Raw genomic sequence first — 56,043 nt, 5'->3', positions numbered from 1 at the left:
GAGAAGCTTTTCAAGGAAGGTCTGTTCGACGAAACAAGAAAGAAACCCCTGCCCCTCTTACCCCGACGGTTGGGCATTGTCACATCCCCCGTGGGAGCAGCGATTCGGGACATGTTGAGGATTATTTACTCAAAGTTCCCAAATATGTCTGTAGTCATATACCCTGTGAAGGTCCAGGGAGAAGAAGCATCCGCCGAGATCGCGCAGGGCATCCATTACCTGGACACGGCGGAGAATGTCGATGTAATCATTGTGGGCAGAGGCGGCGGTTCCCTTGAAGACCTCGCCTGCTTTAACGCAGAGAACGTGGCCCGGGCAATTTGCGCCTGCGTAACGCCTGTGGTTTCGGCGGTCGGCCACGAGATCGATTTCACTATCGCCGACTTCGCCGCCGATGTGAGGGCGCCAACACCCACTGCAGCCGCGGATATGACGGTTCCGGACAAGAACGACATACGGGGTGCTATCGAAGCATTCAAAAATGGCCTCGCACAGAATATGAAGAACAGGATTGAGCGCGCCAAATTTCTCTTTTATCATAATGCGGCGGAATTAAGAGAGAGGAAGGACTTCTTTGCAAGCCACAGCATGTACCTCGATGACCTCGCCGCGAGCCTCATGCATGGCGTTTCCAACTACATGAGGGACACGCGAAAGAAGGTGGAGGGCCTTTCACAGAGAATCGAAGACTTGAACCCCGATAACATTCTGAAGCGCGGTTACAGCGTCACACAAAAAAAACAAACCGGTGAAATCGTCCTCGACAGCAGCTGGGTGGAAAAAGACGAGAACCTTGTGGTGAGCCTTTTCAAGGGCAGATTAGAGGTCGTCGTCCGGGAAAGGACAAAGAGGTAAGAGCCATGTTTCACGAGATCTGGCTTAAGCACTTTCTTGATTGCATGCTCGCCCTGGTGGCGCTCATCAACCCGATCAGCAAGATCTTTATTATCTCCACCCTGTCTGAAAAGGCCGACTTCAAACAAATACGACAGGTAGCGCTCAGGGCATCACTTGTGGCCATACTGATCCTGATCTTTTTTTCCGTGGCGGGCAACATCATACTGAGAAACATCTTCCATGTTCAGATTTATGCCTTCAAGATAGCCGGTGGATTGGTACTGCTCTATCGTGGATTCGAGGCATTGAACAAGGGCGTGTTCTTCGAGTTCGACGAGAACATGAAACTTGCAGACATGTCCATTGTGCCTCTTGCATCACCCATGATTGCGGGACCGGCCACTATATCGGCCTCGCTTTCGTTTCCGGTCAAGTACGGCATTTTTATGACGTCAATCGCAATCATAGCTGCCGTTCTCATCAACCTCATCATCATGCTTTATTCGGGTGCGATCAGCCGCGTCCTGACGCGGCACGGGTTCATGGGCGCCCTGATCAGGATTACGGGTCTTGTTGTGGCGACCATCGGCATTCAAATGGTCCTTGACGGCATATCCGATTACCGCTTATTGTAACTCACCCAATGGCGCAATTATCTGACGCGGCACGGCATCTCCGACCCCGGCGGTGCTACTCGTCCCACCCAAATCGGGCGTTCTTACTTGCTTCATGGATAGCACCGTCTTAACCGCCCTCTCAATCGTAAGACCCGTGTCGATCGCCTTGTTGTCGTTATGCTTCTCTCATCTTTGGCAGAGCTTTTCAGTTGGTCATGGAAGACCGGTGAGCCATCTTCCTCATCCTCTCAAGCGCCTTCACGGTTTAGTACTATGTGAGCCCCTTTATCCGGCTTTTACGAAGTATTAGTATTTCCCATGCTCGGTTGTCAATGAATGCGGCCTTGGATAATGTCGCCCCAAAACCTTATGCGCCTTGGGTCTATCCGCCAGACAGAATGTAGCTCTTACCAACAATGCGCATGGGACCGTACGTGTTGCAGTGATAAAGAAAGTGCACTGCGTCGAGGTCGATATAGTCGAATCCGCCTTTGCCTGCGGCGAAATCTATACCCGCCGAAAGCCCCACCATGGTCTCGGTCATGCAGCCGATCATACGTTTGAGTCCGTGCTTCTTCGCGGCCTTATAGAGCTTGAGCGACTCGTCGATCCCGCTTTTCGCTATCTTGATGTTAATACCGTGACAGAGATTATCTTCTACGGCGCGCTCAAGGTCGGTGACAGTAAAGACCGTCTCGTCGAGGATGATAGGCACGGGGGAGCGCTTCTTTATCTGTCTCAATCCTCTGTAATCGTCCTTACGCAGCGGCTGTTCGAAGAGCTCAACCGGATAGGCGTTTCTCACGAGGAAATCGAAGAAATCAAGACAGGTTTTTTCTGTGAAGCCCTGGTTGCCGTCCAACCGCACAGTGAATGCGCGCATCTTATCTCTCAATCGCCGGTACACCTCGGAGATAAGGTTCGCGTCATCACGAAGACGTCCGCTCACCTTGAATTTATATGTGGTAAACCCTTTTCTTACTGCATATTCGATCCACGTTTCGATTGTGTTGATATCCGTGGTGTAGGGTATGGTAATGTCCGTTTCGAGTACATCAAGCTTTCCTCCGAAATAGGCGTGTTCTGTCCTGCCCGCGCTCGCGAGATACGCCCTGAACAGGGCTACTTCCAGTCCGGATATGGTCATGGGATACTGCGGAAAGCGTCTTCGGAACTCACCTATCTTCTCACCGTAGGCCTCAATGGGGAGTCCCTTTAGCTGCGGGCTAACGTCACGGATAATACATTTGATGGCCGCTACGGTTTCGTCTTTCACGGCAAAGCTCGTCGGGCATTCGCCCGTGCCTGTTAAGCCGTCTTTAAGACGAATCTGAACGATTACGCTTTTCATCACGTCTTTTTGGCCAAGCGAAGTTGAAAAGGTCGTACGCAAAGGCCGCACGATTTCTTTCAGGAGTATACGATCGACCACTCTCATTTCTGTTCCAGGGTAGGTATCACGGTCCCGAGATATATTCTTTTTTTCTTCACCACAAATCCCTCACCGGCGATGCGATGAAGCGTTAGTCCGAATTTTGTCTCAAAGGTGTTCGTCCGTACTGTGCTTCCTGTTTCCGACGCCTCGATGAAGCCCTCCCCTCCCGTATATAGCATGACGTGCGTGATCCTCTCATGCGCGCCCTCTGCCGATACAAAAATGAGGTCCGCGGGTTTTAATTTCTTAAGCGGGACTGGTCTCGCTTCTATCCATTGGTCGTGAGCGTCCCTCGGTATATCTATGTTGTTCACCCGGTACGCGAGATTTGTAAGGCCCGAGCAGTCAACGCCACAGACGGCGCCCGAAACGATCCGAGGTTCCGACTTTGCTCTTCTGGATCTATTTAGACCTTTTCGCTTATCCCCGGAGCGTACACGCTGCAACGTCTCCGACACGTAAACGCCCCGTCCTCCCCAGAGATAGGGCGCGTCAAGAAAACGCCCGGCAGTTTCGATGACGGCGTGTCGTAATCGAGAGGAGGAAATCGCTCGTCTCAGGAGAATGACCTCGTCTTTTTTTATCCAGCCTCGCTCATCGTCGGGCAAAACAATCTTGCGATAATACTTTTCCCTGGGGCTAGACTCCACGGCGAGCCTCGTCCCGATGGATAGGGGCAATAGCGGCTCCGCCTTTGGCTCAGGGGTTTTCCATATAATTACCCCTATGTCATTCACGACAGCATTGAACACCGGGGCACGGTCAGCTACCACGACCGCATCCTTCCTCACCCAGCCGGGATAGCCCTGCCAGGCCTTGCGTGGAAGAGCTTTTTTCTGCTCCGTGGCCTCCACAAAATACCAGTCTTCGGTCTCGCCATGATAGAGGAGGATTTCATTGAAAAGAAGCTGTGTCAACTGAAGATCGTCGTGGGTATAGCTTAAGGATGCATCCTCAGGCTTTTTTCGCAGATTCGCAACGGGTGCTGTAACGAGAAGAACTGTCTTCTTCACGGGGCCTTTTCCAGTCTGATCATTGACGTGCCTTTTGCTTTTCTTAAGAGCGTGGCATCGCCCCGGACCTTGCCCACAATATTCACCTCGCTTGCGGGCACGGGTTCACCGTTCGTGCTCAAAGGTGTGGGTCCGAAAAAAATAGCAAGGGCGCGTCCGGGTGGCCAGTATCCTATGTCCCCGACTTTCACGGTCCTTGTGGCAGACCCGTCGAGGGTCATAGCGACAGGGACCTCAAAATAGAACTCATCGCCCCATTCGCTTAGTCGCGCCTCCAAAGGAAGCTTCCCCGCGATCGCCTGTGCGCAGGCGGTATCGAAGAGCTCGCCTTCAATGATCACGTCTTTCGCCGTTATCTTTATCACCGTGGGCATCATAATCCCTTAACGAAGTCGGCCTTTTGTTCTCACGTAGCTTTATAATAAACCGTTCTCACACATTTTCATAGGAGGAATTTCACGATCAAACGAGGTGTTCTTACGTGCTATAAATCGAGCAGTATCTCACTCAGGGGCCGTTTGGGCACATGGTGGGTTTTATTGGCGTCCCGCCAGTACTTTATGTCACCTTCTTTCGCTTCGACGATCACAACACGCTCTTTGGGCTCGCCGAGTGCGATGACGAGCAGGATCTCATAGTAGGCGGGGATATTGAGAAGGCCTTTCAATTTATCGCGCTGGATGGAAGCAATCATACAGCCGCCAAGGCCCCTCTCTACGGCCCCGAGCAGTATGCTTTGCGCGGCGATGCCGTGGTTGCAGCCAAATTCCTTGGTAATGTTCGTATCGCCAAGTATGATGACGTAGCCCGAGGGCCTCTCGCCTTGTTCGGGGCCGGGCCAGTCTTTTAAATAGCCTGCCCATGCAAGACAGGAAAATATCTTTTCATTCTTGGCCGGTTTATGGGACACGATAAATTTGAGGGGCTGCAGGTTTGCCGCCGAAGGGGAGAGACGGGCGAGCTCGACCAGGCTCTCAAGCTCTCTTCGAGTGATCGGCTTATCCTCATAGAACCGCCTGTAGCTTCTGTTTCTTGTGATCAGCTCGTCAATCATAGTGCAAATATATCACACTTTTGCAGGATGTCAATTGATCGCGGACACATTAAAAGAACTTTCGTGCCTCCCTGCAGAGCACCTCGGGCAGCGTCACGCAGATCGGCTCGGCGAGAATGGCTTGAAAAAAGTTCATGTCTGAAGCCCAATCGCGGGTGTTAAGGAATGTTCTCGGTGCTATCCTCATGTGGCATGGAAAGGATCGTTGGCCGTGAGGTCCGAAGAAGAGCGACATGTTGAAGCTGCAAACACCGTTTGACTCATAGTAACGGAACACGTTGGTGAGCCCTGAGACAAGATCATGAATATGGCCATCTGAGATCTCGTCGATCGAAAAGACATCGGGAAAGACACAGAGAATATCACCGAGCACGCTGAAAGAGACGAATGAAGCCATCCAGTAAGCATTTCCGGTTTGTCCTACGAAACGATCGCTTTGCCGCATCTCTTCCTCTATAAGCATGAGCCAGTATGTCCTGCCCTCAGTTTCGTAGAATTTTTCAGATGCCCTCAATTCATCCATAAATTGATTCCCGGGGTATTCCGTGGCGAAATACTGTTGATGGGGATGGACTAAACCTCCACCAGAGGGGGGCATATAATTCCAGGTCATGAGGTGGTACGGGAGAGAGGGATTGACCGTTCGCGTTCTTTTCAGGAATTCGCTGCCTATCATTAGGGCGTCGCTCAATCTCTTTTCCGTGAAGGCGCTTAGGGACACCATATGGTCGTCAGTCATGATAACGATCCCGCTGTAAACTTCGTAGGGGAAAAGATTTGGGACGAGCATAGCTTCTCCCCGCGAGACCCGTCCTTGAGGCAGGATCTCTTTCGGAAACTTTGGGGTAACCGTTTCGCGGTTTTCGAGACAAAAGGGACAAAAACCTTTTATCTCCGGTCTCAAATATGATTCGAGATTCAGTTTTTGCGGCGTTATCCGTCCAAAATGAGAGAAGTGGCCCGTCCTTCCCGTCAGTGGATCCATACGCACCTGGAATCTTATGGTGGTCGGTTCGTAACCCTTTCTCGGATCAAGAAAGGTGCTCTCTGATTCGATGGTCCGGAAAGTAATTTTGGATGGCATTTGGTAACGTTCCCTGTGTTGTCTACTCTATGTTGAGCCTATTCTTCAGTTTTGACGAGAGTCTTTTTACTTTTGAGACCCTGGGGTGGTAAGGTTTTACCACCTCCACGCCCGTCTTGAGATGAAACGGCGGTGTTATTGGCCGTTTCTCGATGACGAGTATGCTGTCGTAGAAGTGTAGCGCATAGGCAGATCTTGTGAAGGGCGTTACATCGAGTTTACTCTTCTGTTCTGAGTGCCACGCATTCAACCGGTCCACAAGATCCTTGCTGAATTCCACGAAGGTGCCTTTCCGTTTGTATCCTCCGCCGAAATCCCTCCAGTAGGACGTATGGATATCTTCGCAGAGATATACTCCGTTCGGGGCCACGTGATCATAGAGTTCCTCGAAGGTGTATATTTGCTGCTTCATGGTATGACCACCGTCATCTATCAGGATATCGACAGGCGGGATCCTGTTTCGTAATCCTCTGAGAAATTTTCTATCTTCCTGCGAGCCGATAAAGATCTCAATGCCGTCTTCTTCGAGCTCTTTGCAGTGAGGGTTGACATCAACGCCGAAGATTTTGGCCTTCTCGCCGAAATAGTCTCTCCACATCTGAAGCGAGCCGCCATGGGAAACTCCTATCTCAAGGACGGATATTTCTTTGTTTCTGAAGGAATTGAAATGTCTATCGTAAATCTCGAAATAATGCTGCCACTTATGAATTAATCTCTTCTCGTTGTTGCGAAAGTAATTCTCAAGATCGTTCATGGCCGTCCGGATCGGAATGGGGAGGGATTTATCTGGCGCAGGGTAATTGCTGCATATATCGGCCCTTTTAAGGTCATGCGTTGTCAATTATCCCAGAATATACGGCAAATTGCAAGTGATCCTCGTCCCTCTCGCGCCGCAGGGCAAAGCATAAGAAAGGATTGACAGAAACACCTCGTTTGTATTATAAAGAGTATCCGGTGCGGGAATAACTCAGCGGTAGAGTGCAACCTTGCCAAGGTTGAAGTCGCGGGTTCAAATCCCGTTTCCCGCTCCATTAAAACGTGGCGGTGTTTTTCCGCCTCGAGAGATTTAGGCGGGTAACGCTGCCCGCTTACGAATCCTGGTCGCTCATGAATAGTCTTTGGTAATCTGTTCGCGTCTTATTCGCTCCTTCGAATTTTCACCAATTACTATTCACCATACGCTGCATCAGACGGCGGCATCGCCAAGTGGTAAGGCAACGGTCTGCAAAACCGTTATTCTCCGGTTCAAATCCGGATGCCGCCTCCAATATTTCCTTCAATATTTTCAATTAGTTGTATTCGGGGGGTCAAGTCGTTGACTTGGCTTTTGGGGGTGTTTTCTAACGGATTTCTAACGGATTCGAAAGAACTCTCCAATAATTCAACTTGTTGCTTCGTAAAATTCACATCATTAAACAGGTGTCCATAAATGTCCAACGTGATCCTTATGGTCGAGTGGCCTAACTGTTCAGAGATGTATTTTATGTTCTGTCCTCCCTGTATTCTCATACTTGCGTTACTGTGTCTTAAACTGTGAAATGACACCTGTCTGAGCCCTGCCCTTCGTAAGGCCGGATAGAATTGACGGTTCATCACGTTCACATGATTGGCAGTGCCACCTTTGATACCAGGGAAAACCAAATCAAGTTCACCCACGGGAGAAGCCAGCTTCCATCTCTTGAGGGCCTGGATCAGTTGTTGCGGCATATCCACTTTACGGACAGACTTTCTGGTCTTGGGTGTTTGAAACCCTCCTTTCCAGACTGAACGTCTCACAAATAGTTTCCCAGAACTCCAGTCAATATCGCTCCATTTCAAGGCCCACAGCTCTCCTGCGCGTAATCCGGTTAGAAAAGCCGTTAGAAAGGCAGTTTGGTAGCGCTGGTCCGTTTTTTCCAAGAGTTGCTTCAGCTCATGGGGCTCCAAAATCTCAACTTCAGTACCTTTCAGTTTCGGCCTGTCAACGTCTTCCGCGGGATTAAGCTTAAGATAGCCCCACTTTCTGGCATGTCTGAAGAGTAGCTTCATAACCATGGTGTCATTGCATACTGTCTTTGCAGATACGAGTCTCAGCCGCCTCGTGACATATGCTTGCAGCTGGCCCGTTGTAATTTCTGAAAGCACTCGCCCGTCGAAATGGGAAAGGTTTTTCTTGACTATGTCCCTGTACCCTTTAGCCGTAGAAGGCTTTAGATTTCCTTCCACGTAACTGTTTAACCAAAACTCTGCAAACTCCTTAAAGGTTGTCTTAGGTATTTCCTTGTAAGTGCCGGCATCGATCTCAAATAGTTTTTCAGTCAAGATTCGCTGTGCGTCTTTTTTGGTGTCTCCACCTTTGTACCACTTCCGTTTTCCCCCGATCGGGATAACGGCGTAGTAGATGCTACCTTTTTTCTGTATGCTACCTTTCATGAATCCTCCTTTTTCGTTTTCGTTCTTTTTGTCTTTTTCTTTTTATTGTTACCAGTGTCATCACCTCCTTTGCCTCCGCTCAGAAATAAGCCGATATTTTCCTCTGTCACATACCAATGCGTTCCTATCTTGCGTCCTTTGATCAACCCAGCTCTTAGCCATTTCCTGATCGATCTTTCATTTACGTCAAGAGCCTTACTTATATCCTGCACCGAGTAAATTCTTATATTGCCTAATTCCTTTGGCATTCTATTTCCTCCTCTTTGCTAAGTACCATTATATGTATATAGGTAGCATATAAGTGGTATATTGTCAAGTAATTCAATTTGAACAAACTTGAACTCGATATTATTGATTCCACCCACAAAGCAAGCCTTGGGCATATCACGAAGAACTGCGGATTACGTGAAGAAACATAGCATTCATTCTATCGATGCGTCTTATCGTGGTCTATGCTCAGAAGCGAACTTCTTCACTTTCTCAAGAGCGCCGGGATAGTAATACAGGATACTAACCCTAAGTGAGCACGATCGCTCCACAGCCTCAAAAAACCCTGTTGACGATGGTTTAGTGCCGACATCATAATCATAGGTGTATTGAACTACATTCCCGGATTTGTCCCTCCAATACGAGAGCCAGGGATAAGGCCGCCAATACCGATCATTGTCAGGATAATCCAGCGGCAGTTCCATGCCCGGGGTGAATGGGTCATTTTTCAGACGTTCCCAACCTTTGGATCGCATGGAGGCGGCCATTGTCTTAATCAAATCTCTTGCCGGATAGCATATATTTGCCCGATAACCGACTGTGAATAATCCATCGGAAGACCTATATTGGATATCCTTTGCTGATGGAGGGATATACAGAGCATCTGACACATAAGAAGGGAATCTTGGTTCTTCGCCCACGTATGTGCAGCAACACGAAGTGACAATGAGTCCAGATACGATGAATAGAATGACCTTATTTCTGCTCATGGGATACTCCCGTGCTACGATCGGAATCGTTATATCGCCTTATGTATTTCTGCCTCGAGTGTAAGAAAATCACAAATAATAATACCAATATGTCAAAGGCAAAAATCGAAAGCCCACCAGGTACTCCTCTCGGGAATAACCCGCGAGGAAGTGGGAAGACCGGGGTAGTCATCCGTAGGTGTAAGGAGCTACACTTTTCCCGAGTGTCAGGCATACGAAGCGCGCTCCATCGGCATCCTGTTCGGCAGTGAACGGAAGATGCCTCTCTGGCTTGTCGGCGGCTTCGACAGAAAAGGTCATTATTAGGATGAAGAACGGGCCCACCGCTATGAATATGGTACGTATAGGATTCATGGGTTTCTGCTCCTTTTCATCGCCACACAGGGAACTAAGCGGGAGATGTTTTTTGGGTAGCGCTTTGTTATAGTTCACTTGAACTCCCCAACACGGAACCGCTTGCGTAGATACTCCGCAACCTTTGCTGACTGCGGATATTGCCACCCGATGTAGCCATCCTCAATGGGTGCGGTTATGTGCATACCTTCCAAAAGGGAATCCGTACATTGTACAAAGAGTATCTTGTCCTGAAACTTCCTGGTTATTTCTGCAAAGGTTTTGGTGTCTTTCTCGTTCAGTCGGATAAGCACGCCCTTACCGTCTTGAGCAAGAATCAGGTCTGTTATGGTGGATACCACAAGCAACGGTTTTTTGTCATCTATGGCAAAGCTGAGTCTTTCTGATTCTTTCGGTATGCCCTCGAATATTCGAAAGATTGGTTCATCAGAATCAGCTGGTTTCAACTCCATCGGAGGGGCATCTCGACGAACAAGACCGGCGGGTAGTTTTCCTTGAGATTCGTAGAGCGCAATCTTTTCGTCAACATCTTTTCTGTACGTCTCGTATCTGGAACCTTCAAACACACTATGACGTACGTGCTCAAAGGCAGACTGAATTATGGATTCCACCTTCTCGTGCCACTTTCTTCCAGCTTGAGTTTCAAGAAACTCCTTATCGGATTTGTGGTTTTGGTAATAGTCCCGGACTGCGCGCAGTTCTGTCTCAGAAAATTCTGACGTTAGCTTTGTTGCCGCTTCGTCCCATGTTTTTGCCAACGCATTCTCCCGCATAAGAAAGTCTCTCGTGACTTGCTGATAAATCTCCGTTATGGTCTTTTCGTATCCACGAAACCGTAGGTTGTCTTCGATTTGTCTTTTTACGCTGTCCTCCATAAGGGAATCATAGAAAGCAAAGAAATTTTCACTCGGCAGAGCCTGCTCAACGCATTGCCGGGCCACAGAATGGGGCCTATCATTGGCCCAGAGTAATGACGTAGAGACAGCCAGTAGAATTTCACAAACTAAGGCTGCCACAATACGTGTTCGATACGTTTTTTTATGTACATAGTCATCCTTCCGTTTTATAGGGTTGATACATAGTTCGGAAGTACATTCTCGGTCGCCGTCTATAGTTGGCCAGTTTTTCATTTCCGAATTTCCTTCACCACCACATGTGTCGCAGAATCGATACATACCAATCGCATAACTCCCGGTTCATCTGGGGTAAAAGGGCACACTGTAAGATCGGCAAAGATTTCGTTATCAGCCGTTAGCAGACGGGAGAGGTCAGGGGGCATGTTGGAGTATTCAGGGTTGTAGAACCGCCCTTCGCTTACACCGAGTACCCGATTGGTACCGACAGGCCAAATCCGAACGCTTGGAGTCCCCACGTATAGCCGGATTCGACCCTGCACCTTAAAACAGTCACCACTAACTTGAGGATGTTTGCGACACGGGTTTGGGCCACCGAGCCGATCCTGGCCCCAGGATATAGCAGCCGTTAAACCGAGAACGATGAGTAGGAGAAGTGTAGTGACATTTCTCATGAGTAGCACCTGGCTAACACCTTCTTAACAGGGGGTAGTACATAGTTTCGCCGATTCATCGTTCCTGCAATTGAATCTGTACACACTGCCCGGAAACTAAGGAAAGAGGACGTACTTTATCCGGGTTCTTATCCGCCACGCTCCAGCTGTAATCCGTAACATGAAGGTTCTCCGGAATAAGCACTTGATAATTACCTGGCGGGACAGTGATGTTAAAGAGCCCCTTCTTGTCGACAGTTATGTCTCTTAGCATGTTGTTGCCCACGATTGTCAGCTTCGCGCCGGAGATAAGGTTCCAGTTCTTATCGACAACTTCCCCTTCTATAACACACGACTGTCGGCTTTTTAGCTCTCGAATTTGTTCTTCCAGGCGAGCTGAATAGGGTTCGCCTTCAAAATGCTGAACCTCTCCGCAGTAATTATTCACCTCATAATCGCCATTTTGGTTCCTAAACGCGAAAACGATGTACTCGTTCCCGGGTTTTAGCGATAGTCTTCCTGTTGAATTTTCGGTGTATACGGTGACTGATTTGCCGATCTTCCCTCGATATACCTTCAACACCTCCAGGTGGTAAACGTAATAGTCAATATCGGGTTTATCTCTCGTGTATCCGGTTTTCAGGACCTTAGCATGTACCACGAGATCGTTGGAGAAGAATACATTACACAGTTTTGCCGGAGGTTGCTCGCAGAAGGCCGATGCAGAACCGCGTAGAAGCGTGATCAGGAGGACACACGTGAGCACAAGAATGGTGCTGACGTTACTGACTCGGAGCATCGCTATCTTCTGAGACTTGCGCAAGTTAATCTCCCTGATCTTCTCCCCGTTCAGTTCAGGCATTGCTAAGGCCCTTCTCTATATTGGCCTATGTACTGCTCGTAAATACTCAGCGTCTTTTCGTATCCTGCGCGGCTTCTGGAACTGATCGTGAATATGAGATAGAAGTCGCTCTCTTCTCCGTAGGAGACTTGTTCCCAGTTACCTTCGCTCTTAGGAAAGAATGTGTATGATTTAAGAAGCCGTCCGTCGCCAGTCTTTAGAGCCCTTACCTCAGTTACGGTAATAGCAGGGTCTCGGCCCATAAACTCTTCTTGGTCATCCTTAATCAGGAAGTCGAGTGATTTGATTTCAGGAACTGCGGGCTTGTAGAGTGCTCGCGCATAAATAACTGTCTCTGCATCTGAAAATGTAGAACCGTCAGGGACTTGGATATTAATCGCATTGCGGAAGCTTGGCCCTCGTTCGTGGTGCCACCCCTTCACGGGGGTAAGTTTGGGCCACCAGGCGAGACAGATGCCGTTCTCACATGGCTCTCCAACCTTCTCAATTTCGGATAAGACCGAAAGTGGAATCAATAGCAAAATAAGGAGGACTAAAATGCTTCGTACCATATTCTCCTTCGTGGTCCTACCGCCCGAATCAGCCGCTGCTGTTAGAGGTCTGCAGCACCAAACGCCTGTACAACTACTTATCCGGAAAGACAAAATCAGCGGCTACTTTCTTTGCGGAGTACCTTTGCCAGGAATCGAGATCTTCATACTCAAATTCATTATCGGTGAGCTTCAGAATCCTGTAAGCGTCTCTGTTGATCGGATCTGTTGCATCTGCAGGAATGGTTCTATTGTCTATGAGATCAGCCTTGTAGATCTCGAAGAGAATGTCCCCGGAAACGCCCCACTCGCCAACTTCCACCTTATCTTCTCTTTTGTCCGACGGAGGTATGTTTCGGAAGCGAACCTTGTACGAGCCATCGGGCCTCTTCTCGGCTATCCACATATAATTCTCACCATTGGGCTTATGATCTGCAGTAGGTCTTCCGTGATTGCTTTCTGAGACGCTTCATCTGCATAGGCGGCAGGAAGCAAGATAGACAGAACAAGGACCGTTGCAATTATCAAAGTCTTCATTCACCCCTCCTGTTTCATGAGCTTGACAATTCAGTATACTAAAGTTCGCAGTTTCTGATTTTGTTTAAATCATATCCTTGCCTTATAGAAAAAGCAATATAGAAAATACTGGCGATTGCCACGTGGAAGCTACAATATTCAAACAAGAACCAATTTCGTTTAGTTCAGGAAGAAGTTCTTAGATGACCGGATACCGTCCGAATGGTCAAGTCCTATCTTTAACAATCTTTCCTGTGAATAACGGTTATATTAAAGGGCCAGAGGGTCGTGCCTCGCCGGCTGATCGGTAGCGGGTTTACTTTTAAATATCCCCATATAGAAGAGGCTCTGGCGAGTATAGTGGCATAAAGGTGTCCGTAACCTTCCTTTCCGAGTTCGCGCGCTTCCTTTGAGATGACTAAGGCGGGATCGAATAGAGTTCTACCTGGAATAGATGGGAGCACAGCTTTTGAGCCAAAGATGTTATGAGTACCGACGGTAGAGGCCGGTGGAGGGTCATCATTCATAATACATGGACGCTGCTTCTGAAGTGTATCGTATTCAAATCAGGGAGTTGAAAAGGAGAAAGCCATGGAACGTTTAGCGCTGATTCAGACGGTGAAGAACATTCTTGACGATCAGAACCTGGCCGTCCTTTCAACCCGCGATGGAAACCAGCCGTATTCAAACCTGGTCTGCTTCACAGCGACCGATGACCTCCGGTGTCTTGTCTTCGCAACGCCTCGGGCTACCCGAAAATATGCAAACCTGTCGGCGGAACTGAAAGTGGCTATGCTCGTTGATGACAGAACCAACAAAGCGGGTGACACACAGGAGGCAACCGCGGTCACTGCGATCGGTCTGGCGCGCGAGTTGGGCGGAGAGGAGAGGCTAAATTCGCTTGGCTCTTATATCGGCAAGCACCCCCAGTTGGAGTCGTTTGCTTCCTCGTCCGATACCGCCCTTTTCAAAATAGAGGTGGAGAGGTATATCGTAAGCAAGTTTGAAAATACTGAGGTGATATGCATGGGTGACCAGGAATGAGGCTAAATGCCCTGGTCGCGGCCTGGGCAACCTTTCTCATGCCTTTGGCCCTTCCAATCATGAGGCTGTGGCCTAACGTTTCGCCCCTTACGGTGGTGCCGGAGGTCGACCTTGCCAGATACATGGGCACATGGTATGAGATCGCACGCCTCCCCACCCGTTTCGAGGAGGGCTGTGTTGCGGCGAGGGCTAAGTACAATTTGCGGCAGGACGGCAGGGTGGAGATAATCAACGCGTGCCGGCTCAATAGCTTTGATGGACGTGTGAAGACGGTGAGGGGCATAGCCAGGGTGGTGGATAAAAAGACCAACGCCAGGCTGAAGGTCAGCTTCTTCTGGCCCTTTTATGGCAAGTACTGGATTATCGACCTGGGCAAAGATTATGAATACGCCGTTGTGGGCAATCCCCGCAGGAATTACCTTTGGATATTGTCCCGCAGACCTGAGATGGATGATGGACTTTACCAACTCCTTCTGAAGAGCCTGGCTGCAAAGGGGTACGACACCTCCCGGATGATCAAAACACCCCAGATCACCGAAGATTCCTCCCCTGATCAGAAAGAACACATAGGCGGATAAGGCGGCGGCAGGATCGATTCAGTCGAGAATAAAATCCCAGGCTGTTTCGTTGATCCAGAGGCTGAAGTAGCCCCTGCCCAGAAGGCCCTTGGGCTTAATGGTATAGAGGTCCGGCCCTATCTGTTTGATATCGAAATCAACATTCTTCCCGAACGCGAGTCTTGGTTTACCCAGCGGCGAAGGTCCGAGAAATCGCATGGGGTTCAGGGTAAGCACCTTGAAGTCGTATTTGCCGGAAAAGACGAAATATTGCACATCTTTCAAAAGAAAATGGACGGGGTTATTGGCTTCGACGTAGATGAGCCCTTCTTCATCAAAGACGATATTGGGTAGCAGCCTTTTGAGACCCTGGCTCGTCTTGATGTAAGCGCCCGGCTCTTTGGGGTTTATCTTGTCATCCTTTGCGTATAATGGAATGGCGACCAACATAATGAGAAGGATGCATATCAGGATCCTGCATCGCGACATGGCCATGTTCATGGATACCTCCGTCTCTTTCATACAATTTACATAAGCGTAACGATTATTCGCCGATCTCTCGGCCCGTCAAATTCCATAAAAAATATCCCCTGCCAGGTTCCAAGCCGTGGTGCGCCCTGGGAAAAAGGGATTGAGACCGATGCGCCTGTGAGTACCGATTTAATGTGGGCATCGGAATTTCCTTCGCTATGCCGGTATGGGTGATTCGCCGGCGCCACTCTCTCAGGGGCGGCGAGAATGTCCTTGATCACGTCCGGATCGGCCTGCTCATTGATGAGAAGACCACAGGTCGTGTGAGGCGTGTAAACATGGAGTAGAGACCCTTGTCTGCCTCCCACTGCGTGAGCGACCTGACCCGTGATGTTGATTGCCTCAATTCTTTTAGAGGTCCTGACGTTCAGTTCGATCACGGTGCGTCTATCCTTTTCGCGGTGCTATCGGCCAGGAACATCCCTTACGCATAACAGGTGCAACTTTGCCGTATCGGTGAAATATAACACAAAAACCGGGGCTTTTTCTAATGATCATTTTACTTGACGTTTTTCGTGGTAATTTGGTAGAAAGTAACATCAAAATCGCCCTCGAATTCAACTTCAAGGATTTGGGTTACAAGTTCGAGAGGCAAGGGCGTAGCCGGAGCAGTTGGTAGCTTGAAAGATATATAAACTTTTTTCGGGGGTACAAGAGTGAAAGGACAAGAGATAAAAGTACTCATAGCGGATCAGATGTCCGAAAGTGCGATAGGGATACTAAAGTCGAATAGCCTTGTCGTGGACGTGAAAACCGGGCTCAAATCTGAGGAACTGCAGGCTATCATCGGTGACTACGACGCGCTCATCGTCAGGAGCGCCACCAAAGCCACAAAAGAGATCATCGAGAAGGGAAACAGATTGCGCATAATAGGCAGGGCCGGCATAGGGGTCGATAATGTCGACGTGGCCGCAGCCACAGAAAAAGGCATTATCGTCATGAACACGCCCCAGGGAAATGCCCTGGCCGCAGCCGAACACAGCATCGCCCTTATGTTCGCGGCAGCCCGTAAGATTGCTTACGCCGACAAGACCATGAAAGAGGGCAAATGGGAAAAGAAGGCCCTCATGGGGATCGAGCTGTACGACAAAACCTTAGGCGTCATAGGAATCGGCAACATTGGCGCCCTGGTGGCCGAAAAAGCGCTTGCGCTCGGCATGCATGTCATTGCTTATGACCTCTTTGTGTCGAAAGAATTCGCGGCGAGCAAAGGGATCGGACTTGTCGATTTCGATACGCTCCTCAAAGAGAGCGACTTTATCGCAATCCACGTGCCTCTCGTAAAAGACACGAGGGACTTAATCAACAAAGATGCCATCGCCAAGATGAAAAAGGGCGCCATCATCATCAATGTGGCCCGGGGCCCTATCGTAAACGCAAAAGACCTTCTGGCAGGCCTTGAGAGCGGACAGGTGGGTTTTGCAGCCCTCGATGTTTTTGATGAAGAACCCCCTGCCAAGGATGATCCGCTCGTGCTTTCGCCGAAAACCGTGTGTACCCCCCATCTCGGCGCCTCTACCGTGGAGGCCCAGGACAAGGTCGCCATAGACATAGCAAACCAGTTCGTCGAATTCTTCTTTTACGGGGTTATCAAAAATAGCGTCAACGTGCCCTCCGTCTCGCTGGAAGTGGCCAAACAGATCGGCCCTTATCTCAAGCTTTCTGAAAACCTTGGAACCGTTGTGTCGGCCATAACGGAATTCCCCATTCAGCAGATACAGATCCAGTATATGGGTGAAATTTCCGAGATGGACACAAAAGTACTCACCCAGGGTATCTTAAAGAACGTCCTCACTCCCCAGATGAGTGGGGTGAATTACGTGAACGCTCCGCTCGCGGCGAAGAAGCGGGGTATCACGGTTAAAGAAGTGAAGATAGCAGAACAGTATGATTTCACCTCGCTCGTCACCATAACCGTAAAAGGCGAAAAGGATGAGAACACCGTCCAGGGAACGCTCTTCGGCAAGAAAGAACCGCGGCTCATTAAAATCAACAATATCTACCTTGAGGCCGATCTTGCCGGTGGCAATATGCTGTTCGTGTACAACCATGACAAACCCGGTGTCATAGCGAGCATTGCCAACGTATTTTACATGCGGGGCATCAACATCGGCGGCATGCATTTCGGAAGAGAGGCCACAGGAGGGCTTGCCATCTCCCTGCTCGACGTGGACAAGGAAGTGGAAGACAGCGTGATAAAGGAGATTCAGGCGTTGCCCAACGTAATTTCGGCAAAAAGGATCGATCTGCCGTAAAGGACCGGCCCATAAAAAGGGACCATAAATGGGGTCAATGGGGTCTTTCCCGTTCACCCCATTTTTTGTGGAGCCGTGAGACAAAATATCTTCCATGAAAGCAGTTATCTTTGATTTTGACGGAACCTTAACCGAGTTGACGCTCGATTTCGGCCACCTGAACAGAGAGATCCTCAACTTCGCCCTGCAACATGTTTCCCCGGAACTCATAGAGGCCTCGCGAAAACAGTATATCGTGGAAACCATATACAAGCTGGCGGAAAATATGGGCGAGCGAGGTCCCAATTTCCAGAAGGGGGCCTTTGAACGGCTGGCATCACTTGAGCTTTACGCCTCCCAGGGAAAGGATGTCTTTCCCTATACCAGGGGCCTCCTCAGAGAGCTCAAACGAAGAACATTGAGAACCGGCATCATTACGAGAACCTGCCGTGCCGTATTGAGACAGGTCTTTCCTGATATGGACGCCTACATAGATGTGGCGGTTACCCGCGAGGATATCCGCGAGGTAAAACCGGACCCGGCTCACGTAACGCGCGCGCTCGACCTTCTCCATGTTGCCCCTGAATATGCGCTCGTCGTCGGAGACCACCCGACCGATATCGCGGCGGGTCGCGCTCTCAACGTGAAAACCGCGGGCGTACTCACGGGCAGAACCGAAAGGGCGGCTTTTGAGGAGGCGGGCGCCACTTACATCATCGACGACATACGGGGCGTGCTTGAGGTCATTTAAAGGGGCTCGTCATCAGCCCCCTCCAACGGCGAAGCCGTATGGAGCCTCCCCGTCTCGCTCAAGAATGAGCTAAGAGAGTATTCAAAACAGGCTCGTCATCAGCCCCCTCGCGCGAGCTTAAGGTGCGATCCATGCACACAGTTCAAGACGGATCGAGGTCTAACCCGATAAATCTATTGCGAAAGCCTGTCACGTCCAGCTTTTGTCAGTCAACACACCCATATTTTGAAAAAAGAGTGGAGGCCAGTGTTGATTGTATCGATTGAGTAGGGTATACTGTCTCATACTGCTGATACACACTCAGTATATAGCATGGACCAAAACGGCTGCTGGAGCGATGAATGATAACATTTAAGGGGGTCCACAAGTGGTTCAAGGACCTCCACGTTCTCAAAAATATCAACCTCCACGTGAACCAGGGAGAGGTAGTGGTTGTGTGCGGGCCCTCAGGCTCGGGGAAATCAACGCTCATCCGCACCATTAACAAATTGGAGCCTATCGACAGGGGCACCCTCGTTGTAGACAGCGTAGACCTTTCAGACAAAAAGGCCGATATCAACAAACTCAGGGCCGAGATCGGCATGGTCTTTCAGCAGTTCAACCTTTACCCCCACATCTCCGTATTGAAGAATGTTACCCTCGCACCCACAAAGATTCGCAAAATGAACCGCAGGGACGCGGAAGATCAGGCAATGGCTCTGTTGGAACGCGTGGGCCTGGGAGAAAAAAAGAACTCGTACCCCACGCAGCTTTCCGGTGGACAACAGCAGAGGGTCGCGATCGCCCGTGCGCTTGCCATGAAACCACGGATTATGCTTTTTGACGAACCAACATCGGCACTCGATCCGGAGATGATCGGCGAGGTGCTCCTCGTTATGAAGGACCTTGCCCAGTCGGGTATGACCATGATGGTGGTGACGCATGAAATGGGCTTTGCCCGCGAGGTCTCGGACAGGGTGATATTTATGGACGAAGGCGAGGTGCTCGAAGAGGCCCACCCTGAAGAGTTTTTCAAGAACCCCAAGCATGAAAGGGCTAAGCAGTTCTTAAAAGAAGTGCTTTCACCCATGCACTAATATTAAGAAGGAGGAAGACCATGAAAAGATTTGCCGTAATGATGTGTGCACTGTTACTCCTGGCCGGTCTGTACGGGACTGTATTCGCAGCAGATACGCTCGATACCGCCAAGAAGAAAGGCGTGCTCGTGGCCGGAGTCAAGGACTCAACGCCCGGATTCGGCTTCGTTGATGAGAAAACCCGTGAGATCGTTGGCTACGATGTGGATTTCGTGAGAGCTATCGCCAATAAACTCGGCGTCAAGCTTGAATTGAAACCGGTCACATCGTCAACCCGCATGCCGCAGTTGACCGAAGGTAATATCGATATCATCGCCGCGACCATGACAAAGAACGAGGAACGGGCCAAACAGATTGACTTCAGCTATACCTATTTCCTCACCGGCCAGAAGTTCATCGTGAAAAAGGGATCGGTGAAATCTCTTGCCGACCTTGACGGAAAAAGGATAGGCACCGCCAAAGGGTCCACCTCCGAGCAGAATGCAGCCAAGGCGTTACCCAAAGCCACAGTCCTCTCCTTTGACGATTACCCTCAGGCGCTACTCGCCCTGCAGCAGGGCAAAGTATTCGCCGTAACGACGGACGAGTCGATTCTCGCCGAACTGCTTGCCCACGCACCTAATAAAGATCAGTACGAAATCCCCAATATCCAGATCTCCGATGAACCGTACGGTCTGGGCATGCGCAAGGGAGACAAGAATTTCGTCGCCTTCGTGAACCAGACCCTGCTAGACATGGAGAAGAGCGGCGAGGCCAAGAGGATATTCGACAAATGGTTCGGACCGAATTCGGCCACACCAATGCAGAGGGGTAATTTTAAGATTACGGCCGACAGATAAACAAACAGGCATGGAGTATCGGGCGGCGCTACAAAAGCCCGATACTCCATAAATACATCCGCGCGAGGTCTACTCTCGTTGTTCAATTATCACTTCGACTGGTCGATCGTAACATCCGGGAAGTACGCCGATTGGCTCCTCACAGGCATCAAAACCACCTTTGAGCTTTCGGCGGTTTCCATTGTGCTCGCCTTCGTCTTAGGCTTGCTCATCGCGGTCATGCGCATGAGCAACGTGCGACCGATCCGCTGGTTCGCGCACGGGTATCTCGAGTTTTTCCGCAATACCCCGCTCCTCGTGCAGATATTCTTCTGGTACTTCGGGTCATACAAGTTACTCCCCACGGCCGTAAACGACTGGCTCAACAACATGAACTTCGAATTCTCCGCCGCCGTCATCGCGCTCACGATTTATACATCAGCCTTTATCGCGGAAGACATCAGATCGGGCGTGCGTTCGATCCCGAAGGAGCAGATGGAGGCGGCCAGGAGCTCGGGATTCTCCTATTTACGTTCCATGCAATACATCATCCTGCCCCAGGCGGTGAGACTCACCATACCGCCGCTCATCAATCAGTTCCTCAATCTCACAAAGAACTCTTCCCTCGCAATGACGATTGGTGTCGTGGAACTGACCTATCAGGCGCGGCAGATAGAAAGCTATACCTTTAAAGGCTTTGAGGCTTTTACAGCGGCAACACTCGTATATGTGGTGATCTCCTTTATCATTACGGGGCTCGTAACGCTTTACAGCAGGCAGATGCTAACCCCCATGAAGGCTAAATAAGATGAGCGGCGCCGGGCTTGATTTTACCGTTATCTGGAAGAACCTGACCTATTTCTTTATAGGTCGCTTTCCACACGGGGCTTTAGGTGGCATTGCGCTCACTTTGTATCTCGCCGTGGTTGCGTGCGTTCTTTCTTTCCTCGGCGGCCTGGTTCTCGGGATGCTCAACATATCGCACAACCGGGTAGTGAAATGGGTCTCCCTGTCTATAGTCAATATTATCAGGGGTATGCCGCTACTCATGGTTATCTTCTGGATGTATTTTCTCCTGCCGGCCATGATGGGCCATACGGTCTCCGAAAGCTGGACGGTCATCGTGGCTCTCACGCTTTTTACGTCCGCCTATATGTCACAGATTGTAAAGGCCGGCATCGACAGCATACCCAAAGGGCAGACCGAAGCGGGTCTTTCCACGGGGCTTCATCCCTGGCAGGTAATGGTTTTGATCGTTCTTCCCCAGGGGTTGCGCAACATGATCCCTTCTTTTGTGAATCAGTTTGTTTCCATGATAAAGGATACCTCCCTCGCCTTTATCGTCGGGGTTTCGGAGCTGACCCATGTGGCCACGCAGATCAACAATCGCACTATTATATATCCCACCGAGATCTTCCTCTTTATCGCGGTCATTTATTTTATCATCTGCTACGCCTTTACGAGCCTCTCACGATGGCTGGAGAAGCGCCTAGCCTGGCGAAAATGAGCTTCGCCGCCAAATAAGCGCGGACGATGACGCGTATCCCCGCATTCCCCAAGAACATTTTCAAACGATAGTTGTCTCACCGGGCTCACGCCCCTGATACTTCTAAAGCTCTAATGGCTTCGCTGCATGTGGGACGGGCGTAGGCACCGATATGTGCTGATTTTGTCTTTCAAGGCGTATATGGTATATTGCAGTATCCTAATGTGTGAGGAGGAATGATGAAAAACAGGAATATTGCACGGCTCATCTGGCTCGTTGTCTTTTTTGGCGGTTTTTTTCTCGTCACGGGTGTTGCGGTCGAGGCGGCGAGCAAGACGGCCAGCAAGGGCGTCAAGAAGGCTGACGCTCGCGCCCCCAAACAAGGGGTCGCCAATCAGAACATAGAAGAAACATTCAAAAAGGCCTTTCCCAAGGTCCCCTTTGATTCCATCAAGCCCACCGACATGAAAGGCGTATATGAAGTAACCAAGGGCGCGGAGGTTATTTACTTCATTGCTGATCCAGGCTACATCTTCGTGGGCGACATTATCAGCAAGGAAGGCAAGAGCTTAACCGAACAGAGGAAAGGGGAGCTTATGGCTGACAAAGCCAAGAACGTCCCGCTGGACAAGGCCATTAAGATAGGGAGCGGGAAAAATACTGTCCTCGAATTTACCGATCCCGATTGCCCGTACTGCAGAAAGGCCGCGGAATTCCTGGAACAGAGAACGGATGTTACGCGTTACGTATTCTTCTTCCCTCTCCCCATGCATCCAGATGCCGAGAACAAGGTGAAGTTCATTTTTTGTGCGGAAGACAGGGCAAAGACGTATGAGGAAGCCATGAAAGGCAAGTACGACGATCAGAAGTACGAGAAGTGCGACAAGCCGGAGGCCGCGGAACTCTTAAGGCTCCATAAGGAGCTTGGCGGCAAGATGGGTATAAACGGCACACCTTTCTTCATTATAAACGGCAAGAAGTCGGTGATAGGCGCCAATATACCGGAAATGGAATCGGCCTTGAATCAGTGATCTCGCGCGGGGTTAACCGTTGCTGTACGGATTTGACGGAAGGAATCCTCTCATCGGACAGGAAAGCTACGTGAGCGAGACGGCCCTCGTCCTGGGCGATGTGAAGATCGGAAACAATTGCTATATAGGTCACGGAGCCATAGTCCGCGGGGATTATGGCTCTATCGTTATCGGTTCGGGTACGGCTGTAGAAGAGGGTGTCATCATGCATGCCCCTCCGAAAGAGGCCTTACTCGTAGGCGAGCGAGTGACGATCGGTCATGGCGCAATTATCCACGCTGCCAAAGTCGGTGATCTTTCAGTCATAGGTATGGGTGCGATCTTAAGCATCCGTTCCGAGGTGGGTAAGCGAGCGATTGTAGCCGAGGGTGCGGTCGTTAAGATGGGTCAGGTAATCCCCGATGAGGTGGTGGCGGGCGGAAATCCTGCCAGGGTGCTCCGTAAGGTCACTAAGAAGGATATAGATCACTGGGATTGGGGCAAGGCATTGTACATCGACCTCGCCAGGAAATATCTCTCGGGAGCCATGGAGAAACTATAAGAAATGGAAAAGGTGCTCGTAGAAAAACTACCGGAGACAAAACAGATAGACGGCGCAAAACGCTGGGTGGATGAGAAAGGCGAATTCGTCCAGATATCGTACCATGAAGACATAGGACACGTGGCTTTCTTTGAGTTGAAGAAAGGCCAATTTCGGGGAAACCATTATCATGAAAAAAAGGAAGAAACCTTCTACGTGATCAGCGGGAGCATTCGCGCCATTTTTGCCGATGTGGATACGCTCGCGAAACAGGAACGGATACTCACAAAAGGGGACAAGGTGCACGTCCCTACCCGCATAGGGCACGCGTTTTTCGGACTTGAAGATGCGCTCGTTGTCGAATACAGCCCTCAATATTACGATAAAAAGGACGCGTTGAAAATGGACCTCGGAGATTGAAATGGGTGAGATAAAGAGCGCAATTGAGCTTGCCATGGAACGTACGAGAAATATCGTTATCGATGAGGAAGAGCGTCAGGACCTCATGAAGAAGGATATGGACAATAAAGTCCGCGCCGCTCTCCGACGATACATGGAGGGCATGACAGATCCCCAGAGTGCGCAAAGGGAACTCGGTGGCATAAAGGGAGACGAGAAGGCACGAGATGCCATATTAGCAGGCCTTCTCATCGAACGGTTCGGCTTGAGCAGAGAAACAAATCAAAGGCTTTTTCTTCTTTTGCATCTGGTGACCGACCCGTCACGATACAAGGAATTGGAAGGCGAATTGAAGGCACTTGAAGACGATTTTGCAGACGAAGCCAACAGAAGACGGGTCGTCGTCGCCCGGGATATCGGTGACAGGCTCAAACAAATGGGTGTGACGGGTAGCGCCGTTGAGCCCAATGTCGAGACATGGGACGAATGGAAACAAGGCCTCCATCAGGTTGAAATGAGCTTTAGCGCACGGCTCTTAACATGGAAGCAAAGGGCCGATCACATACTTAATCCTTAACAAGGAGAACTATGCAGCTCAAACATGTGCCTCGGTTTGGAACCAAGTATTGGACCGCTTTGATTCTCGCGAGCATCTTCGGCGCGAATACGGGCGATTTTCTCTCCGATGTTATGAAACTCGGCCATATCGCGGGTCTCCCGTTTCTGGCCGTGCTTTTCGCCCTCGTCATCATTGTGGAGCGATTCGATTCTTCCGAGCACACCGCCTACTTCTGGTCGGCCATAGTCATCATCAGGACCTCTGCCACTAACATCGGTGATATCGGCCACGACCTGCACCTCAGGGCACCGCTCACACTCAGTGCTTTCGCCATCGCCCTTTTTATCACAGTCCTCTCGTGGCAGGCGTCTGCCAGGGCAAACAAACCAAAAACCGGACAGGGTTCAACGGCAATATCGACAGTACCGGTGTACTGGTTCGCAATGTTGCTCGCCGGCGCCCTGGGCACGGTCCTCGGGGATTATTTTTCCTTCGGGCTAAAACTCGGGACCCTAAGATCGACGCTCACTTTGAGCATACCGCTCGCCCTCGCCTTATCTTTCGGCGGCACCTTGTTGCGCACGCAGTTACTCTACTACTTCCTGACCGTCGTGCTCATACGCGCTGCCGGAACCGCGGCGGGCGACTTTGCGGCGCACACCATCGGTCTCAAATTGAGCACGCTCGTATCGGGCATCGTATTCGTTGCAACGCTCGCCCTGTGGAGGCAAGAAGCGCGGAGCGAATCGGAGACGGAGCTCTCGGGCACGTAAAGCCACGACCCATCTAAAATCGCACAATCCGGTAGCTCCAGATGGCAGTAGCACGATTCCCCTTATCCGAACCGGCTATGGTCGCGACTGAGGAACAAAATGCGCGTGCGATCGCGTCAAGGGGTCAGAAAGAAACATTTGAGGTAGTCGCCTTCGATGAAGGGAACGGACCGTGGATGATCGACACCGTGCGTATACGTTTCGATGATGTGAAAGTGCTTTCTCACCCGAGCCCCCGCCTCTGACAAAAGAAAGCGAAATTCTGTAAGCGACAGGTGGTTCGAACAGGAACAGGATACAAGGACCCCGTGGTCGGATAGCGCCCTCATGGCCATCTCGTTGATGCCTTTATACCCCGCAATGCCCTCCTTCTTCTTCCTGCGATCTTTGATAAAGGCCGGCGGATCGAGTACGATCACGTCAAATCGTTCGTCGCCTGCTTTGAGAAAGCGCTTCACATCCTCTATCACGAACCGGCATACGTTCAAACTAAATCCGTTAAGTCTCACATTCTCTCTGGCAAGCGCGATCGCGCTCTCGGAGGTGTCCACACTGGTGACCGACCTCGCCCCTCCCGCGAGCGCGTATACGGAAAAGCCTCCCGTGTAGGAAAAGCAGTTGAGCACCGAAGCGTTTCCCGTATACTTGAGGAAGGCCCTTCGTTTATCCCGCTGGTCAAGAAAAAAGCCTGTCTTCTGGCCGTGTTTTACGTCGACGAGAAACTGCAGGCCATTTTCTTTGATAGTAACGAGTTGAGGTACGGTTCCGGAAAGACTACCCTCTGCGTCCTCAAGACCGTCAAATTTTCTCACGGCCACGTCGGAGCGCTCATAGATGCCCTGAGGGCGTATTATGTTTTCCAGAGCGGCGACTATTTTTTCCTTCCAGCGCTCGATACCTGCCGTATGAAACTGCACCACGAGGCAGTCGGCGTACTTATCCACAATCAAACCCGGCAGGAGATCGTTTTCTCCGTTCACCACGCGAAAGGCGTTTGTCTCGTCGCTTTCCACGTACTTTTTTCGTATGTCATAGGCCCTTTTTATCCGCCTCGCGAAGAATTCTTCGTCTAAGTCTTCATTCTTGTCGTAGCCCCAGATTCGGACTGCGATCTGGGAATAGGAACTGAAATATCCGAACGCGAGGAATTCCCCTCTCTCGCTCATGAGTTTAACCGGAGTACCCGGTTTGATACCGTCAGGGATTCCGACCAATGCCTGGGAGAAAACCCAGGGATGAAAGCCCGCCACGGGACCTGTTCGGTTTTGCTTCACAGTAAGATCGATCATAGGGCCGATCAATATCATACCCGTTCTTGTGCGAAATGGCATCAACAAATTGACGGCAAAGGGGTTGTGGGAGACGTGGCAAGTTCTTATAGTTACCGTATGAAAACAAATCGGGGACCACGATGAGCAGACTCAAAGAATTGCGAACACCTGTTTTCTGGGTTGAAGGACATCCGGGAAGCCTTGACCGCACAAGCTGGCAGATCGAGGTCAAGGGCCTGTGCGAAAGTCCGAAAAAGTTTTCCTGGCAGGAACTTGTGGCCTTGCCCAAGACCGTGGTCGATGCGCGCCTCACAAGCGTAACCCGGTTTTCTGTGCGCGGACGATGGGGCGGGATTCCGCTTGGCGAGATACTTGATCTCACGAAGTCCAGGCCTGCGGTAAAGTATGTACGTTTCCGGTCGATCAAGAATGTCTACGACACATCCATACCGCTTGAAGTCGCCTTACGGGAAAAGACCTTGCTCGCCTATGAGTTCGACGATGAGCTTCTTGAAGAAGACTACGGGGGACCGGTAAGGGCGTTCTGTCCCTATCTGTGGGGTTACAAGTCGGCAAAAAGCGTGATAGAGGTTGAGCTCATGGACCACTATGTCTCGGGGTTCTGGGAAACAAGGGGATACACGGATGATGCACTGATAACATCGGGGGTCGTGAGGGACATGAATTCACAGGGAAGAATGCGGCCCATCCCTGATGGAGAAGTCATCCACTTTCTCGATGAGTGATATTAAGCTCGCCCTGAACGCGCAATATCAGACGAGAAGCACCGGGAAAGACGGGATAATATAATACCATTGACAAAGGGCAAACAAGGGGCTTATGTATAGGGAAGGCTTTTTTTAAACATCTTTGAAAAGGAGAATATCATGAGCCAGGCGCAGGCGGTAACGGACGGAGATTTTGCTAAAGAGGTGCTCGAATCGGGCATACCGGTTCTCGTTGATTTCTGGGCAACATGGTGCGGACCCTGCCAGGCAATGGGACCTGTTGTCGATACGGTGGCCGGAGAATATGCGGACAAGGTGAAGGTACTCAAATTGAACGTGGACGAAAACCCCGTAACGCCCTCCAAATACGGTGTCAGGGGTATTCCGACGCTTATCCTTTTCAACAAGGGTGAGGTGGTCGATAGAATTATCGGCGCTCAGCCCAAGGGCTCGGTGGACACGCTTATAAAAAAAGTTATGGCCTGAGATGGACCCTGACAGGCGCAAAGGATACTTTGGGGCAGTCCTCGAAGAGCCGTTCGCTCGCCTGCTCGATATCCGGCTCAAGGACGTGTCCGAAGGATACGCCCTGTGCGAGATGGACTATCGGGAAGATATGGATAATCTTTACGGCATGGCGCACGGAGGTGCTATCTTCGGCCTCATCGACGAGGCATTCGAGGTTTCCTCAAACAGTCACCAAAACATGGCAGTGGCATTGAATATGAATGTTACGTACATGAGGCCGCCGCCAAAGCACGCCACCCTTGTCGCTGAATCAAAAGAAACGCACAGAACCAAGAAAACGGCATCCTACTATATCACCGTCACGAACGGCAGCGACCTCGTGGCTGTGTGTCAGGCGCTGGTCTACATCAAGAACGAGCCTGTGTCATTTCTTAACGACGAAAGCAGATAAACCCCGAAGAACCTATTGTGATTTGAGATGTATGCGTGAACAAAGCCCCCTAATTGGCCACGTAAGGGATGCGTACGCCATGTGGCAAAGGCTTAAACGGACGCCGTCATATTGAGATTATCGGCTATTATTTTGTGGCTTGTTTTGGTTGCACGGTAACGTGGGCTTTCTTGTCTTTCTCAGCCACAACTACAACCCTGTCGTCATTCACGTAGTAGATGATAACGTCTCCGACAAGCTTATCCTGGCCCTGATACACAACAACATCGCCCTTGAGCGTGATCTCACCCTTGCCATTGTCGAAGGTAGCTTCCTGGCACGTGGCCGTGCGGTCCTGTTTCACGATCTTCACGTTTCCCTTTGCGTAAGCCTTCTCTATCTCATTGGTGGTTTCGCTCGTGTGTGCTTCCATGGTATCAGCGAAGATAAATAGATCTTCCTGCTTGGCGATGACGCTCCCCTTGAAGACCACGTATTTTTCCTTGTCGAAACCTTCCATAGTGTCGGACACGATATCAACGGGTTTTTTCTTATCGAAGAACGATAGCGCTTTGTCCTGCTCTTTGGTGGGCCCCTTGTCTTGCCCCCTGACGGGCGCTTTGTCGCCTGCCATGTCTTGCTGCGGCGTATCATTTGACGCACTCGCCGCCATTTGAGGGCTCAACACGATGTTTCTTTTCTTCGGCTCTTCGTACAGGGAAAGTGGGCCTTGCGCTGCCACAGGTTGCAATTTTGCCTGTAAGGGGGCCTGCGCCGCCGGCTGCAGCGTCTTCCTCCCCCTTATGGAGGAGCTATTCGTCCGCGTCAAAGGACTGTTGGGATACTGAACACGCAGCGTTGCCATATACTGATCGCTTTTCGCTTTGTCACCTAACGCACGGTAAGAGGCGGCCAGATAAAACAGGGCCCTATCCACGCCCTTTGCCCCAGGATACTTCTGAATCAAGTATTCAAGCCGTATAATCGCCGAGTTGTAGTGGAAGGTCCTGTAATAGAATTCACCCACATACAATTCACGGTCGGCGAGCTTCTGGTACATCCTTTTAAGTCGCTCCCGCGATTCCACCTCATAAGGATTTCCCGGGAAACGGTTCATCAGGTAGGTGAGCCTTTCAATAACTTTCAGCGTATATGCAGGGTCTCTGTCGATACTGAGTGATTCTTTTTCATAGCACTCCCCCAGTTTGGAAAGTGCATAAGGGATATTTTCGTCTTCCGGATAGGCCTTCAAGAAATCTTCATACACCCCGGCTGCAAGGGTATATTCTCTCCTGGCGAAATAGACATCTCCGAGCTTGACCCCCGCCACCACCGCCAGAGGATCAAACGGGTGATTTTCCCGTATCGCAGAAAATTTTTGAATGGCCTGATCGTACTTCTTCGCCTGCATGAGGTTCACGCCGTCAACGTAGAGATTTCCTGCGCTATCCACCTTCTTGGGCCCTTTAGAAGCGCAGGCAAAAAGCGCAAAACCTATTAAGACAGTGATGATGACTTTACGCATTGCGCATTAGTATAACAGAAGGAAAAAAATTATGCTATTCTTAAAATTGTGCAGGCACGAGAGCTGATCAAGCGAGGCATGGCTTATTTCCGCATCGGTTGTGATGAAGAGAAACTTAGGGCGCTCGTCTTCTACGTAGAAGAGCTCATGCGATGGAACAAGAAGATAAACTTAACCGGGATAAGGGACACGCGACTTATCATTTGCGAGCTTCTCTATGACGCCTTTTTTCTCCATGGATATATGCAAAACGTCGATTCGCTTATGGACCTCGGTACGGGTTCCGGTGTGCTTGCCATACCTCTTTCCATACTAAATGAAAATGTTCGCATCTTTGCGGTTGATAAGAGCCTGAGAAAAATACAGTTTCTCAGGCATATCAAGAGGACCTTGAACTTGAGGGGGCTTCAACCGCTGCACGGACGCTCGGAAGAGATCGCGTGTCTCGGGGTGGAGAGCCTTGTGGTAAAGGCCTTTGGCACCGTGGACGCCATATTGGAAACAGGCGGGGTCCATGTGAAATACGGCGGCAGGGCGCTCATCGTCAAGGGAAAGAGCGGGGTGCCGGTTGATTACAGGGGATTTATCCTTGAAGATACCATAGGTTATGAGCTTCCAGAGGTTTCAAAACCATATACGCTCCTCGTGTACAAAAAAGTTTCATAGAGAAATGAATTATGGTATGGTAATAAACCCATCATGGTAATATCCATAGCAAATCAAAAGGGAGGCGTGGGGAAGACCACCACGGCGGTCAATCTTTCCGCGTCTATCGCGGTTGCGGAGCAGAGGACGCTCGTGATCGACATGGATTCCCAGTGTAACACGACCTCAGGGTTCGGAATATCCTACAATCGGTCTTACGATCATATTTACCATGTACTTATAGGGGAGAAGAGTATTCAAGAAGTTATCAGAAAAACGGAAATCCCTTACCTCGATATCATCCCTTCCCATCCTGACCTCATCGGCGCCGAGGTTGAGCTGCTCGACACTGATCAAAGGGAATACCGGCTGAAGAGGGCCCTCGACGGGCTAAAGGATACGTATACGTACATCTTCATCGACTGTCCGCCTTCGCTCGGCCTTCTCACGATCAACGCTCTCGCCGCGTCCGATTATGTGATCATCCCTTTGCAGTGCGAATATTTTGCCCTTGAGGGACTCGCGCTCCTTTTGAGGACCATATCGATCTTCCAGAAGAAGTTGAATCCCAGGCTTGAAGTCATGGGTATACTCCTCACCATGTTCGACCGGAGAAATAACCTCTCCTTCAGGGTCTGGGAAGAGGTGAATCAGTGTTTCAGCGACACCGTCTTCAAAACCGTGATCCCGAGGAACATAAAACTGAGCGAATCGCCAAGTCATGGAAAACCCGCCCTGCTTTATGATATAAGTTCACGTGGCGCGGAGAGCTATCTCCAGCTTGCCTCGGAAATCATCGAAAAAAGGAGCGTCCATTGAAAAAGGATCCCCTGGGCCGAGGGCTCTCGGCAATCTTGAACGATATCGAAGAGAAGGGATCGAGCAAGCTCATCCCGATCGATCAGATCGTTCCCAACAGGACCCAGCCGAGATTGAAAATGGACGAAAAGACCATATCGGAGCTTGCCGCGTCGATCAGGGAAAAAGGGCTGCTCCAACCCATCATACTGAAACGAAAGAATAAGGGTTACGAGATCATCGCCGGTGAGAGACGCTTTAGAGCTGCAGTGCTCGCGGGGCTCAAAGAGGTACCTGCGATCGTAAAGAATGTGGACGACAGGGAGGCCCTGGAGATCGCCCTTGTGGAAAACCTTCAGAGGGAGGACTTGAATCCGGTCGAAATAGCTATAGTCTACGAAAGATTTGTGGAAGAGTTCAGTTTCACGCACGAAGAAGTTGCCCAGAAGATGGGGGTGGACCGAAGCTCTGTATCCAACGTACTGCGCCTTCTCAAACTGCCTCCCTGGATAAAAGAACTCATTACAGACGGAAAATTGACTCAGGGACATGCCCGCGCCCTTCTGTCTCTTAAGAACGAAAAGGAACAAAAACGATTTGTCGATAGGGTGCTGAAAGACGGGGTATCGGTCAGGGAACTGGAGAGACAGACACGCAAGAAGGCCTCCCTCAAAAACCCCGCGTTCGCCTTAGTCGAGGAGGACCTGCAGAAGGCCCTCCAGACCAAGGTTGATATCACCTTTAAAAGGAATAAAGGCAAGATAATCATTGAGTTTTACTCCAAGGAAGACCTGGAAAGAATCGCGGAGCGGATAGCCGAATCCTGATTGCACAAAAATCCTGTAAAAATTACGTTGAAAATCAAAATTGTTTATGGTACAAAGCTACGGTACGGATTATGTGAAATAAATCGCTAACTCGCCAAGGATGTCCGATGATAAATTTTGATGTCACGATCCTTTATCAGTTTGCAAATTTTCTGATCCTCTTAATCCTTTTAAATTTCTTCCTATTTAAACCGGTGCTCAAAGCCCTCGCCAGGAGAGAAGAAACCATGAGCGGGCTTGCCGAGCGCGTGGAGAAAGCAAAGAAAGATTCGGAAGACCTGGAAAAACGTTACGACGAGATGGCCCGCATGCAGAGAAAGCCGATACTGGAGAACAAGGACACGGCCGTTTCCGAGGCCAATGCCGGCGCCATGAAGATCGTCGGGAAGGCCCGACTGGAACTCTTCGACGAACTGACAAAGATCAAAAGCGAGATCGAGACCCAGGGAAAGAAGATTTACGATACGCTCAGAGCGGACGTAGACAAGCTCTCTCGAGGGGTTGCAGAAAAAATACTGAATCGGAGCTTGTAATGACTCAGGGGGACATGTCCGTTTGGGCCACGATCGTGGCGTTCTTTAAGCACGTGCCGCTTATTCTCTATCTGATCGCCAACTTTCTCATTGTCGTAGTCATCGCGGTGAAATACGGGAGAAAACCGGTGAACGATTTTCTTTCGAACCGCCGCCGTACCATTGAGGAAAAACTGAAAGAAACTAAGAATCTGCTCGATCAGGCTCAAGTGCTCAAGGCGACATACGAAAAGAAGCTCGCCGGGCTCGACCAGGAAATAGAAGCCTTCAGGAAGAAGATCGTGGACGAAACGGAAAAAGAGAAGGCCAAGATCATCGCCGAAGCAACGCAATTCGCGTCCAAAATGAAAGACCAGGCGCGCTTAACCTATGAGCAGGAACTCAAAGAGACGAAGAATAAGATTAAAGAGAACATAACGGGGCTTACCGTCGAGGCCGCAGGCAAGCTCATAGCGGAAAAGATGAGTAAAGCTGACCACGAAAAAATGGTAGAGGATTTCATCACAAAGCTGAGGAGTCTCAATTGATTAGCCAGTCCATCGCACGAAAGTATGCAAAAGGATTATTCAGCGTCGGTGAAAAAGACGGGAAGTACATGGAGTATTTTCGAGAATTCGATCAGGTCATGGAGATATTTGATAAAGAGAATCGTCTGAAAAAGGCCCTCATGCTTCCTTTGATTGAGGTGGGGAAGAGAAAGGAACTCTTAGGCGATGTGGTAAGAAGGCTTCAGATATCGGCTCCTCTTGCCGGTATGTTCACCATGCTCCTGGAAAACAACAGAATGGCATATCTCCCCTTCATAAAAGAGGCGTACAGTCGGCTTGTCGACGAAAAGGAAGGCAGGATCAAGGGAACCGTCTGGTCGGCCTACCCGCTCGAAGAAGCCACGAAAAAGCGCATAGAAAATGAACTGAGCGCCAGGCTGCGCCAGGAGGTCATCCTCACCTGTCTCGAGGATAAAAGCCTCATCGGCGGCGTCAAGGTAATGATCCGGGGGACTATCATCGACGGCAGCGTGAAACAGCAACTCGCCACGTTGAAGGAAAATATACTGAAGGAGTAGAGTCTATGGAGATTAAGGCCGACGAAATAAGCAGGATCATAGAGCAGAAGATATCGGGCTTTGAAAAGGAGGTAAACCTCCAGGAAACCGGCGTGGTCATTTCTATCGGTGACGGCATTGCCCGTATATACGGACTTGAGAATGCCATGTCCGGCGAACTTCTCGATTTTCCTCAGGGCATCACCGGCATGGCGCTTAACCTCGAAGAGGATAACATCGGCGCTGTTGTTTTCGGGGATGATTACAAGATCAAGGAAGGCGACCTGGTAAAAAGAACAGGCAGGATTGCCCAGGTGCCCGTCGGCGAAGCCCTTGTCGGCAGGGTTGTTGACGGTCTCGGCACTCCCATAGACGGCAAGGGGCCTTTGAACGCCAAGGAATTCAGAAACGTTGAACAGATGGCCCCGGGCGTGGTTGTACGTCAGCCCGTGAAAGAACCGCTGCAGACAGGCATTAAGGCGATTGATTCCATGATCCCCATCGGGAGGGGCCAGAGAGAGCTCATCATCGGTGACAGGGGCACAGGAAAAACGGTCATCGCCATCGATACGATCATCAATCAGAAAGGAAACGACGTATTCTGTATCTATGTAGCTATCGGACAGAAGAGGTCTTCCGTTGCCAGGACCGTTGATCTGCTTACATCTTACGGCGCCATGGAATATACGACTGTGGTTGCCGCCACGGCAAGCGATACGGCGCCTTTGCAATATCTGGCCCCGTTCTCGGGCTGCTCCATGGGTGAGTATTTCCGCGACACGGGCCGGCATGCCCTCATCGTCTATGATGATCTTTCAAAGCACGCTGTCGCGTACCGGCAGCTTTCACTCCTTTTAAGGCGGCCGCCCGCGCGCGAGGCTTACCCCGGCGATATTTTCTATCTCCACTCCAGGCTCCTCGAAAGGGCAGCAAAATGGGACGACGCCCACGGGGCAGGCTCGCTCACCGCACTTCCCATCATCGAAACCCAGGCGGGCGACGTCTCCGCTTACATCCCGACAAACGTTATCTCCATCACCGATGGTCAGATATATCTGGAGCCGGAGCTCTTCTATTCGGGCATCAGACCGGCAATCAACGTGGGTCTTTCCGTATCGAGGGTCGGCGGCAACGCACAAATCAAGGCAATGAAACAGGTGGCAGGCAGACTGAGACTGGAACTTGCCCAGTACCGGGAAATGGCTGCATTCGCCAAATTCGGAAGCGACCTTGATAAGGCAACGCAGGCGCTGCTCGCTCGCGGCTCCCGTCTGACCGAGCTTTTGAAACAAGGCCAGTATGTACCGATCCCTGTTGAGAAGCAGGTTGTTCTGATGTATGCCGGCGCCAATGGATACATCGACACGTATCCGGAGACCGCGCTCAAGAAATACGAGCTGGAAATGATCAAGTTCATGGAAGAGAAATACCCAACCGTACTTGCTGACATCAAGACGAAGAAGGCCATTGACCCATCCACCGATGAAAGCCTCCACAAGGCTTTGGATGAGTTCAAGGAAATATTCACCTATTAAGAGCGAACTATGGCTACGCTAAGAGATATTAAAAGAAAGATCGGCAGTATCAACAGCACGCAGACCATAACGCGAACCATGAAGATGGTCTCCGCGGCAAAGTTGAGAAGGGCCCAGGAAGACCTGGAGAAAATAAAGGATTACGCGGTCAAGATAGAGGAGCTCACCGGCCGGGTTATCAAGAACATGCCCGAAGACGCGCATCCGCTGCTTGCAGCGAGAGATGAAATCAAAAAGGTGCTCATCGTGGCCATCGGCTCGGACCGCGGCCTGTGCGGAGGCTTCAATCTCAATATCGGCCTTCACGCACAGAATTTTATCCGGCAGAACAGCCATAAATTTGATCGCATCGGCGTATATGTATTTGGCCGAAAGGTGAGAGATTACCTGACGAGGAGAAAGGTCGATATCGTCAAGAGCCGGACTGACATTAAGGCAGTCGAGCAGGCTTTTGCGGATGAGGTTGCCAACGAATTGATCGGGCTTTATCTCTCCGGCGAGTTCGACAAGATTTACATCACCTACACGTATTTCAAATCGGCCGTAAAACAGGAGATCGTCTTCGATGAATTCCTCCCGATAAAGACGCCGGAGCAAGCCGAGTATATCGATTATCTCTGCGAGCCGGATCGGGTAAAGATCGTCGAATCTCTCATCCCGAAATATATCAGCACGAAGATCTACTACGCCATCGTGGAATCACAGACCTCAGAGCACGCGGCGAGGATGAGCGCCATGGAGAATGCCACGAGCAACTGCGGAGAGATGGTGCGGTATCTCACCCTTGTCTACAACAAGAGAAGACAGGAAAGCATAACCAGCGAGATGATGGACATCGTTGGCGGCGCTGAAGCTTTACGAGGAACCTAAAAGGAGGAAGATAGATGGGCGTTGAAGTCAGAGGCAAGGTAGTGCAGGTAATAGGTACGGTAGTAGATTTCAGATTTCCATCGGATCAGCTTCCGCCAATATACGGTGCAGTTTATGTAACAAACCCTACGATCAACGACAAACAGGAGAACCTTATCCTCGAAGTTGCCCAGCACGTGGGGGACAGCACGGTCCGTTGTATCGCTATGAACACGACTGACGGACTCTTAAGGGGCCAGGACGCGGTCTACAAAGGGGGCCAGATCACAATCCCCGTCGGTAAAGAGATATTGGGAAGGGTGCTCAATGTGGTCGGCGAGCCTGTTGACGGCAGCGGAGCTGTGACCACCAAAATGACCTACCCGATTCACAAACCGGCGCCAACGCTCGTCATGCAGAATACGAATATTGAAATCCTGGAAACAGGCGTCAAGGTCATCGACCTGCTCGAACCGTACTCCAAGGGCGGTAAGGTTGGGCTTTTCGGCGGCGCAGGCGTGGGCAAAACCGTCGTGATCATGGAGATGATCCACAACATCGCCATGCATCACGGAGGTATATCCGTTTTCGGCGGCGTGGGTGAGCGAACAAGAGAAGGAAACGATCTCTGGCTCGAAATGAAAGGCTCAGGCGTTCTCGACAAGACGGCCCTCATATACGGCCAGATGACCGAAGTCCCGGGCGCCCGCGCCAGGATCGGCCTCACGGCCCTCACCGCAGCGGAGTACTTCAGGGATGAGGAAGGCCAGGACGTGCTCCTTTTCATCGACAATATATTCCGATTCACCCAGGCGAACTCGGAGGTCTCGGCGCTTCTCGGACGAATGCCTTCAGCCGTTGGGTACCAGCCGACCTTAGCCACCGACCTTGGTGAACTGGAGGAGCGGATCACCTCCACGCTCAAAGGATCCATTACCTCGGTTCAGGCCATCTACGTGCCCGCTGACGACTTAACCGACCCGGCGCCTGCCACAACGTTTGCGCACCTTGACGCGACCACCGTGCTTTCGCGACAGATTTCGGAACTCGGTATCTATCCGGCGGTTGACCCGCTCGATTCGACAAGCCGTATTCTCGACCCCACGATCGTGGGTGAGGAGCACTACCAGGTTGCCCGCGAGGTCCAGAGAATACTTCAGAAGTATAAAGACCTGCAGGACATCATCGCCATCCTCGGTATGGATGAGCTCTCCGAAGAAGACAAGCTCGTCGTGGCCCGGGCCCGTAAGATCCAGAGATTCCTGTCGCAGCCTTTCTTCGTAGCCGAGGTATTCACCGGCCAGCCGGGAAGGTACGTGGCGCTGAAAGACACCATTAAGGGCTTCAAGGAGATCGCAGAAGGCAAACATGACGATCTGCCGGAACAGGCATTTTACATGGTCGGCACCATCGAAGAGGCCGTGGAAAAAGCCAGGAAATTCATGGGAGAATAATAAAATCATATGCTGAACCTCGAGATCGTTACCCCGGAAAAAACGCTTGTCAAGGAAGCGGTAGATATGGTCGAAGCAAAAGGCGCATATGGCGAGTTCGGCTTGCTTCCGGGACATACACAGTTTCTTACTACGCTCGAGATCGGCGAGGTGCGCTACATGAAGGGCGACAAAACGACCCATCTGTCGATAAGCGGCGGCTACGCTGAGGTCGTGGAAGACAAAGTCGTCATGCTGCTCGATACGGCAGAATTTGCCGAAGACATTGATATTGAGCGTGCAAAAAAGGCCAAAGACAGGGCTGAGACCGCACTCAAGACCGCAGTGTCCGAAGATACGGAGTACAGAATATACGAACTGGCGCTGCTTCGGGCCATCACACGGATCTCGGTCGCTTCAAAGAAAACCGGATGATTTTTTCCGTAAGCCAGGACCTTTTCCACCTTTTTCCTTCATTGAAAATAGGCGTCCTCGTCGCCGAAATAGACAACACCAAGTATGGCGACGACCACCTTGAAGATGTCCTTGAAAATTTAAAGTCCCATTTTTCCCTGGAAAAACCGCAGGATCATGAGCACGTCAAAGTCTGGAGGGACGCGTTTAAGAAACTCGGGATTTCGGCGGCAAAGTATCAGAGCTCCGTGGAATCGCTTTTGAGAAGGGCGCTCAAAGGCGGACCTTTCCCGAGAATCAATCCTCTCGTGGATCTCTACAACGCGCAATCCATAAAGCATCTCGTGCCTGTAGGCGGCCATGCTTTGGAGCCGATTGAGGGAAACATTCAGTTGTGTTTCGCTCAGGGACACGAGACGTTCGTTCCCATGGACTCAGGCGAGCAGGAAGTGGTTGAAAAAAATGAGGTCATATACCGCGATAATGCCTCCGTCCTCACCAGAAGATGGGTCTGGAGACAATCCAACAAAGACAAAGTCCTGAGCGAAACAACGCGTATATTCATCCCCATAGACGTAATGGAGGGCCTTCCTCACGCGCTCTGTCAGGATGTAGTGAAAGACATGGAAGAAAGTATCGTAGGAAACGGGTACGGAAAGGTCATCCACAGAGACATCATCACAAAAGACAGACTCGAAACTGAGTTCAATTTCTAACACCCCTGCCTCAAGCTTAAGATACTGCTATAGAAGAGTGCGTCAAACCGAGGTTGACTTGATACCCCGGTCGAAGGTATATGATTAGAAATGATTTTGCAGAGGAGGTAAGGCGGTCATGGACATCATTCGGATTATCGAGGAACGCAAAAGCGTACGGGCGTTTAAGCCTGATCCGCTCAAAAAGGAACAGATCGAGGACGTGCTTAAGCTCGTTGTTGCCGCGCCATCGGCCATCAATTTGCAGCCCTGGGAATTCGTCGTTGTCATGGGCGAAGAAAAGGAACGACTTTCTCGCAGACTCGTCAAGCTGTACCGGGAAAAACAGATATCGTGCAGCCCCGGCAATGTGAAACCCCTTTCGGAGACCTTCAGCAAGCGAGGTGTACAATCGTTTGAGCTTATGAATCCCTTTCTCGAAAAGATGGGGCAACCGGATTTCAATTGTTTCGTCAACGAAGGAAGCTGCAATTTCTACGGCGCTCCTGTGGCCGTCATCATATGCCTGGATAACGCCTTCTCAAAGGCCCGGCTCGTGGATATCGGCATCGCGCTCGGTTATTTCGTGCTCGGCGCACACAATTTCGGTCTTTCCACATGCCCCATCGGACTCATCAACGCGTACGAAGATGATATCAAGGAGATCCTCAATATCCCCGACAATAAGGACGTGGTCATCGGAATCGCGATGGGCTACGCCGATTTTCAAAGCCCGATCAATGAATTCAAGTCGCCGCGCGATAGCCTCGATAGTTTCGTGAGCTGGATCGATTGACCTGAGAGCGTAACGTTCGTTCGCTACATTCGCCTCTTTTCTCCGGGATCCTAGTAGCCGCAGCGGCCGGTTCTTTTTGCCGACCGGGGAGTGTCCTGGCTTTTCTTCTTCAGTCTTATATTATAATACAAAGTATTATAATATAAGACTTCTAAGATCATTTCTCACAGCGATAGGTGAGTCAATATTCAATCCATCGAACCCATGGCGTCCACTTTCCGCTGTAGGAGCCCTATCTTAACCTATATTCGATAAAACTGGACGGTATGGCACGCGGTATTATAATGTATGATACCACGAACGCGCCCGGCCATCGCCTACAAAATTTGATGTTCTTTCCACGCTTATTCGGAAAAAGCCTTAGCTCTCATTCGGCCACATACCCGTTTTTTTCACCGGGCAATCTGATCGCTTTGTCCTTGAAATCATTCCTCTTTTATTAACATCAGCCAAAAGATATTTTGACTCGTTTTGCCCACTGGCATGAGCCTTGCAGAATTGTCATCATGAGGCGCTATGCAGATGACCAGTGAGACGTCAACAGGATTTGGAGGCTGAGGAGAAGATGTTCGGTGCAAGACAGGATTCCGAAGAATACGATCTTCTCGCCCCATCTCTTCCGATAGAGACCGACCTCGGTGAGAAGAACCAGAAGAAGATCATTGCCGTTGGAAGCGCAAAAGGCGGCGTGGGCAAGAGCGTATTTGCCGCCAACCTCGGTGTGTTCCTCGCGGGTCGAGGATATAGAACGGCGGTTGTCGATCTCGATCTCGGCAATGCGAACATCCACGTGCATCTAGGCCAACATGCCCCGGCAAGCCGGAACGTAAATGATTTCATCATGAAACGGGTAAAGACCCTTAACGAGATAGCTGTTCATAGCGAATACGGTCCCATGGTAGTGAGCGGCGGCAACTCGGAGTTAGGAGCGGCGAATATCAAATTTATGAAGAAGTTGCGGCTCATCAAGGCCTTAGGCGATATTGAGGCTGATTACGTTATCCTTGATTTGGGCGGCGATGTATCCTACAATTCTCTGGATTTCTTCCTTCGAGCCGATTGCGGCGTTGTGGTCACAACCCCCGATTCTGCATCCTACATGGGCGCCTACCACTTCATCAAAGAAGCCCTCTATAGAAAGCTGGCAAGGATCTTCGGCCCTGAGTCCTCTTATAGAAACGAAAAGAACAAAGATCTCGAAAGGCTCATTTGCCGGATGACTGCGCCGGCACAGGGCCCGGAGGTTAAGACAGTCAGGGAACTCATCGACCAGGTGAAAGAATGGCAACCGCACAATCTTCCACTGATTACCAGGGTCATGGCCGATTTTAGACCCTGCCTGGTGCTCAACAAGGTTCCCAAATATAATAATGTTCACCATGTGCCCATGATGATCCAGGAAGTCTCAAGGAAATGGCTTTCAAAGGAAGTTTCATTTCTGGGGAGCATCTCAGCCCAGTCCGAAGTTGAGGAGAGCGTTCTGGATCAGGTACCGGTTTTAGCCCGTTACCCCATGGGTGATTTTGCCATAGAAATGGAATATATCGTCAACAATCTTCTCCACAATGCCTGATACCGGCCTTTAACGTCACCCTTAAAATTCTGTCAAAGCCGTGCATAAGGGCGAAAAAGGCTTGAACGCATTATAGCAGCCTGTCTTTTTTGAGGTTGTGGCAATCTTTTCGCTCAGCTCAACGGGTAACCTCACGATCACAAGCATCCAAAAAAAGGATGCACTCCTGCTATGAAATGAGCCCGCTTAAGCGGCGCTCTAACTCGCTTTTGGGAAGGGCGCCCTCCACCTTATCTACTACACTGCCGTTCTTGTAGAAATAGAGCGCTGGTACGCCGCGGATACCGTGCTGTGAAGCGGTTTCGGGAGATGCATCCACGTTCACCTTGGCCACCTTCACCTTTCCGCTGTACTTCATCGCCAGTTCGTCCAGAACCGGATCAAGATTTCTGCAGTACCCTCACCACGGCGCGGTAAAATCGAGAAGCACCGTGCCGGGAAATTGAGCCACCTCTGCCTCAAATGTCCGGTCGGTCACATCAACCGGGCTGTCAGGATACAGATGCGCAAGCTTAAGCTCAGTCTTGCATCTCCCGCACACCGGCTCACCCCCCCATCGGCTCCTCGGTATGCGGTTCTTTGCGCCGCACCGGGGACACTGGACTATAATGGCTTGATCACTCATCTGTGCGCCCTCCTCCCTCTGCAAAGGATTGTCTAGAAGAAAAATCTAGGCATGAATGGAAACGATTTCAATGACCGGTTTCATGATGGATAGGATCGACATGCGGCATGCGGGCGAACCTCCCGATGTTCACTCTCTCCGGTCAGTGAATAGCGGTTCGACTCATGTGAAATGATCTATTCCATAGCCTGTCCCAGTCACCCCGGTTGAAGCCTCACGTCAATAAATGTCGAAAGATAGAGCACCGGTTCGACACAAATGTCTCCTCATGGTTGCTTTGGCTTTACGCCCTATTGCGATTGACGGGAGATATCCCTTGAAATAATTGAGCAATACGGTAGCGGTGGGTGGCTCGACATGAAGAACCCGACCCGGCACGATTTATGCTTTTAAGACGATTAGGCCGGATTGGGTCTCTCCAAAAAAAAAGGACCTCGTTGACGCGAGTCTCTTTTGGGGGTATGTTTCGAAAAGGAGGAAGATAAAGAGATGAAAAAAGCATTCGTTGTCATTGTAATCGGCGTCTTTCTCGGCCTGGGTTTGTTTTCAGGTACTCTCTATGCCCGTGCCGGTGGTCACGGCGGGTTCCACAGCGGAGGTCATTTCTACGGAGGTGGCCATTTCGGAGGATACTATGGACCGAGAGTCCATTACGCGCCGTATTACGGGCCGCATTACGGATGGGGATATCCTGTATACGCGTATGGACCCATCTGGGTTCCCGGTTACTGGACACAAGTCTGCGATGCCTGGGGTTGCAGGCCGGTGTGGGTGCCTGGCTATTACAGATAGCGGCTGAAGGACTCTTTAAGGATGAGCTGCACCCCGCAACTGTAGCCGCCATAATGTTAGTTTTTTGCCTTCCGGGGCAGGGTCGCAAAGCTCTGCCTTTTTTTCCCACGCTGACCGTTACCGCTTAAAAGCTCAATTACCGTGCAAATCATTTGGATGAGCATCACAGTCAACAGGCGCGTCCACTTCGTCCGTAGCCGTGCTTGCATTCTGAAATCTATTGAATTTCCTGTAAAGTGAATTATTGCTTAATAAGTAGATAAAGCTATTTCTCAAAGTCGTCCACAGTATCCTGACAGACGATCGATAATCGTAGCGATGGAGGTCGTTATGGATAAAACCAGGAAAAAACGCGCACGGAGTATAAGGATCTTTTTCATTTTCTGCATCTTGATTTCAGTGGCCTTGACATCTGCCCGCGCAGGAGACAAAGCGTTGCTAAACCAGGCAAAACAGATTTTCGGACCCTTGCCAAAAACCATGAGATCGGCAAATAACTCTATTACTGCTGATAAAGTCGCTCTGGGGAAAATGCTTTTCTATGAGACAAGGATTTCTGTAGACCAGACAGTGAGCTGTGTCCGATGTCATCCGATTGGTTTGTACGCGGCTGACGGGTTGAAGAAATCTATCGGGAATAATTGCAAGATCAATCCCCGAAACGCCCCTACCGTCTTCAATGCGGCAGGCCAGATTTCGGCGCACTGGATAGGAAACCGAACGGATGTTGAAGACCAGGCCAAACAGGCCATGGTCGGGCCGCCTTCCTTTGGGATGCCATCCTATGAGGCTGTAGAGAAGAGACTCAAAGAAATAAGAGGGTATGCCCCATTGTTTGCGAGAGCCTTTCCCGGGGAAAAAGATCCGGTCAACGTTGATAACCTGGCCAAAGCCATTGGAGCTTTTGAAAGAACGCTCGTCACTCCTTCTCGTTTCGATGCCTTTGTAAAAGGGAATCCGACCGCGCTTGCCGCCGCAGAGAAAAAGGGACTTAAAACATTCATCGAAACAGGCTGCACCAACTGCCACTCAGGTGCGTATGTGGGAGGCAAGATGTACCAGAAGTTTGGCGTATTTGAGCCCTACTGGCAATATACCGGGAGCAAGGATATTGACGAAGGCAGGTATGCCGTTACAAACAACGAGAGTGATAAGTATGTGTTCAAAGTCCCTGTGTTACGAAACGTGGAGATGACCTCTCCATATTTTCACGATGGATCGGTCGACGGATTGCGCGATGTGGTCTTCATTATGGGCAAAATACAGGTGGGCAAATCTCCGACCGACGAACAGGTCGGGGAAATCATTCTCTTCCTAAAATCCTTGACTGGAAGACTGCCCGACGATGCGCTGAGAGTGCCCGTGTTACCACCAGATGGGGAACATGCGGGGTTCGCCGCGGTGAAGGATCAGCCGAAGGTGTTAAGCCAAGGCCGTTACGGGGTCCAGAACGGGCCCGCCTTACCCATCTTCTTAAGCGACAAGAATAGCTCTGATGCGTACTCGTGCGCCCGTGAGAGATAATCTGACGCGAGACGATTCTTCATCAGGGGCCCGCTAAACGCGCTCGCCCACTGCGACAGGGGCATGATCGATTCAGCGGACACAGGATCATAAGACGACCACTTCTTCACATGCTCTTCCGACCGGAAGAGGTTCATCCGGCTTCAAGCCGAGCCCCAGGTTACATCTCCCTTAAGGACCCTGGCGAACGGGATGTTCACATGTCCTACGGCGGTTGATGGATTGATTTCGAGGATCTTGTCGTCTCGCATCCGGATCATGATGGGTTCCCCGCAGTCAAGACAGCGGGTCTCGATACGGACCTCGGTATCGGGGAAGAGCCAGCGCACGGCCAGCACTTCGAGTCCTCACTGGCCGTACCATTTCTGCTCCCCTTTGATCGTCACAAGATGATGGGTGGGTACATTGGAAAACGGCGCCCAGGACTCCACGTAGTCTGTCTCTTTAACAAACCAGCAGGCCACCGAGGAATCGGCCGCCTTGTGCTGTGCCTGTCTCGCCTCTTCCGGCGACACCCCGAGGATGGCTGCGAGTTCGGTATAATGCGGCGCCCGACCTGTCTTCACAAAGTGCTCGACAACGGCGGTGTAAGCCTTTTGTACCAATGCGGTTTCATCCATGCCATTCCCTCCTTTGCCATCGACTGAGCTCACAGTCATCACGGCACCCGAAGCTTGCGTTCCTTTCAAGACCATATGCACACCGATCAGGAAAAACAATAGGCGGTGTCCCCGCCTGCACAATTTTTCAATTGCAGGCTGGGGAATTCGACGACCTGCTCTTGATTGCGGTTTGAAATCATTCGATTCGAGAAGATCAAGCGGGATTTGATTACAGCCGATATGCTGCAAATCCTTATGAGCGTTGGAGATGTGATGGTCAGGAAAATTTGGCTTGACTCTTGGTTATGCACTGTGATACAGTTGGTACAGTCTGAAAAAGCCAAACCATCTGTGAGGATGGGACGGAAAGCCGAGGAGTCTCATGTTTCAACCATTACGGGTTGAAGCGGGAGAGTGGCCGGGTCGCCAGATAATCCAGCGAGGAGGCTCCCACATGCGTAGAAACTTCACCCTGATTTTTGCCGCCTTAATATTCCTGACCATAGCTAATGCAACCGCCGCCAGGGCCGATATCTACCAGTATCCCAGTACAACAGGGTATAGCGTTACCGTTACGGTCACGCAACTGGGTGGTAATTCATATTCCTTCGATTATGCCGTCACGAATATGAATCAAGGAACAACTGATAGCGATGGCTATCCGCAGGGCCTCTCGGATTTCTACCTGCAGGTGCCCGATGGCGCGACGCTCTCGAATATCGCAGATCCTCAAAGCTATTATGCCAGCATTGGAAAAGGCAATGGATCCTATTGGACGCACGGGACCGGCTATTCAAAGCCGCCCGTTACGAACGCTTCTGCAAACGCAGGTTATTCCTTCCTGGGTTGGTATGCTCAGTATGATGGATCGCCCTATCCAACCGGCACCACCGTTCACTTTACATTCGACGCTTCGGGAGTCACTCTGGGAGTCAACTCGGATTACCTGACCACATACTGGGGACCCTATACATATTCCACCGAGTTGAGCGATGACATGGTCGGTCCGGCCGCCACTCCAATCCCCCCTTCCTGCTTACTTTTTGCTCCGGCTCTCGGTGGTCTTGTGGCATTGCGGAGAAGATTCAGGAAGTAAATCTCGGTTCACTCGCCAGCCAAATTGCAATCAGGGGCAGAGTCAAAAGACTCTGCCTTCTTTCATTTCCGCATGAACCTTGCTATGTGAAGTGGGCTTTTTGAGAAATACCCGCTGAATGGTCGGGGCAATGGGATTTGAACTGGCCAATCAGGTTAAGTGTTGAGTACAACTACCTACAAGGTCACGCTATCGGCCTTTCAGGCTGAGCGAGGAATACTCCCTGAAAGGTGGGAGAGATATTTTTGCGACATGGCACTGTTTTTCTTGACATCTGTTAGACATTGTGTTCACAATAAGACGTACAAGAGAACTAGACTCACGGGCAGGCAGCAACAAAGGGGTATACCTTTACTGGGCGGAGCATGCTATAGCGTTGTGTGCAACCGAAGGAGGCGAGCTTTGAAAATTTGCAGAAAGATCATCGTACCGGCAGCCATAGTTCTATTTATTTTTCTGGCGCACCATGCCTTTGCCGACCCTTTCGGCTATCCCACCTGGTATGCCGGAGGCTCAGGCACCAACCCAGGACCGGGGCAACCCTGGCCCGAAACGGACGTATTCCTGTGGGACCAGCAGCCATTCATCTTCATCGACGAATCCTCGGGTGGCGGCTGGTACTACGCTGTCGGGGTCAATGAATGGATCGCCCCGGACGGTACGCAGTATACAGTCGACTTGTCGAGCCAAGCTAACAGCTACACAAACCGGTGGACTACCGGCGCTCCTGTGTATTGGTGGGACATCAGAGAGGCCGGTGTATGGACAACGCATATATACAGCCTCGGATGGAATTGCGAAGGCTGGGTTGATTCGACGTTCACCGTCCTTCCACAAGGAGTAACTTCAGCTCCCCTTCCCGGCGCTCTTATTCTCCTTGCCCCGAGTCTTATTGGCCTTGCAGCGGTCAGAAGGAAGTTCGGGGGGTAACACCACAATCGGGATTGAACATGGGCAGGGTCAGAAAGTCCTGCCCTTTTTGTTTCCTCACGATTTCTGAGCCAAATCTTGAGATTATGGGTCGACCCCGGCCGATGAGGATAACAGGAAGCGGTGCAGGATGCGACTGAAAAGAAGGGTCTTAGTTCTCTACCCTCTTCAACAGATTCTTAACAGCTGTCGGTGTCCATTTAGAATCCTTGTCGCTTGCAGTCAGTATTTTAGATTCTGTTAATTGCCTCGCTACACCGTTGAGGCTTAGAGCGTCCTCCTGATGACTCTGGCTCCCTGCGTATCATTTTGTGTGCAGATCGTTTGAAATTCGATGCTCAGAGGGATGTTCAATGAGATTTAAGGGTGAATGGTCGGGGCGACTGGATTTGAACCAGCGACCTCTTGCTCCCAAGGCAAGCGCGCTAAACCATGCTGCGCCACGCCCCGAACAGGCTAAACATATCACAGGATAGAGAGTTTTTGCAACATTGCTCGGGAAAATCACGCGACCCGAACAATTCCGTTAATGCATGGGCGGAGGGCCTTCCATCCGCTCCGGTTTTCTCAAAAGGAAAATAAGCGGCAGAATGACAAGCAACAGGATAAAGATAGAGTGAAACGTATCGTTGAAGGCGATCATCGTTGCCTGTCGTATGAGGTTCCCGTACATGATGCCCAGGGCCCCCTGAGGGACAAGTGCATCCGGTATGCCCTTGAGATGGAGAAAGGGCTGAATGTGGCTTAAGGTCCACTGGTACGGCCCGTCGAAGGGGGTCAGATGCTCTATGAGCCGCACCTGATGGAATTGCGCCCGTCTCGCAAGAAGCGTTGTGAAGATCGCTACCCCGAAACTCCCGCCGAGATTTCTCAAGAGGTTAAACAGGGCGGTCGCGCCGCCCATATCTTCTTTCCTGATATGTGAAAGTGTAAGGTTCGTTAGCGGCACAAAGACAAAACCCATCCCAAGGCCGAGGACCACCCTGGGCCACATGATGGCCGCAAAATTCGCGTTGAGGTCGAGGTTTGCCATAAGGTACACCGAATATGCGACGATTGAAAGTCCGGTAAAGAGTATGTATTTGGGGTTTATCTTGGTCACGAGTCTGCCCACAATGAGGAGCGAAAAGATGGTGGCAAGGCCCCCGGGGCCCAAAGCGAGTCCGGCGAGCGTTGACGTGTATCCCATCAAGGTCTGGAGGTAGATGGGGAGCAGCACAAGGGTGGAGAACATGCTGAGGAAGATGAAGAACATGATTGCATTCCCCGTAGAAAACGAGATGTCCTTAAAAAGCTTGAGATTGATCACGGGCTCTTTTTTCCTGAGTTCCGTGAATACAAGGAGAATAAGCGATATTATCGATACCGCGGCAAGCCATCTCACCTGGCCGGAGGCAAACCAATCTTCTCTCTGCCCCTGATCGAGAAGGATCTGCAAACATCCGAGTCCCAACGCCACGAGTGCGAGCCCGAAGTAGTCCATTCTCATCTTGGTCTTTTCCATATAAGGCGGGTCCTTGATAAAGAGCGTGGCCATGATGATCGAAATGATACCGATCGGGATATTGATAAAGAATATCCAGTGCCACGACCAATTATCGGTGATCCAGCCGCCCATGACAGGGCCTACGATGGGTCCGAACATGATCCCTATTCCGAAAAACGCCATGGCTATGCCGTGTTGCCGCGGCGGAAACGTTTCAAGGAGAATGGACTGCGAAATCGGCTGCAAGGCGCCGCCGCCTAAGCCCTGAAAAATCCTGAAGAAGATGAGGCTCTGGATATTCCATGAGAAACCGCAGAGAAGGGAGCTTATCGTGAAGATCGCGATCGAAATAAGGAGATAGAGCTTTCGCCCGAAGAACCTACTCAGCCACCCCGTGATGGGGATGATGACGGCATTGGAAACAAGATACATGGTGATGGCCCAGGTAGACTCGTCAATTCCTGCCGAGAGACTGCCGCGGATGTGATCCAGGGACACATTGACAACGGATGTATCGATTATCTCGATGAGCGTCGGGAGCATCACAGTGAGGGCGATAATCCACTTTTCCATTATTCCGTTATTCTGCTATGACGGTGGGTTGCACGGACATGCCGAGTCTTAGGACGTGATCCTTGTCCGTACCCTTATCGAGGATAATTTTGATAGGAATCCTCTGGACTACCTTCACATAGTTACCTGTGGCATTTTCCGGGGGAAAGAGCGAGAAGCTTGCCCCTGTTCCGGCCATGATGCTGTCCACACTGCCTCGAAACGTTCTTCCCGAATAGGTATCGACCTTGAAGTCCACCTTCTGACCGACCTTTATTTTGGCGACCTGCGTCTCTTTAAAGTTCGCCACAATCCAGATGTCCTCCAGGGGAACGATGGCGCAGAGCGGCTGTCCCACCACAATCTGGTTTCCGATCTCAACGGCCTTCCTGGTGACGTACCCATCGGCGGGAGCGAGGATCTTCGTGTATCCCCGGTTAAGTTGAGCGCTCTCCATGGTTGCTTTCTTGGTTTCCACCACGGCCCTCTGGGCAGCAAGCCCGGCGTCGTTCTGTTTGACGAGCGAAAGCTGTGTTTGAAGCGAGGCCTCCAATTCCTTTGTGCGCTCAAGCGCCGCTTTGAGCTGCGCCTCGCTCACATCAAGGGCTGTTCTGGTTTTTTCATACCGCTCTTTGGATATGGCATCTTCTTTGAGCAGGTTCTCAGCCCGCTTCATGTCGGCCTTTGCCTGTTTGAGGTTCGCCTCGGCAAGGTCCTTATTGGCTTTTGCCGTCTCGATGGCAGCGCCGATCTGAACCGCCTGTTTGCGTGCAACGTCTAACTTGTAAGCTGTCTCGGTAAATTTGGCCTTTTCCGCCTCGTAACTCGATTGCGCCTCCTTCACCTTTACGTCATAATCAACAGGATCAATTTCGAATAAGGGATCGTCCTTCTTCACAAACTGGTTGTCTTGTATGGAAATCCCCTTGATTGTTCCGCTCACCTTTGAAGCGATCATATGAATCTTGCCTTCAACGAAAGCGTCGTCGGTTGAAATATGCGTAGCATGATAACGCAGATACAAGAGGACGAGGACAACCACCACAACGGCAATCACAAGGAAGAGAATCGCGGTAGGGGTCTTGCTGCGACCGTTAAAAGCCTTCTTTATTTGTTCCACCATTACCTGTAGATCCCCACGAGGTCCTGTCCGGTAGAATACATGAGCCCCGCGTAGGCTCGATTGAATTCATAAAGCGATCGATAATAATTTGTTTCGGCCACGGATAAAAGTGTGATCGCGTCGATCACATCCGTTGCCGTACCCACGCCGTCCGTATACTTCACCTTGTTGATTCTCAGGTTCTCTTCCGCCTGGGCGGTTGCATCCTTTGTGACCTTCATCTTTTCCTGCGCATCGACCATTTCGAGGTAGTATCGCTCCACTTCGAACCTTATATCATCGATCAGTTTGCTTCGTTCAACAATCAACCTTTGCTTCTGGCTCGCTATCTTGGCGAGACCCGCCTGTGTGCTGCCCCCGCTTAAGAAATTGATGTTCATGCCCACGAGCACAGCCCACATGCCTTCGTGAAGCGCGAACTTATTTTTCATATAATCATATCTTCCCTGAAGGAAGAAATTCGGAAAGTATTCAGCTCGTTTGCCGCTCTCTTCAAGTTTTGCCGCTTCCAGGGTGGTATCTACAATCTTCATTTCATATCTGTCTTTTTCCGCTGAACCCTGGGCCTCCTCCAGATTAACGCTCGTCGCGGGGACCACGTTCGCTTCCTCGGTTTCAATAGTCGTGGTCAGGGGACGCGCAAGCAGATTGTTCAACTCCGAGTGATGGATCTTGCGGAGGTTTTGTGAGGTTATCAGTTTTTGTTTCGCATCGGAGAGGCGCACCTCGGCCTGAAGAAGATCATTCTTGGTAATGACCCCTTCCTTGTACAGGGACTGCGCATTGGACAGGTGGCCTTCCAGCCGCTCTTTTTCTCTCTCTGCGACTATTACCATTTTTTCGGATTCAAGGAGATTGTAATAGGTGGAGGCAAACTGGAGCGCCAGATAGTTCTTGATCCTTTTGGTCTCAAGCTGTTTTGTCTCGTATATTCTCTTGTTCGATTGAAAATACGATATGGTTCCTCCAAAGTCATAGAGGAGTTGTTGCATAATCAGAGAATAGGTGTAATAGCTCCTCTCCCCGGTGAAGACCACCCCGGCAGGGTTTATCATGCCAGGTTGAAGTTCTTGATAGTTCTGAGTGTAACGGCCGTCCGCTCGAGGCAGCAATAGCGAACGGGCAATGAGCGTATCGGCCTGTGATATGGATTCTTCCTGCTCGGCAATCTTCACGGCCCTGCTGTCAACCGTCACAAGTCTCACCCCATCTGCGAGGGTAAGCTTCTCCGCATGGACGCTCTCCTGACCGGACAGGGCGCCAGCCATAACGCATGATAGTATCCAGATAAATCTTTTACATTTTACTGAACGGTTGTTCATGTGAACTCGTGTTCAATTTACAGTATCCGCAGGACATTGTCAATAAGTATTTGAGCCGCGCCAGCCTTCGTGGCCGCAAAGATGCAGCCTCTCGTCCTTATTGACTTTTTTCAGGTTTTGCGGGCACAATAAACGTATGATCGGCGTATCCAAGCTTTACTTAAGCGCTGTTGAAGCATCCGATCCCTTGAGATACGGAAGGGAATCCAAGAGACTTCCGTCACACCTTCTGCAGTTCTCGAAAGACAAGAAACCGGTCGTGGTCTGGAACTCGACTAAACGATGCAATCTTCGATGCGTTCACTGTTACGCCCGTGCAGAGAACGAGCACTACAAAGGCGACGAACTCTCGACCGAAGAAGGAAAAAAGCTCATTGATGACCTTTCCTCGTTCGGCGTACCGGTCATACTCTTCTCAGGCGGAGAGCCCCTACTCCGTAAGGATTTGGGCGAGCTTATCGGGTACGCCGTGCAAAAGGGCATGCGGGCCGTGATCTCGACAAACGGTACACTCATTACAGAAGAGGCGGCGCGGGGGTTTGCCAAATTCTCCCTCTCATACATCGGGGTGAGCATCGATGGGACAGGTAGCATCAACGACGCCTTTCGGGGTGTCAAAGGGGCCTATGATAAGGCCATAGCCGGCATAAGAAATGCCAGGAAGGCCGGCATTAAAACAGGCCTGCGTTTCACGATCAATAAACGCAACTACCGGGAGGTCCCCCGGATATTTGACCTCATCGAAAAGGAGGAAATCGAGCGGGTCTGTTTCTACCACCTTGTTTACGCGGGACGAGGTTCAACTCTTATAAACGAAGACCTGACACACGACCAGACCAGAGAAACGGTCGATTATATCATGGACAGGACCAAGGGGTTCTTCGGCAAAGGGAGAGAAATTGAAGTGCTCACCGTGGATAACCATGCGGACGGGCCCTACATCTATTTAAGACTCCTCAAAGAAGACCCCCGAAGGGCAGAGGAGGTCTATCAACTTCTTTCGATGAACGAGGGAAACGCATCGGGTGTGGGCATAGCCTCAATCGATGAACAGGGTAACGTTCACGCAGACCAGTTCTGGAGGCATTACAGTTTCGGCAATGTGCGCAAACGGCCTTTCAGCGAAATATGGATGGACACATCAGATGGACTTATGGGCATGCTCAAACAGAAGAAGAGATTCGTCAAGGGGCGATGTGTTAAGTGCAGGTGGCTCGATATATGCGGGGGGAACTTTCGAGTGCGAGCGGAAGCGGCGAGTGGGGATATCTGGGCCCCGGACCCGCAATGTTATCTCTCCGATGAAGAAATACGATAGGGGGTTTACATGAGATTTCCCACGTACAGACCGAGAAGGTTAAGGGTAAACGAGAGACTAAGAGGCATGATACGGGAAACCGAGTTTTCAGTCAATCACCTTGTCTATCCCATATTCGTAAAAGAGATGAGCGAAAAAAAGGTGGCCGTCCCTTCCATGCCCGGTATTCATCAGTTCTCTCCGGAGGGGCTCCTCAAGGAAATCGATGAAATAGCAAAGCTCTCTATCCCGGCCATACTCCTCTTCGGCATACCTGCCAAGAAGGATGAGGCGGGAAGCGGGGCTTACGACAAGAATGGCATTGTCCCGAGGGCAGTGCGCGAGATCAAGAAACGCTTCGGCGACGATCTACTCGTTATCACCGATGTCTGTATGTGCGAATACACAAGCCACGGCCATTGCGGCATCGTGAAGCGCGGCGCCGTGGACAACGATGAGACACTGAAGCTCCTCGCGAGAAGCGCCCTCTCGCACGTTTTGGCAGGCGCCGACATGGTGGCCCCCTCCGACATGATGGACGGCAGGGTCAGGGCCATTCGGGAAATGCTTGACCTCCACGGCGATTACCACATTCCGATCATGAGTTATGCCGCCAAATACGCTTCCTGTCTGTACGGCCCGTTTCGGGATTTAGCCGAATCAGCCCCGCAGTTCGGCGACCGAAAGGCATATCAAATGGATCCGCCCAACGAACGTGAAGCGCTGCGCGAGATCGCGCTCGACCTGGAAGAAGGAGCGGATATCATCATGGTGAAACCGGCGCTCTATTATCTCGATATTCTTGCCCGCGCCAGAGAAAAATTCAACATCCCTCTTGCCGCCTATTCAGTGAGCGGCGAATACGCCATGATAAAACTCGCAGCAGCCAAAGGGTATCTCGATCTCAAAAGGGCTGTCATCGAGTCGACCGTGAGCATACGGCGCGCTGGTGCGGACATCATCATCACCTATTTCGCCAAGGATATGGGAAAATGGGCCAAAGCGCATTCCCTTTGAGGATGGTCGCATGGGAGCTGACTCGAAACTGCAATCTCAACTGTGTGCATTGCAGGGCCTCCGCCAAGGCCGGCCCTCACAAAGGCGAGCTCACGACCGATGAGTGCAAAAAAGTCGTAGACGAGATTCTCGCCTTTTCATCCCCCACGGTGATCCTCACGGGCGGCGAGCCTCTCATGCGGGAAGACATCTTTGAAATTATCGATTATGCAAATGAAAAAGGGCTGAGGACGGTGATGGCCACAAACGGGACCCTTCTTGATAGAGAAAAGACGACAAGGCTTATCAAAGGCGGCATCAAGCGTGTGAGTATGAGCATTGACGGCAAAAACAGAGAGGACCATGACAGCTTTCGAGGTGTTGTGGGTTCATTCGATGCGGTGATCAAGGCTACCCACTCACTTTCCGAGCTTGGCCTTCCTTTTCAGATAAACACAACGGTGACGCGCCTCAATGTCACCGATCTCGAAGCCATATACACGCTTGTAAAGTCTGTGGGCGCCGTTGCATGGCATGTATTTCTCCTCGTACCTGTGGGAAGAGGCGAGAGACTCAAAGGCGAGGAGCTAAGCGCCGAAACATACGAGGATGTCCTCGAGTGGCTCTATGAGACCGAGAAGAGAGCACAGATCGAAATGAAAGTGACCTGCGCGCCCCACTACTACCGGATCGTGAAGCAAAAGGGCGACACGCCGAAAAGCTCGGGCTGTCTCGCAGGTAAAACCTTCATGTTCATCTCCCACAAAGGTGTTATCCAGCCCTGCGGCTATCTCGAAGTCCCATCAGGCGATCTCAGCAAAACAGCTCTTCAAAAGATCTGGGAGGAATCTACCGTGTTCACCGCGCTGCGCGATCTCACATCGTACAAAGGCAAGTGCGCCGGCTGCAGGTTCCTCAAAATTTGCGGTGGCTGTCGGGCCCGGGCGCACGAAAAGAGCGGTGATATCCTCGCGGAAGAGCCGCTGTGCTCGTATTATCCGACCGGGGGCGCCGGTTGACCGAAAACTTCTTCGCCTGTTTTTTGTACGGGCATTGACATAAGGCCGACCTGTATTATTATGTTCTATACCTATGAAGCGGGTTCGGTAGCGTTTATGAGCCGGGTTTTAAGTTACACATTTCTATAAAAACTTTAAGGAGGGATATCATGAGTTACACTGCAAAGGACTATGCCAAACTGATCGGGATGGAAGGCTTCAGCGAGACGCTCATTAAGAACCATTTTACGCTCTACCAGGGTTATGTCACGAATACGAACAAAGTACTCGATGCCCTGGATGCGGCGCTCAAAGAAGGCAAGACCGCGACCCCCGAATACGCGGAGTTGAAAAGGCGTCTCGGATGGGAGTTCAACGGTATGAGGCTTCACGAGTATTATTTCGAGAACCTCGGTGGTAAAGCGCCCCTTGATAAGGCGGGCAAACTCGCAACGAAGTTGAGTCAAGCATTCGGCTCGTACGAGACATGGGAAAAAGATTTCAAAAGCACCGGGGCCATGCGTGGAATCGGTTGGACCGTTCTCTATCAGGACACGGCGAGCGGGAAGCTCATCAATTTCTGGATCAATGAACACGACGTTTCTCATCCGGCCGGGTGCAATCCGCTCCTTATCATGGATGTTTTTGAGCACGCCTTTATGATCGATTATGGTTTGAAAAGGGCCGACTATATCGAAGCCTTCTTCAAGAACATTGACTGGAAGGCGGCGGAATCACGACTTAAATAAGGACGCAGAGGGCGAAGCGGCATTGAGAGACGGCTCAAAGGGAAGAAATCTTGAATCGACTTGAGCAGGAAAAGTCGGCATACTTAAAGCACGCCGCTTCGCAGAAAATCGACTGGTATCCCTGGTCAGAAGAAGCTTTCGAGAGGGCGCAGAAGGAGAACAAACCCGTGTTCTTGAGTTCCGGCGCTGTCTGGTGCCACTGGTGCCACGTCATGGCAAAGGAATGTTTCGAGAATGATGAGATTGCGCGAATTCTCAACGAGCGTTTCGTGGCCGTCAAGCTCGACAGAGACGAACGCCCCGATATAGACAGACGATACCAGCAGGCTCTGGCTGCCATGGGTATGAGCGGCGGCTGGCCAATGAGCGTGTTTCTGACCCATGAGAAGAAAGCATTCTATGGAGGCACCTACTTTCCCTCGGATGACAGGTTCGGAAAGCCTGGATTCAAAACGATTCTTACGTCCTTGAGTGAGTTTTACGCAACGCGGGGAAAGGAAGTCCACGAGAATGCGGACAAACTCCATGACTTCCTTAAGAAGCGCGGACCCAAGAAGCAAAAAGTCGATCAGACAGATACCGAAGACGCGGCGAAAACAATGCTCGAGAATTTCGACAGGCTGCATGGCGGCTTTGGAAGTGCGCCGAAATTTGCCATGTCCGGGGCCATCGAGTTTCTTCTCGGCCGATACTTCTTCAAAAAAGAGCAAACCCTGGAATACGCCATCCGAAAGACCCTCGTCGCCATGGCGGGGGGCGGTTTCCACGACCAGCTCGGCGGCGGCTTCCACCGCTACTCCATGGATGAGGCCTGGATCGTTCCGCATTTTGAAAAAATGGCCGATGACAATGCGTGGCTGCTACGAAATTACATCGACGCCTACAGCATTTTCGGCGACGAGTTCTTCAAGAAGATAGCTGAGAACATCGTCTATTTCATCCGCAAGGAACTTTCCCATGCTGAAGGCGGCTTCTATGCGAGCATGGACGCAGACGTGACCCCGGATGATGAGGGCGGATATTTTACCTGGACCGATGATCAGTTGAGACAAACACTCAGCCCGGACGAATACGCAGTGTTCTCCCTCTATTTTCTCCATAAAGGTCGCACGATGCATCATGATGATAAGAAATTTGTGCTTTCCGTGTGCATGGGGGTAAACGACATCGCTCAAAATTCCCGGATGGACGTGGACAAGGTTACGAGCATCCTTGAGACCGCGAGGCGCAAGCTTCTTGCCGAGCGGGACAAACGACAGAAACCTTTTGTTGACACGGCACTCTACACTTCGCTCAACGGGATAATGATATCGGCCTGTCTTCGTGCGTCGAGGGTCTTATGCGACGACACTTTGAAAGGCTTCGCCCTCAAGAGTCTTGAAAGGATACTCGAGATCAACATTTCCGAC

64 protein-coding genes, 3 tRNA genes, 1 pseudogene and 1 riboswitch (1 of these 69 only partly in view) are annotated in these 56,043 nt (G+C 50.8%); of the genes and pseudogenes, 42 read left to right on the top strand and 26 right to left on the bottom strand.

The annotated features are described in order from the left end of the window. Both xseA and VMT62_07135 read left to right on the top strand, forming a co-directional pair. Positions 1–855 carry the 3' portion of an exodeoxyribonuclease VII large subunit gene (gene xseA / locus VMT62_07140; GenBank protein ID HVN96184.1) on the top strand. Its footprint begins 366 nt before the window's first position, so only the last 855 of its 1,221 coding nucleotides appear in the window; its start codon lies beyond the left edge, outside the window; it ends in the stop codon at positions 853–855. A gap of 5 nt (positions 856–860) precedes the next feature. Further along, the gene (locus tag VMT62_07135) at positions 861–1,472 is read left to right on the top strand and encodes a MarC family protein (protein HVN96183.1); all 612 of its coding nucleotides are present in this window, start codon (positions 861–863) and stop codon (positions 1,470–1,472) included. A 364-nt stretch (positions 1,473–1,836) separates the two neighbouring features. Here VMT62_07135 and VMT62_07130 read toward each other — a convergent pair whose 3' ends face one another. From VMT62_07130 to VMT62_07105, 6 genes are all read right to left on the bottom strand, one after another. Continuing rightward, positions 1,837–2,892 (bottom strand): enolase C-terminal domain-like protein, encoded by a 1,056-nt coding sequence (locus tag VMT62_07130; protein ID HVN96182.1) that lies wholly within the window; start codon positions 2,890–2,892, stop codon positions 1,837–1,839. Then, positions 2,889–3,902, bottom strand: a complete 1,014-nt coding sequence (locus tag VMT62_07125) for an NlpC/P60 family protein (GenBank protein ID HVN96181.1) — start codon at positions 3,900–3,902, stop codon at positions 2,889–2,891. Before VMT62_07125 ends, VMT62_07130 begins: the two co-directional genes overlap by 4 nt. Then, a complete protein-coding gene (locus VMT62_07120; protein ID HVN96180.1) occupies positions 3,899–4,267 on the bottom strand; it encodes a cyclophilin-like fold protein in 369 nt (122 codons plus the stop codon). Before VMT62_07120 ends, VMT62_07125 begins: the two co-directional genes overlap by 4 nt. A 119-nt stretch (positions 4,268–4,386) precedes the next feature. Then, positions 4,387–4,956: a nitroreductase family protein gene (locus VMT62_07115; GenBank protein ID HVN96179.1), complete on the bottom strand. Its 570-nt coding sequence runs from the start codon at positions 4,954–4,956 to the stop codon at positions 4,387–4,389. A gap of 49 nt (positions 4,957–5,005) precedes the next feature. After that, entirely contained in the window at positions 5,006–6,040 is a 1,035-nt protein-coding gene (locus VMT62_07110; GenBank protein ID HVN96178.1) for a hypothetical protein, read from the bottom strand. 22 nt (positions 6,041–6,062) lie between these two features. After that, positions 6,063–6,794 carry a class I SAM-dependent methyltransferase gene (locus tag VMT62_07105; GenBank protein ID HVN96177.1) on the bottom strand — a complete coding sequence of 244 codons (732 nt, stop codon included), beginning with the start codon at positions 6,792–6,794 and terminating at the stop codon, positions 6,063–6,065. Positions 6,795–6,996: 202 nt separating this feature from the next. Here VMT62_07105 and VMT62_07100 point away from each other — a divergent pair. After that, a tRNA-Gly gene (locus VMT62_07100) sits at positions 6,997–7,071 on the top strand. Between the two features lie 161 nt (positions 7,072–7,232). After that, positions 7,233–7,307: transfer RNA gene (locus VMT62_07095), tRNA-Cys, on the top strand. Here VMT62_07095 and VMT62_07090 read toward each other — a convergent pair. The 8 genes from VMT62_07090 to VMT62_07055 form a co-directional block, all read right to left on the bottom strand. Further along, positions 7,286–8,452, bottom strand: coding sequence for a tyrosine-type recombinase/integrase (locus tag VMT62_07090; GenBank protein HVN96176.1), 1,167 nt, complete (start codon positions 8,450–8,452; stop codon positions 7,286–7,288). The genes VMT62_07095 and VMT62_07090 overlap by 22 nt on opposite strands. Then, positions 8,449–8,700, bottom strand: coding sequence for a helix-turn-helix domain-containing protein (locus VMT62_07085; protein HVN96175.1), 252 nt, complete (start codon positions 8,698–8,700; stop codon positions 8,449–8,451). Before VMT62_07085 ends, VMT62_07090 begins: the two co-directional genes overlap by 4 nt. 192 nt (positions 8,701–8,892) lie before the next feature. Then, positions 8,893–9,429 carry a hypothetical protein gene (locus VMT62_07080; protein HVN96174.1) on the bottom strand — a complete coding sequence of 179 codons (537 nt, stop codon included), beginning with the start codon at positions 9,427–9,429 and terminating at the stop codon, positions 8,893–8,895. A 168-nt stretch (positions 9,430–9,597) separates the two neighbouring features. Next, positions 9,598–9,861 (bottom strand): hypothetical protein, encoded by a 264-nt coding sequence (locus VMT62_07075; GenBank protein HVN96173.1) that lies wholly within the window; start codon positions 9,859–9,861, stop codon positions 9,598–9,600. Next, on the bottom strand, positions 9,858–10,658 hold the full coding sequence (locus VMT62_07070; GenBank protein HVN96172.1) for a hypothetical protein: 801 nt from the start codon (positions 10,656–10,658) through the stop codon (positions 9,858–9,860). The genes VMT62_07075 and VMT62_07070 overlap by 4 nt, the downstream gene beginning before the upstream one ends. 708 nt (positions 10,659–11,366) lie before the next feature. Beyond that, the gene (locus VMT62_07065; protein HVN96171.1) at positions 11,367–12,152 is read right to left on the bottom strand and encodes a hypothetical protein; all 786 of its coding nucleotides are present in this window, start codon (positions 12,150–12,152) and stop codon (positions 11,367–11,369) included. 2 nt (positions 12,153–12,154) lie between these two features. After that, positions 12,155–12,703 (bottom strand): hypothetical protein, encoded by a 549-nt coding sequence (locus VMT62_07060; protein ID HVN96170.1) that lies wholly within the window; start codon positions 12,701–12,703, stop codon positions 12,155–12,157. 73 nt (positions 12,704–12,776) lie between these two features. Beyond that, positions 12,777–13,088: a hypothetical protein gene (locus VMT62_07055; GenBank protein HVN96169.1), complete on the bottom strand. Its 312-nt coding sequence runs from the start codon at positions 13,086–13,088 to the stop codon at positions 12,777–12,779. A 701-nt stretch (positions 13,089–13,789) separates the two neighbouring features. Here VMT62_07055 and VMT62_07050 point away from each other — a divergent pair. Beyond that, positions 13,790–14,242 (top strand): pyridoxamine 5'-phosphate oxidase family protein, encoded by a 453-nt coding sequence (locus tag VMT62_07050; protein ID HVN96168.1) that lies wholly within the window; start codon positions 13,790–13,792, stop codon positions 14,240–14,242. Further along, entirely contained in the window at positions 14,239–14,820 is a 582-nt protein-coding gene (locus VMT62_07045) for a lipocalin family protein (GenBank protein ID HVN96167.1), read from the top strand. The genes VMT62_07050 and VMT62_07045 overlap by 4 nt, the downstream gene beginning before the upstream one ends. An 18-nt stretch (positions 14,821–14,838) precedes the next feature. On the opposite strand, the gene VMT62_07040 is transcribed toward VMT62_07045, so the two are convergent. Next, entirely contained in the window at positions 14,839–15,300 is a 462-nt protein-coding gene (locus tag VMT62_07040) for a hypothetical protein (GenBank protein ID HVN96166.1), read from the bottom strand. Between the two features lie 26 nt (positions 15,301–15,326). Continuing rightward, entirely contained in the window at positions 15,327–15,710 is a 384-nt protein-coding gene (locus VMT62_07035) for a secondary thiamine-phosphate synthase enzyme YjbQ (protein ID HVN96165.1), read from the bottom strand. A gap of 276 nt (positions 15,711–15,986) precedes the next feature. Between VMT62_07035 and serA the strand changes: the two genes are divergently transcribed. From serA to VMT62_06980, 11 genes are all read left to right on the top strand, one after another. Next, entirely contained in the window at positions 15,987–17,585 is a 1,599-nt protein-coding gene (serA, locus tag VMT62_07030) for a phosphoglycerate dehydrogenase (GenBank protein ID HVN96164.1), read from the top strand. A gap of 94 nt (positions 17,586–17,679) precedes the next feature. Next, complete coding sequence (locus VMT62_07025; GenBank protein HVN96163.1) at positions 17,680–18,315, top strand: HAD family hydrolase; 636 nt, start codon at positions 17,680–17,682, stop codon at positions 18,313–18,315. 341 nt (positions 18,316–18,656) lie between these two features. Next, positions 18,657–19,391 (top strand): amino acid ABC transporter ATP-binding protein, encoded by a 735-nt coding sequence (locus tag VMT62_07020; protein HVN96162.1) that lies wholly within the window; start codon positions 18,657–18,659, stop codon positions 19,389–19,391. A gap of 20 nt (positions 19,392–19,411) precedes the next feature. Continuing rightward, positions 19,412–20,230: an ABC transporter substrate-binding protein gene (locus tag VMT62_07015; protein HVN96161.1), complete on the top strand. Its 819-nt coding sequence runs from the start codon at positions 19,412–19,414 to the stop codon at positions 20,228–20,230. 78 nt (positions 20,231–20,308) lie between these two features. Further along, on the top strand, positions 20,309–21,016 hold the full coding sequence (locus VMT62_07010) for an amino acid ABC transporter permease (protein ID HVN96160.1): 708 nt from the start codon (positions 20,309–20,311) through the stop codon (positions 21,014–21,016). A 1-nt stretch (position 21,017) separates the two neighbouring features. Beyond that, positions 21,018–21,716, top strand: coding sequence for an amino acid ABC transporter permease (locus VMT62_07005; protein HVN96159.1), 699 nt, complete (start codon positions 21,018–21,020; stop codon positions 21,714–21,716). 215 nt (positions 21,717–21,931) lie between these two features. Then, positions 21,932–22,726: a DsbC family protein gene (locus tag VMT62_07000; GenBank protein ID HVN96158.1), complete on the top strand. Its 795-nt coding sequence runs from the start codon at positions 21,932–21,934 to the stop codon at positions 22,724–22,726. A gap of 19 nt (positions 22,727–22,745) precedes the next feature. Beyond that, positions 22,746–23,267, top strand: a complete 522-nt coding sequence (locus VMT62_06995; protein HVN96157.1) for a gamma carbonic anhydrase family protein — start codon at positions 22,746–22,748, stop codon at positions 23,265–23,267. A gap of 3 nt (positions 23,268–23,270) precedes the next feature. Next, the gene (locus tag VMT62_06990) at positions 23,271–23,666 is read left to right on the top strand and encodes a cupin domain-containing protein (GenBank protein HVN96156.1); all 396 of its coding nucleotides are present in this window, start codon (positions 23,271–23,273) and stop codon (positions 23,664–23,666) included. A gap of 1 nt (position 23,667) precedes the next feature. Next, positions 23,668–24,222 carry a hypothetical protein gene (locus VMT62_06985; GenBank protein ID HVN96155.1) on the top strand — a complete coding sequence of 185 codons (555 nt, stop codon included), beginning with the start codon at positions 23,668–23,670 and terminating at the stop codon, positions 24,220–24,222. 11 nt (positions 24,223–24,233) lie between these two features. Beyond that, the gene (locus VMT62_06980) at positions 24,234–24,977 is read left to right on the top strand and encodes a hypothetical protein (protein HVN96154.1); all 744 of its coding nucleotides are present in this window, start codon (positions 24,234–24,236) and stop codon (positions 24,975–24,977) included. Between the two features lie 116 nt (positions 24,978–25,093). On the opposite strand, the gene VMT62_06975 is transcribed toward VMT62_06980, so the two are convergent. Further along, entirely contained in the window at positions 25,094–26,284 is a 1,191-nt protein-coding gene (locus VMT62_06975) for a class I SAM-dependent rRNA methyltransferase (GenBank protein HVN96153.1), read from the bottom strand. 104 nt (positions 26,285–26,388) lie between these two features. Between VMT62_06975 and VMT62_06970 the strand changes: the two genes are divergently transcribed. The 3 genes from VMT62_06970 to VMT62_06960 all read left to right on the top strand — a co-directional run bounded on the left by VMT62_06970 (position 26,389) and on the right by VMT62_06960 (position 27,895). After that, positions 26,389–26,994: a molybdopterin-dependent oxidoreductase gene (locus VMT62_06970; protein HVN96152.1), complete on the top strand. Its 606-nt coding sequence runs from the start codon at positions 26,389–26,391 to the stop codon at positions 26,992–26,994. Between the two features lie 141 nt (positions 26,995–27,135). Continuing rightward, on the top strand, positions 27,136–27,462 hold the full coding sequence (gene trxA, locus VMT62_06965) for a thioredoxin (protein HVN96151.1): 327 nt from the start codon (positions 27,136–27,138) through the stop codon (positions 27,460–27,462). A 1-nt stretch (position 27,463) separates the two neighbouring features. Further along, entirely contained in the window at positions 27,464–27,895 is a 432-nt protein-coding gene (locus tag VMT62_06960) for a PaaI family thioesterase (GenBank protein ID HVN96150.1), read from the top strand. 127 nt (positions 27,896–28,022) lie between these two features. Here the strand turns inward: VMT62_06960 and bamD are convergent, their stop codons facing one another. Then, positions 28,023–29,399 (bottom strand): outer membrane protein assembly factor BamD, encoded by a 1,377-nt coding sequence (gene bamD, locus VMT62_06955; GenBank protein HVN96149.1) that lies wholly within the window; start codon positions 29,397–29,399, stop codon positions 28,023–28,025. 78 nt (positions 29,400–29,477) lie between these two features. Here bamD and VMT62_06950 point away from each other — a divergent pair, with 78 nt between their 5' ends. From VMT62_06950 to VMT62_06890, 13 genes are all read left to right on the top strand, one after another. Further along, positions 29,478–30,065: an RsmG family class I SAM-dependent methyltransferase gene (locus tag VMT62_06950; GenBank protein HVN96148.1), complete on the top strand. Its 588-nt coding sequence runs from the start codon at positions 29,478–29,480 to the stop codon at positions 30,063–30,065. Between the two features lie 33 nt (positions 30,066–30,098). Further along, positions 30,099–30,863 carry an AAA family ATPase gene (locus tag VMT62_06945; protein ID HVN96147.1) on the top strand — a complete coding sequence of 255 codons (765 nt, stop codon included), beginning with the start codon at positions 30,099–30,101 and terminating at the stop codon, positions 30,861–30,863. Then, the gene (locus VMT62_06940) at positions 30,860–31,669 is read left to right on the top strand and encodes a ParB/RepB/Spo0J family partition protein (protein ID HVN96146.1); all 810 of its coding nucleotides are present in this window, start codon (positions 30,860–30,862) and stop codon (positions 31,667–31,669) included. The genes VMT62_06945 and VMT62_06940 overlap by 4 nt, the downstream gene beginning before the upstream one ends. A gap of 107 nt (positions 31,670–31,776) precedes the next feature. Continuing rightward, positions 31,777–32,202 carry a hypothetical protein gene (locus VMT62_06935; protein ID HVN96145.1) on the top strand — a complete coding sequence of 142 codons (426 nt, stop codon included), beginning with the start codon at positions 31,777–31,779 and terminating at the stop codon, positions 32,200–32,202. Continuing rightward, positions 32,202–32,729 carry an ATP synthase F0 subunit B gene (locus VMT62_06930; GenBank protein HVN96144.1) on the top strand — a complete coding sequence of 176 codons (528 nt, stop codon included), beginning with the start codon at positions 32,202–32,204 and terminating at the stop codon, positions 32,727–32,729. Before VMT62_06935 ends, VMT62_06930 begins: the two co-directional genes overlap by 1 nt. Then, entirely contained in the window at positions 32,726–33,268 is a 543-nt protein-coding gene (gene atpH / locus VMT62_06925) for an ATP synthase F1 subunit delta (GenBank protein ID HVN96143.1), read from the top strand. The genes VMT62_06930 and atpH overlap by 4 nt, the downstream gene beginning before the upstream one ends. 5 nt (positions 33,269–33,273) lie before the next feature. After that, on the top strand, positions 33,274–34,782 hold the full coding sequence (atpA, locus tag VMT62_06920) for a F0F1 ATP synthase subunit alpha (protein HVN96142.1): 1,509 nt from the start codon (positions 33,274–33,276) through the stop codon (positions 34,780–34,782). Positions 34,783–34,791: 9 nt separating this feature from the next. After that, entirely contained in the window at positions 34,792–35,652 is an 861-nt protein-coding gene (atpG, locus tag VMT62_06915; GenBank protein HVN96141.1) for an ATP synthase F1 subunit gamma, read from the top strand. A gap of 14 nt (positions 35,653–35,666) precedes the next feature. Then, positions 35,667–37,085: a F0F1 ATP synthase subunit beta gene (gene atpD / locus VMT62_06910; protein ID HVN96140.1), complete on the top strand. Its 1,419-nt coding sequence runs from the start codon at positions 35,667–35,669 to the stop codon at positions 37,083–37,085. Between the two features lie 9 nt (positions 37,086–37,094). Next, on the top strand, positions 37,095–37,499 hold the full coding sequence (locus VMT62_06905) for a F0F1 ATP synthase subunit epsilon (protein ID HVN96139.1): 405 nt from the start codon (positions 37,095–37,097) through the stop codon (positions 37,497–37,499). After that, positions 37,496–38,194, top strand: coding sequence for a phenylalanine--tRNA ligase beta subunit-related protein (locus VMT62_06900; GenBank protein ID HVN96138.1), 699 nt, complete (start codon positions 37,496–37,498; stop codon positions 38,192–38,194). Before VMT62_06905 ends, VMT62_06900 begins: the two co-directional genes overlap by 4 nt. A 118-nt stretch (positions 38,195–38,312) precedes the next feature. Then, complete coding sequence (locus tag VMT62_06895) at positions 38,313–38,969, top strand: nitroreductase (protein HVN96137.1); 657 nt, start codon at positions 38,313–38,315, stop codon at positions 38,967–38,969. Positions 38,970–39,498: 529 nt separating this feature from the next. Further along, positions 39,499–40,542, top strand: coding sequence for a P-loop NTPase (locus VMT62_06890; GenBank protein HVN96136.1), 1,044 nt, complete (start codon positions 39,499–39,501; stop codon positions 40,540–40,542). 169 nt (positions 40,543–40,711) lie between these two features. Here the strand turns inward: VMT62_06890 and VMT62_06885 are convergent. Beyond that, positions 40,712–40,930: pseudogene (locus VMT62_06885) on the bottom strand (thioredoxin domain-containing protein). A 12-nt stretch (positions 40,931–40,942) separates the two neighbouring features. Next, a complete protein-coding gene (locus VMT62_06880; protein ID HVN96135.1) occupies positions 40,943–41,167 on the bottom strand; it encodes a hypothetical protein in 225 nt (74 codons plus the stop codon). A 489-nt stretch (positions 41,168–41,656) separates the two neighbouring features. Here VMT62_06880 and VMT62_06875 point away from each other — a divergent pair, with 489 nt between their 5' ends. Both VMT62_06875 and VMT62_06870 read left to right on the top strand, forming a co-directional pair. Further along, on the top strand, positions 41,657–41,959 hold the full coding sequence (locus VMT62_06875; protein HVN96134.1) for a hypothetical protein: 303 nt from the start codon (positions 41,657–41,659) through the stop codon (positions 41,957–41,959). Positions 41,960–42,289: 330 nt separating this feature from the next. After that, entirely contained in the window at positions 42,290–43,483 is a 1,194-nt protein-coding gene (locus tag VMT62_06870; protein ID HVN96133.1) for a cytochrome c peroxidase, read from the top strand. 143 nt (positions 43,484–43,626) lie between these two features. Here VMT62_06870 and merB read toward each other — a convergent pair whose 3' ends face one another. Together merB and VMT62_06860 are read right to left on the bottom strand one after the other, a co-directional pair. Beyond that, positions 43,627–43,821 (bottom strand): organomercurial lyase, encoded by a 195-nt coding sequence (merB, locus tag VMT62_06865; GenBank protein ID HVN96132.1) that lies wholly within the window; start codon positions 43,819–43,821, stop codon positions 43,627–43,629. Between the two features lie 9 nt (positions 43,822–43,830). Further along, complete coding sequence (locus tag VMT62_06860) at positions 43,831–44,103, bottom strand: hypothetical protein (GenBank protein ID HVN96131.1); 273 nt, start codon at positions 44,101–44,103, stop codon at positions 43,831–43,833. Between the two features lie 311 nt (positions 44,104–44,414). After that, positions 44,415–44,516, top strand: a riboswitch (cyclic di-GMP riboswitch). A gap of 23 nt (positions 44,517–44,539) precedes the next feature. On the opposite strand from VMT62_06860, the gene VMT62_06855 reads away from it, so the two are divergent. Continuing rightward, positions 44,540–45,181, top strand: a complete 642-nt coding sequence (locus tag VMT62_06855) for a hypothetical protein (GenBank protein ID HVN96130.1) — start codon at positions 44,540–44,542, stop codon at positions 45,179–45,181. A gap of 402 nt (positions 45,182–45,583) precedes the next feature. Further along, positions 45,584–46,111 (top strand): hypothetical protein, encoded by a 528-nt coding sequence (locus VMT62_06850; protein HVN96129.1) that lies wholly within the window; start codon positions 45,584–45,586, stop codon positions 46,109–46,111. Positions 46,112–46,482: 371 nt separating this feature from the next. Here the strand turns inward: VMT62_06850 and VMT62_06845 are convergent. The 4 genes from VMT62_06845 to VMT62_06830 all read right to left on the bottom strand — a co-directional run bounded on the left by VMT62_06845 (position 46,483) and on the right by VMT62_06830 (position 50,594). Then, positions 46,483–46,561, bottom strand: a tRNA-Pro gene (locus VMT62_06845). Between the two features lie 76 nt (positions 46,562–46,637). After that, positions 46,638–48,170, bottom strand: coding sequence for a DHA2 family efflux MFS transporter permease subunit (locus VMT62_06840; GenBank protein ID HVN96128.1), 1,533 nt, complete (start codon positions 48,168–48,170; stop codon positions 46,638–46,640). Positions 48,171–48,177: 7 nt separating this feature from the next. After that, on the bottom strand, positions 48,178–49,272 hold the full coding sequence (locus VMT62_06835; protein ID HVN96127.1) for an HlyD family secretion protein: 1,095 nt from the start codon (positions 49,270–49,272) through the stop codon (positions 48,178–48,180). Continuing rightward, a complete protein-coding gene (locus tag VMT62_06830; GenBank protein ID HVN96126.1) occupies positions 49,272–50,594 on the bottom strand; it encodes a TolC family protein in 1,323 nt (440 codons plus the stop codon). The genes VMT62_06835 and VMT62_06830 overlap by 1 nt, the downstream gene beginning before the upstream one ends. Before the next feature lie 136 nt (positions 50,595–50,730). On the opposite strand from VMT62_06830, the gene ahbC reads away from it, so the two are divergent. The 5 genes from ahbC to VMT62_06805 all read left to right on the top strand — a co-directional run. Next, positions 50,731–51,912, top strand: coding sequence for a 12,18-didecarboxysiroheme deacetylase (gene ahbC / locus VMT62_06825; protein ID HVN96125.1), 1,182 nt, complete (start codon positions 50,731–50,733; stop codon positions 51,910–51,912). A gap of 9 nt (positions 51,913–51,921) precedes the next feature. Further along, positions 51,922–52,908, top strand: coding sequence for a porphobilinogen synthase (gene hemB, locus VMT62_06820; protein ID HVN96124.1), 987 nt, complete (start codon positions 51,922–51,924; stop codon positions 52,906–52,908). Then, entirely contained in the window at positions 52,884–53,906 is a 1,023-nt protein-coding gene (locus tag VMT62_06815) for a radical SAM protein (GenBank protein HVN96123.1), read from the top strand. Before hemB ends, VMT62_06815 begins: the two co-directional genes overlap by 25 nt. A gap of 149 nt (positions 53,907–54,055) precedes the next feature. Continuing rightward, positions 54,056–54,634, top strand: a complete 579-nt coding sequence (locus VMT62_06810) for a Fe-Mn family superoxide dismutase (protein HVN96122.1) — start codon at positions 54,056–54,058, stop codon at positions 54,632–54,634. A 50-nt stretch (positions 54,635–54,684) separates the two neighbouring features. Continuing rightward, on the top strand, positions 54,685–56,043 hold a 1,359-nt coding region (locus tag VMT62_06805), incomplete at its 3' end, for a thioredoxin domain-containing protein (protein ID HVN96121.1).

This window comes from Syntrophorhabdaceae bacterium (assembly GCA_035541755.1).
In the GTDB taxonomy this organism is placed as follows: domain Bacteria; phylum Desulfobacterota; class Syntrophorhabdia; order Syntrophorhabdales; family Syntrophorhabdaceae; genus PNOF01.
This window is presented reverse-complemented; position numbering and strand designations above follow the sequence as displayed.

What these genes read in the sequence shown, in the direction of transcription:
- VMT62_06990 (HVN96156.1), top strand. Translation starts at nt 23,271, where the DNA reads ATGGAAAAGGTGCTCGTAGAAAAACTACCGGAGACAAAACAGATAGAC.
- hemB (HVN96124.1), top strand. Translation starts at nt 51,922, where the DNA reads ATGAGATTTCCCACGTACAGACCGAGAAGGTTAAGGGTAAACGAGAGA.
- VMT62_07085 (HVN96175.1), bottom strand. Translation starts at nt 8,700, where the DNA reads ATGCCAAAGGAATTAGGCAATATAAGAATTTACTCGGTGCAGGATATA.
- atpG (HVN96141.1), top strand. Translation starts at nt 34,792, where the DNA reads ATGGCTACGCTAAGAGATATTAAAAGAAAGATCGGCAGTATCAACAGC.
- VMT62_06975 (HVN96153.1), bottom strand. Translation starts at nt 26,284, where the DNA reads ATGATATTGATCGGCCCTATGATCGATCTTACTGTGAAGCAAAACCGA.
- VMT62_06960 (HVN96150.1), top strand. Translation starts at nt 27,464, where the DNA reads ATGGACCCTGACAGGCGCAAAGGATACTTTGGGGCAGTCCTCGAAGAG.
- VMT62_07130 (HVN96182.1), bottom strand. Translation starts at nt 2,892, where the DNA reads ATGAGAGTGGTCGATCGTATACTCCTGAAAGAAATCGTGCGGCCTTTG.
- VMT62_06830 (HVN96126.1), bottom strand. Translation starts at nt 50,594, where the DNA reads ATGAACAACCGTTCAGTAAAATGTAAAAGATTTATCTGGATACTATCA.
- VMT62_06875 (HVN96134.1), top strand. Translation starts at nt 41,657, where the DNA reads ATGAAAAAAGCATTCGTTGTCATTGTAATCGGCGTCTTTCTCGGCCTG.
- VMT62_06930 (HVN96144.1), top strand. Translation starts at nt 32,202, where the DNA reads ATGACTCAGGGGGACATGTCCGTTTGGGCCACGATCGTGGCGTTCTTT.
- atpA (HVN96142.1), top strand. Translation starts at nt 33,274, where the DNA reads ATGGAGATTAAGGCCGACGAAATAAGCAGGATCATAGAGCAGAAGATA.
- VMT62_07025 (HVN96163.1), top strand. Translation starts at nt 17,680, where the DNA reads ATGAAAGCAGTTATCTTTGATTTTGACGGAACCTTAACCGAGTTGACG.
- VMT62_07115 (HVN96179.1), bottom strand. Translation starts at nt 4,956, where the DNA reads ATGATTGACGAGCTGATCACAAGAAACAGAAGCTACAGGCGGTTCTAT.
- VMT62_06935 (HVN96145.1), top strand. Translation starts at nt 31,777, where the DNA reads ATGATAAATTTTGATGTCACGATCCTTTATCAGTTTGCAAATTTTCTG.
- trxA (HVN96151.1), top strand. Translation starts at nt 27,136, where the DNA reads ATGAGCCAGGCGCAGGCGGTAACGGACGGAGATTTTGCTAAAGAGGTG.
- VMT62_06880 (HVN96135.1), bottom strand. Translation starts at nt 41,167, where the DNA reads ATGAGTGATCAAGCCATTATAGTCCAGTGTCCCCGGTGCGGCGCAAAG.
- VMT62_06840 (HVN96128.1), bottom strand. Translation starts at nt 48,170, where the DNA reads ATGGAAAAGTGGATTATCGCCCTCACTGTGATGCTCCCGACGCTCATC.
- VMT62_06895 (HVN96137.1), top strand. Translation starts at nt 38,313, where the DNA reads ATGGACATCATTCGGATTATCGAGGAACGCAAAAGCGTACGGGCGTTT.
- VMT62_06860 (HVN96131.1), bottom strand. Translation starts at nt 44,103, where the DNA reads ATGGATGAAACCGCATTGGTACAAAAGGCTTACACCGCCGTTGTCGAG.
- VMT62_07065 (HVN96171.1), bottom strand. Translation starts at nt 12,152, where the DNA reads ATGCCTGAACTGAACGGGGAGAAGATCAGGGAGATTAACTTGCGCAAG.
- VMT62_06980 (HVN96154.1), top strand. Translation starts at nt 24,234, where the DNA reads ATGCAGCTCAAACATGTGCCTCGGTTTGGAACCAAGTATTGGACCGCT.
- VMT62_07005 (HVN96159.1), top strand. Translation starts at nt 21,018, where the DNA reads ATGAGCGGCGCCGGGCTTGATTTTACCGTTATCTGGAAGAACCTGACC.
- VMT62_06905 (HVN96139.1), top strand. Translation starts at nt 37,095, where the DNA reads ATGCTGAACCTCGAGATCGTTACCCCGGAAAAAACGCTTGTCAAGGAA.
- VMT62_07135 (HVN96183.1), top strand. Translation starts at nt 861, where the DNA reads ATGTTTCACGAGATCTGGCTTAAGCACTTTCTTGATTGCATGCTCGCC.
- VMT62_06945 (HVN96147.1), top strand. Translation starts at nt 30,099, where the DNA reads ATGGTAATATCCATAGCAAATCAAAAGGGAGGCGTGGGGAAGACCACC.
- VMT62_06835 (HVN96127.1), bottom strand. Translation starts at nt 49,272, where the DNA reads ATGGTGGAACAAATAAAGAAGGCTTTTAACGGTCGCAGCAAGACCCCT.
- VMT62_06810 (HVN96122.1), top strand. Translation starts at nt 54,056, where the DNA reads ATGAGTTACACTGCAAAGGACTATGCCAAACTGATCGGGATGGAAGGC.
- ahbC (HVN96125.1), top strand. Translation starts at nt 50,731, where the DNA reads ATGATCGGCGTATCCAAGCTTTACTTAAGCGCTGTTGAAGCATCCGAT.
- VMT62_07045 (HVN96167.1), top strand. Translation starts at nt 14,239, where the DNA reads ATGAGGCTAAATGCCCTGGTCGCGGCCTGGGCAACCTTTCTCATGCCT.
- atpD (HVN96140.1), top strand. Translation starts at nt 35,667, where the DNA reads ATGGGCGTTGAAGTCAGAGGCAAGGTAGTGCAGGTAATAGGTACGGTA.
- VMT62_07060 (HVN96170.1), bottom strand. Translation starts at nt 12,703, where the DNA reads ATGGTACGAAGCATTTTAGTCCTCCTTATTTTGCTATTGATTCCACTT.
- VMT62_07105 (HVN96177.1), bottom strand. Translation starts at nt 6,794, where the DNA reads ATGAACGATCTTGAGAATTACTTTCGCAACAACGAGAAGAGATTAATT.
- VMT62_06950 (HVN96148.1), top strand. Translation starts at nt 29,478, where the DNA reads ATGGCTTATTTCCGCATCGGTTGTGATGAAGAGAAACTTAGGGCGCTC.
- VMT62_06985 (HVN96155.1), top strand. Translation starts at nt 23,668, where the DNA reads ATGGGTGAGATAAAGAGCGCAATTGAGCTTGCCATGGAACGTACGAGA.
- bamD (HVN96149.1), bottom strand. Translation starts at nt 29,399, where the DNA reads ATGCGTAAAGTCATCATCACTGTCTTAATAGGTTTTGCGCTTTTTGCC.
- VMT62_07015 (HVN96161.1), top strand. Translation starts at nt 19,412, where the DNA reads ATGAAAAGATTTGCCGTAATGATGTGTGCACTGTTACTCCTGGCCGGT.
- VMT62_07000 (HVN96158.1), top strand. Translation starts at nt 21,932, where the DNA reads ATGATGAAAAACAGGAATATTGCACGGCTCATCTGGCTCGTTGTCTTT.
- VMT62_07020 (HVN96162.1), top strand. Translation starts at nt 18,657, where the DNA reads ATGATAACATTTAAGGGGGTCCACAAGTGGTTCAAGGACCTCCACGTT.
- VMT62_07090 (HVN96176.1), bottom strand. Translation starts at nt 8,452, where the DNA reads ATGAAAGGTAGCATACAGAAAAAAGGTAGCATCTACTACGCCGTTATC.
- VMT62_06870 (HVN96133.1), top strand. Translation starts at nt 42,290, where the DNA reads ATGGATAAAACCAGGAAAAAACGCGCACGGAGTATAAGGATCTTTTTC.
- VMT62_07070 (HVN96172.1), bottom strand. Translation starts at nt 10,658, where the DNA reads ATGGAGGACAGCGTAAAAAGACAAATCGAAGACAACCTACGGTTTCGT.
- VMT62_07050 (HVN96168.1), top strand. Translation starts at nt 13,790, where the DNA reads ATGGAACGTTTAGCGCTGATTCAGACGGTGAAGAACATTCTTGACGAT.
- VMT62_07110 (HVN96178.1), bottom strand. Translation starts at nt 6,040, where the DNA reads ATGCCATCCAAAATTACTTTCCGGACCATCGAATCAGAGAGCACCTTT.
- VMT62_06855 (HVN96130.1), top strand. Translation starts at nt 44,540, where the DNA reads ATGCGTAGAAACTTCACCCTGATTTTTGCCGCCTTAATATTCCTGACC.
- VMT62_06970 (HVN96152.1), top strand. Translation starts at nt 26,389, where the DNA reads ATGAGCAGACTCAAAGAATTGCGAACACCTGTTTTCTGGGTTGAAGGA.
- VMT62_07080 (HVN96174.1), bottom strand. Translation starts at nt 9,429, where the DNA reads ATGAGCAGAAATAAGGTCATTCTATTCATCGTATCTGGACTCATTGTC.
- VMT62_07055 (HVN96169.1), bottom strand. Translation starts at nt 13,088, where the DNA reads ATGTGGATAGCCGAGAAGAGGCCCGATGGCTCGTACAAGGTTCGCTTC.
- VMT62_06815 (HVN96123.1), top strand. Translation starts at nt 52,884, where the DNA reads ATGGGCCAAAGCGCATTCCCTTTGAGGATGGTCGCATGGGAGCTGACT.
- VMT62_06900 (HVN96138.1), top strand. Translation starts at nt 37,496, where the DNA reads ATGATTTTTTCCGTAAGCCAGGACCTTTTCCACCTTTTTCCTTCATTG.
- VMT62_07040 (HVN96166.1), bottom strand. Translation starts at nt 15,300, where the DNA reads ATGAACATGGCCATGTCGCGATGCAGGATCCTGATATGCATCCTTCTC.